This is a genomic window from Kitasatospora sp. NPDC005751, from assembly GCF_040630835.1.
GTDB lineage: Bacteria > Actinomycetota > Actinomycetes > Streptomycetales > Streptomycetaceae > Kitasatospora.
In genome coordinates this window covers 1-55711 of sequence record NZ_JBEXYC010000027.1, presented here as the reverse complement: position 1 = coordinate 55711, position 55711 = coordinate 1, and the positions used below count along the sequence as shown (strand labels likewise).

Genomic DNA, 55711 nt, shown 5'->3' with positions numbered 1-55711 from the left:
AGCCGCCGGGTCAGTTCCAGGCCGTCCAGCTTCGGCATCCGGATGTCCGCCAGCACCACGTCGGGGCGGAGCAGGCGGGCCTGTTCGAACGCGGCGAGGCCGTCGGCGGCCTCCGCCACCACGGTGAGGTCGGGCTGGGCGTCCAGGATCATCCGGTAGGCCGCGCGGATGTCGTCGTGGTCGTCGGCCAGGAGGACGCGGATGCTCATGAGGCCCCTTCGGCCGGCAGCGGAAACGTGGCGGTGACCAGCCAGCCCTGCCCGGCGCGCCCGGCGTCGAGCGTACCGCCGAGCGCCTCGACCCGGGCGGCCAGGGCGCTCAGGCCGTGCCCGCCCCGGTGCCGGGGCAGGCTCTCGACCGCTCCGCCGTCGTCGGCGACGGTCAACTCCAGCCGCTGCCCGTCGAGTCGGCGGACGGACACGGTGACCGATCGGGCGGCGGGGGCGTGCCGCCGGACATTGGTCAGCGCCTCGACCACGATCCGGTGGACGGTGGCCCCGGCCTCCCGGCCGACCGGCCGCTCCGGCAGGTCGAGCCGGACCTCGGCGGCCCCCGAGGCGGTGAACCGCTCTGCCAGCGCGGGGAGTTCGGCCAGGCCGGGCTGCGGGGCCCGGCGGCCGGCGGCGTCCTCGTCCGGGGTGCGCAGCAGGGCGACCGTCCGGTCCAGCGAGGAGAGCGCCTGCTGGCCGGACTGCTCGATCCGCCGGAACACCTCGGCCAGTTCGGGGTGCGGCTCCGCCAGGAAGCCGCCGGCCTGGGCCAGCGCGACCATCCCGCTGACGTCGTGGGCCACGAAGTCGTGCAGGTCGTGGGCGAGTTCCAGCTGTTCGGCCCGGCGTGCGGCCGCCACCTCGCGGCGCCGGAGGCCGTCCAGCGACCAGAGGTAGAAGCCGACCAGCGCCGCCCCCAGGGCCCCGACCGCGCCGAAGCCGAGGAGTCCGACCTGCTGCCAGCCCTCGACCGGCGCGGCATAGCGCAGCGGCCAGCAGAGCAGCGCCGTCGCCAGGACCCCGACGGCCACCCGGCCCCGGCCGGTGCGCACCGTCATCGTCACCAGGACCAGCAGCCCGATCAGTTCGGCCACCCCGACCGGCCCCGCCGGGCCGTCCTCGCCGAAGCCGCCCAGCGCCGCCCCGACGGCGGTCAGCGCGAGCGAGACCACCCCCGCCGCCGCCGTCGGCCGTGGCCGCCCGATCCGCACTGCGGCCGCCACCGCGAGCACCGGCACGATGCTCCCCCATTCCCCGATCATGCGCCCAGCCTATGCACCGGGCGGCGCCGCCACCCGTGCCGAACGGCACAGGCCGGGGCGGCGGGGCGCCCGCGGACCTCCCGATCGGCATCTGCCGCCGGTACCGGCCCCGCCGCCAGGCTGGAGGCACACCGAACGACGAGAGGAACTCCGATGCTGGGCACCGCAGTCACCCCCACCACCAGTGCCGTCGCCACCCCGCTCCCGTACCGGTCCGCCGCACCGTGGGCGGTCCGGGTGGCCAAGGTCGCGGCGCTGACCGCCGTCCCGTCCGGGCTCTGGCGGGTCGCCCTGGGCGTCGGCATCCCGGTCGGATTCTCCGGGGCGATGGAACGGCAGATGACGGCCCACATGCCGGGCTGGGCCACCCTCTACGTGCTCGCCCTGAGCGCGCTCGCCGAGACGCTGGCCTTCCTCTCCCTGGGCCTGGTCCGCCCCTGGGGCCGGGTCACCCCCAGCTGGCTGCCGCTGATCGGCGGCCGCCGGGTGCGTCCATGGGCCGCCGTGGTCCCCGCCGGACTGGGGGCGGTGGCGGTCACCGCGCTCACCTTCGCCGCCGGTTTCGGCGGGTGGTACGGCCCGAACGCCATGGGCAACCCGGAGGCCCCGCACGGCCTGGCCGGTCTGGCCATGACCCTCTGCTACGCCCCGCTGCTGCTCTGGGGCCCGTTGCTCGCGATCGTCACCGTGGACTACCTCCGCCGTTCCAGGGCCGGCGCGCGCTGATCCGGCGCCGCGGGGCGTGCGGGCCCGGCCCCGCTTCCCGACGCCGGGTGCCGCCATCCCGGAACCACGGAGGTGTGTCGTACGTCGTAATCGGGGGTGATCGGCCGGGGGGACAGGCCGCCCGGCACGTTAGGCTGCATCTTTCGGGGAGCGGCCTGGTGCCGCCATCGGATCGTCGTCGAGACCCACCGGACCGGGCACGGCCCGTCCCACGAACGGATCTCGTCCTGCCACGGAGGTACGGCCTTGCACATCGACGCCTGGATCGAGAGCGTCCCACCGGGTGCGGTGTACGCCCTGGTCGCGCTGATCATCGGGCTGGAGTCCCTGGGTATCCCGCTGCCCGGCGAGATCGCCCTGGTGTCGGCGGCCCTGCTGTCCGCCCGCGGTGTGGTCAGCCCGGTCTGGGTCGCGGTCTGCGCGATCCTCGGGGCGATCATCGGCGACTCGATCGGCTACTCGATCGGGCGCAAGGGCGGCAAGCCGCTGTTCGAGAAGCTCGGACGGAAGTTCCCCAAGCACTTCGGGCCGGACCACCTGGCCAGTGCCGAGCGCTCGTTCCAGAAGTGGGGCATGTGGGCGGTCTTCTTCGGCCGCTTCATCGCGCTGCTGCGGATCTTCGCCGGCCCGCTCGCGGGCGCGCTGAAGATGCCGTACTGGAAGTTCCTGATCGCCAACGTGCTGGGCGGCGTGGTCTGGGCCGGCGGCACCACCCTGCTGGTGTACCAGGTCGGCAAGGTCGCCGAGCAGTGGCTGTCGCGCTTCTCCTGGGTGGGTCTGCTGCTGGCCGCGGCCGGCGGCGCCCTCTCGGCCTGGCTGATGAAGCGCCGGGCCGGCAAGGCCGCCCGGGCCCGCGAGGCCGAGGAGGCGGCGGCCGCCGCCGCCGAGCCCGCGGTGGGCGCTCCCGCGGTGGACTGATCGGCACCGGAGCGTTCCAGCAGAGCTGTCCTCCCGCCGGGGTAGCATCGGGCTACCCCGGCGGTGGCATGTAAAGCAGCAGGTGGAGGGCGTTGTGGCGGAGCAGACGTGGGACGCGGTGGATGCCTACTTCTCCGAGCGGCTGGTCGGGCACGACCCGGTGCTGGAGGCCGCGACGGCCGCCGCCGAAGCCGCGGGGCTGCCGCCCATCGCGGTGGCGCCCAACCAGGGCAAGCTGCTGCACCTGCTGGCCCTCACCCAGGGCGCGCGGCGCATCCTGGAGGTCGGCACGCTCGGCGGCTACAGCGCGATCTGGCTGGCCCGGGCGCTGCCCGCCGACGGCACCCTGATCACCCTGGAGATCGACCCGGCGCACGCCGAGGTCGCCCGGGCGAACCTCGCGCGGGCGGGCCTGGAGAAGGTCGCCGAGGTCCGGCTCGGCCGCGCCGCCGACTCGCTGGCCGCGCTGGTGGCGGACGGCGCCGAGCCGTTCGACCTGGTCTTCATCGACGCCGACAAGCAGAGCAACCCCGAGTACTTCGCCCGGGCGCTGGAGCTCACCGCCCCGGGCTCGCTGATCGTGGTCGACAACGTGGTGCGCCGCGGCGCCGTCGCCGACCCGGACAGCGACGACCCGGCGGTGGTCGCGATCCGCCGGCTGCACGACCTGATCGCCGCCGAGCCGCGGGTGTCCGCGACCTCCGTACAGACGGTCGGCAGCAAGGGCTACGACGGTTTCACCCTGGCCCGCGTCCAGCGCTGAGCAGCGCGCGACGGCGCCGGGCAGGGACGAGCGAGGGAGAAGAGAGAGCATGCGGATCGGACTGCTGGGCACCGGCCCCTGGGCGGAGCGGGTGCACGCGCCCGTACTGGCGGAGCACCCCGACTTCGAGCTCGCGGGCGTCTGGGGCCGCCGGCCCGAGGCGGCCGCCGCGCTCGGCGAGGCGCACGGCGTGCCCGGCCACCAGGACCTCGACCGGCTGCTCGCCGAGGTGGACGCCGTCTCCATCGCGCTGCCGCCGACCGTCCAGGCGGACCTCGCGGTGCGCGCCGCCGAGGCCGGCTGCCACCTGCTGCTGGACAAGCCGGTCGCGCTGACCGTCCCGGACGCCCGGCGTGTCGTCCAGGCCACCGAGGCGCACGGCGTCGCCACGGTGGTCTTCTTCACCGTCCGCTTCGGCGGCGAGCAGCTGCCGTGGATCGAGAAGCAGGCCGCCACCGGCGGCTGGTTCACCGGTCGCTCCGACTGGCTCGGCTCGGTCTTCGCGTCCGACAGCACCAGCCCGTACGCGGCCTCGCCCTGGCGGCAGGAGAAGGGCGCGCTCTGGGACGTCGGCCCCCACGCGCTCTCGGTGCTGCTCCCGGTGCTGGGCGACGCGGTCCGGGTGACCGCGGTCGCCGGCCCCCGGGACACCGTCCACCTCGTGCTGCTGCACGCCGGCGGCGCGTCCAGCACCCTCGCGCTCAGCCTGACCGCCCCGCTCGCGGCCGGCGGCACGGGCATGGAGCTGCGCGGCGAGTCGGGCGTCGTCCATCTCCCCGAGCGCGGCGAGGGCCCGCTGGCCGCGCTCCACCGCGCCCTGGACGCCCTGCGCGACTCCGCCCGCACCGGCGAGCCCCACCCCTGCGGCGCGGCCTTCGGCCTGCGGGTGGTCGAGATCCTCTCCGCCGCCGAGCGCTCGCTGGCCACCGCCGCCCCGGTCGACGTCTGACGGGCCGCGCCCGTGCGGCGGCCGTCCGACGCGACCGCCGCCCCACGGCCGGGGCCGCGATACCCGGTCCCGGAGCGCGGCCGACGTGCTCGGCCGGTTCGGCGGCGTGCCGAACCCCCCTCTGGCGGCGGGCGGTGTTCGTGCGGAACCGTGGGGGCAGGACGTTCGCGAGCCGGAGAGGGCTGCCCCATGACGGAGACGGTGCTGCACCACCACCGGGAACTGACGGCGGCCCTGCGCCGGGCGCTGGTCGCGCTGTACGCGCAGGTGCGGGCGCCGTTGCTGCACCTGCCGAACTACGCCGTCGCGGCCTTCGTCGAGCGCCTGGAGCTGCACAGCGGGCAGCCGGGGTTCGAGGCCGTCCTCGGGTACGACGGCACCGAGCCGGTCGGGTACGCGTACGGCAACACCGTGGAGTCCGGAGACCGCTGGTGGGCCCGGCTGGCCAGGGCGACGCCTCCGGAGCTGACGGCGGCGCCGACCTTCGCGCTCAGGGAGCTGGGGGTGCGCGCACGCTGGCGCGGCACCGGTGCTGCCCGCCGGATCCACGAGGGGCTCGCGGGCGGCCGTGGGGAGGAGCGCGTCATGCTGATGGTCAACCCCGCGGCCGGGGGTGGGAGGGTGCTCGCCCTGTACGAGGCGTGGGGCTACCAGGTCGTGAACGAGGTCCCGCCCACCGCCGAGGCGCCGCCGTTGGTGGCGATGGCCCGGGCGTGCCGGTGGCCCGACGGCGGCGCACCCGGGTACTGACGTCCGGCCGGGTGGCCGCCGGCCTACCAGCCCTGGGGCGGTGCCTCCGGACGGCGGTCGGCGGGGCGGGCCGGGGGGATGGGCGGGGCGGTGAAGTCGCGCGGGCCGGTCCACAGGGCGGGCACGGCGTCGCTGCGGCGGGCCAGTTCGTAGGCCAGGGCCTCGTAGTTGACGCGCCAGCCGTGGAAGTGCGGCCAGGCGTCGGCGGCGGAGCGTTCGCGGGGGAACCCGGCGGCGGTGATCATCGCCACCGCCGCGTCGAACTCGGTGAAGCTGAGGCGGATCGGGCTGTCCGGCGCCGGGTCCGGGTCGAAGGCGACGCGCAGCGAGCTGCCGACGTCGCGCAGCGCGGTGAAGCCGGCCCGCAGGACGAGGCGGGCCTCCGGCGGCGCCGAGCGCGGGTTGATCGCCAGGTGGATCGCGGCGGCGTCCATGACGGCGATCAGGCCCACCACCCAGCTGCGGTTCGGCTGCGGGGAGCGGAACGACAGCAGTACGGGGTAGTTGGAGTGGCTCTCGCCGATGTCGGCGGCGAGCCGCTCCCAGTCGCGGTAGAGCTGGGGGAGCGCCGTCTCGGTGTCCACGAGGGACTGCCGGGCCAGCAGCTCCGGGCCCCAGGCGGGTTCGCCGGCCCGGGACTTGAGGAGCGTCACCTCCACCTCGCGGCGGTTGTAGGCGCCGTACAGGGTCGGCAGGTAGGCGATCTGCAGGGCGATCACCAGCGGGCCGCTGGCGGCGGCCATGAAGTCGATGACCGAGAGGTGGAGCCGGTCCCCGCTGGCGAAGCCGAGGGTGAAGAGGCTGGAGCCGGCCTCCCGGAAGGAGACCGCCCAGTCCAGCCGCGAGGTGCCGTGCAGCAGCAGGGTGTACGCGAGCAGCATGCTGCCGAGCCACACTCCGAGCATGCCCAGCAGGATCAGCGGCGCCAGCCAGGTCTGCGCCCGGTCCTGGGCGCGGTAGCCGCCGAAGGGCGTGGCGGACAGCCGCAGCAGCGCCCGCAGGCCCCGCCAGAGCCGGTGCACCAGGGAGGAGTACAGGCCGCGCGGCACGACCAGGGTGCGCAGGATGCTCGCGACGGTGAGCACCAGGATCAGCGCGCCGGCCAGGGTGTGGATCAACCTCATGGCGACATTGTGGCGGTACGGCGGCATTGACAGCGCACAGCCCTCCGCTGAATGCTAAGCAAGCGCTTAGTCAGAAACGCTGACCAGGAGAGTGAGCCCATGCCCGACACCCCCGCCGACCCGCCCGGCCTGGACCTCGACCGGCTCCGCGGCCATCTGGACCGCGAACTGCCCGGCACCGTCCGGGGCGCGCTGCGGGCCGAGCTGATCGAGGGCGGCCGCTCCAACCTCACCTACCTGCTGACCGACGGCACCTCCCGCTGGGTGCTGCGCCGCCCGCCGCTCGGGCACGTGCTGGCCACCGCCCACGACATGGGCCGCGAGCACCGGGTGATGACCGCCCTGCGCGGCACCGGCGTCCCCGTCCCCGCCACCCTGCTGCTGGACACCGGCGCGGACGTCCTCGGCGCGCCCTGGTACCTGATGGAGTACGTCCCCGGCACCGCGCACCGCGACGCCGGCCCGCTCGCCGCCCTCGGCGAGAAGCGCGTCCACGCCCTCGGCGAGCAGTTGGTCGACACCCTCGCCGCCCTCCACCGGATCGACCCGGCCGCCGTCGGCCTCGCCGACTTCGGCCGCCCCGAGGGCTTCCTGGAGCGCCAGCTGCGCCGCTGGTCCACCCAGCTCGCCGCCTCCCGCAGCCGGGACCTGCCCGGCGTCGACCGGCTGCACGAGCTGCTCGCCGCCCGGCTGCCCGACTCCCCGGCGCCCGCGCTCGTCCACGGCGACTACCGGCTGGACAACGTGCTCGTCGACGGGCACGACGCCATCACCGCCGTCCTGGACTGGGAGATGTCCACCCTCGGTGACCCGCTCACCGACGTCGGCCTGCTGGTGATGTACACCGAACTCGCCGGTGTCGGCGGCGGCATCATCCCCTCCGCCGCCACCGCCCCCGGCTTCCCCGCCGCCGCCGAACTCGTCACCCGCTACGCCGAACTCACCGGACGCGCCGCCGCCGACCTCGACTGGTACGTGGCCTTCGCCTCCTTCAAGCTCGCCGTCGTCGCCGAGGGCATCCACTTCCGCTTCCGGCAGGGCCGCACCCTCGGCGCCGGCTTCGAGCGGGCCGCCGAGATCGCACCCGTCCTCGCCGAACACGGCCTGACCACCCTCACCGCCCGGTAGGAGCACCGACCGATGGATTTCGCCTACGACGCCCGGACCGAAGAGCTGCGCGAGCGCCTGCTGACCTTCATGGACCGGCACGTGTACCCGGCCGAAGCCGTCCTGGAGGCCCAGTTGGCCGACCCCGGCCGGCCCGCCTGGGACGTACCGCCGATCGTCGCCGAGCTGCAGGCCGAGGCCCGCGAGCAGGGCCTGTGGAACCTCTTCCTGCCGGACCACCCGGACCACGCGGGCCACCCGGACCGGCCGGGGCAGGGCGGCGCCGGCCTGACCAACCTCCAGTACGCGCCGCTCGCCGAGATCACCGGGCGCAGCCCGCAGCTCGCGCCGCCCGCCCTCAACTGCGCCGCCCCGGACACCGGCAACATGGAGCTGCTCGCCCAGTTCGGCTCCGCCGAGCAGCGCGAGCGGTGGCTGCGGCCCCTGCTGGACGCCGAGATCCGCTCCGCCTTCGCGATGACCGAGCCCGACGTCGCCTCCTCGGACGCCACCAACATCGCCACCCGGATCGAGCGCGACGGCGACGAGTACGTCGTGACCGGGCGCAAGTGGTACATCACCGGCGCGATGAACCCGCGCTGCCGGATCTTCATCGTGATGGGCAAGACCGACCCCGGCGCCGAGCCGCACCGTCAGCAGAGCATGATCCTCGTCCCGCGCGACACCCCCGGGGTCACCGTCCGGCGGGGCATGAAGGTGTTCGGCTACGACGACGCCGACCACGGCGGCCACGCCGAGGTCCACTTCGACGGCGTCCGGGTCCCGGCCGGCCACCTGATCGGCGCCGAGGGCTCCGGCTTCGCGATCGCCCAGGCCAGGCTGGGGCCCGGCCGGATCCACCACTGCATGCGGGCGATCGGCATCGCCGAACGCGCCGTCGAGCTGATGTGCCGCCGGACGCTGGACCGGGTGGCCTTCGGGCGCCCGCTCGCGGAGCAGGGCGTGGTGCAGGACTGGATCGCCGAATCCCGGGTCCGGATCGAGCAGTTGAGGCTGCTGGTGCTGAAGACCGCCTGGCTGATGGACACCGTGGGCAACCGCGGCGCGCACGCCGAGATCCAGGCCATCAAGATCGCCACCCCGCGCACCGTCGAATGGATCCTCGACAAGGCCGTCCAGGCCCACGGCGCGGCCGGCGTCAGTCAGGACACCCCGCTCGCCCAGCTCTGGGCCGGCAACCGCACACTGCGCCTGGCCGACGGACCGGACGAGGTGCACAAGCGCTCGCTGGCCCGGCGCGAGCTCAAGCGCCACCGGGCGGGCGACCGCTAGGGGGTGTCGGCAGAGTCCCGCCGGGTCCGCGACGCGACTTTGCCAACACCCTGGGCACGGGCCGCCGGGCGGGTGACCGTCGGGCACCCCGCCCGGCGTGTCATACCGCGGTAGCACGGCGGCAATTGGCTCCGCGGTATGACGTTCGTGCACCACCCCGGCCCGTACGGTCACGGTACGGGCCGGGCCGGTGGGCGGCGGCCGTCGACGGTGAGGAGCTGGGGGAGCCATGCGGGGAGTGACGCGGGAGGTCGTGCGGGGTGTCACGCGCAGGCGGGGGCCGGGGCAGGGCAGGCGGACCGGGATCGCGGCGCTGCTGGCGGCCACGGCGGTGCTGGGCACGGCGGTCGCGCCGGCGGCGGCGCTGGACGCGCCGGCCGTGGCGGAGCGCCGGGCCCGCGCCTGGCTGCCGCAGCCCACCGGGCCGTACCCGGTCGGCACCACCTCGCTGCACCTCACCAACGCCGGACGGGCGGACCCGTGGCAGCCCGGGCGGGCCCGGGAACTGATGATCAGCCTCTGGTACCCGACCGCGCGCCCCGCGGTCGGCGACGAACGGGCCCGCTCCATGGAGCCGGGCGCCGCCGAGCACTTCGGCGGCGACGGCGGCGCCGCCGTCTTCAACTACCGCGCGGCGAGCGGGCGGACGGACTGGTCGGCGATCCGCACGCACGCCCGCCAGGACGCGCCCGCCCTGCCCGGCGGCGGCCGCCCGCGCCCGGTGGTGCTCTACTCGGCCGGGCTCGGCGACCCCCGCACCTGGGGCACCGGCCTGGTCGAGGACCTCGCCTCGCGCGGCTACGTGGTGGTCACCGTCGACCACACCTACGACGCCTCCGAGGTGGCCTTCCCGGACGGCGGCCTGGCCACGTCGGTCTTCCCCGGCATGCTCGGCACGCCCGACCTCGACATCGGCGCCCTGCTGCGCAAGGCGATGCGGGCCCGGGTCGACGACACCCGCTTCGTCCTGGACGAACTGGCCGCGCTGCGCACCGACCGGCGGCTCCCGGCCGGTCTCGGGAGCTCGCTGGACCTGACCCGGATCGGCATGGTGGGCCACTCGGCCGGCGGCTTCACCGCCGTCCAGACCATGCACGACGACCCGCGCGTCACCGCCGGCGTCAACATGGACGGCCAGCTGCACTTCCCCGGGCCGACCGGCGAGGGCGTCTTCCTGAGCAGCGTCGCCGAGGACGGTCTGGACCGCCCGTTCCTGCTGATGGGCACCCACAGCGCGGACTCCGGCGACTACCACCACCAGCCCGGCTGGGACGCCCTCTGGCAGCACAGCCGGGGCTGGCGCGCCGACGTCACACTGGCCGGTTCGCAGCACGGCTCGTACACCGACGCGCAGTCGCTGCTGCCCCAACTCGCCCGGCAGGGCGCGGTGGACGGCGAGGCGCTGCGGGCCGACGTCGGTGACGTCCGCCCGGAGCGGGCCGTGCTCGCCACCCGGGCGTACGTGGCCTCGTTCTTCGACCGGTGGCTGCGCGGGCACGACGACCACCTGCTGGACGGGCCCTCGCCGCGCTTCCCGGAGATGGAGTTCGCCCGCTGACACGGGCCCGGGGCGGCTCGGGGGCGGGCCGGGGCGGCACCGGCCCCGGGCGCGGTCAGCGGATCTCGGAGTCCGGGTTGGCGGCGTCCCAGTCGCGCCGGGAGCCGAGGATCGCGTCGTGGTGGTCGTAGGACCAGTCCACCATGGCCCGGATCAGATGGGTCAGGCTGTGGCCGACCGCGGTCAGCTCGTAGTCCACCTGCGGCGGGACGGTCGGGTGGACGGTCCGCGACACCAGCCCGTCCCGCTCCAGCCGGCGTACCGTCAGGGTCAGCATCCGCTGCGAGATGCCCGGCACGGCGCGCTGGAGTTCGCGGAACCGCCGGACGCCCTGGGCGAGTTCGACCACCACCAGGACGGACCACTTGTCGCCGAGCCGGTCCAGCAGCCCGCGGATCCCGCAGTCCACGCCGTCCTCGCACCAGACCACCGGCCGGGGGGTGGTTACCGCGGTGTGCCCCACTGACATCGAAGTGCCTCCTTACGCCGAACGGTCAGGGTACCGAGGATGGTCACCGGGCGGCGCGGAGAGCCGCGGGCCCGGAACCGATCTTGGAGGTCGTGGTGCTTCTCGTCACCGGTGTCAACGGAGGACTCGGCGCTCTGGTGCTGGAGCGGCTGGCCGCGCTGCCGGGCGGGCTCGACGGGGTGCTGGCCGGCAGCCGCACCCCGGAGCGGACCCCGGCGGCCGGCGTACCCGTCCGGACGGTGGACTTCGACCGGCCGCAGACCCTGGCGGCCGCCTTCGCCGGGGTGCGGACGCTGCTGCTGATCTCGGCCGGCTACGGCGAGGACGACGTGGTGATCGCCCGTCACCGGGCCGCGATCGAGGCCGCCGAGCGGGCCGGCGTCGAGCATGTGGTCTACACCAGCCTCTCCGGCGACGGAGACCACCTGGCCTACGCGCTGGCGCACCGCTGGACCGAGCGGCGACTGCGCGAGTCCGCCTCGCTGCGCTGGACGATCCTGCGCAACGGGCTCTACGCCGAACTGCTGGGCTCGCTGGCCACGCCGGACCGGGACGGTGTGATCACCGCGCCGCTCGGCGACGGCCGACTGGCGGCGGTCGCCCGCGCGGACCTGGCCGAGGTCGCGGCCACCGTCGCGCTGGCCCCGGCCGGGCACGCCGGGCGGGTCTACGAGCTGGTCGGCGAGGAGGCGGTGGGCGGCGCGGACGTCGCGGCGGCGCTGTCCCGGGCCGGCGGACGGACGGTCGAGTACCGGCCCGGCACGCTGGCCGGGGCGCGGGCGGCCGTGGCGGCCTCGGGCGCCGCGGACTTCCAGGTGCCGATGGTGGCCGGGACGTACTCGGCGGTCGCCCACGGCTTCCTGGCCGGGCCGGGCAAGCCGGGGGACCTCGCCGCCCTGCTCGGCCGCCCGCCGCGCCCGGCCCTGGACGTGATCGCGCAGGGCGCGGGAGCGGCCGCGGACTCGGCCGGGTGACCGGGGCGCGGCCCCGCCGGTGCTACTCCCCGAGCACCACCAGCCGGCCGGTGCTGCGGCCGTCGGCGACCCGCTGGACGGCCTCGGCCGCCCCGGAGAGCGGGAGGCGCCCGCTCACCAGCGGTCGCACCACACCGGCCCGGGCCAGCCGGGTCAGCTCCTCGTGGGCGGCCAGCACGGCCTGCGGGTCACGGGTGTTGTAGAGGCCCCAGTGCAGGCCGAGGATGCTGTAGTTCTTCACCAGCGCGTGGTTCAGCGCGGGCGCCGGGATCTCGCCGGCGGCGAAGCCGACCACCACGATCCGGCCCTCGAAGGCGACGCACCGGGTGGAGCCGGTGTAGGCCGCGCCGCCGACCGGGTCGAAGACCACGTCCGCACCCTGTCCGCCGGTGGCCTCCTTGACCGCCGCGGTGAAGTCCTCGGCGGTCCGGTCCACCACCAGGTCGGCGCCGAGCTCGCGGGCGACGGCCGCCTTCGCGGGGCCGCCGACCACGGCGATCACCCGCGCGCCGGCCGCCCGGCCGAGCTGGACGGCGGCGCTGCCGACCCCGCCCGCCGCCGCGTGCACCAGCAGCGTCTCGCCGGCCCGCAGGGCGGCCCGCCGGTGCAGCGCGAACCAGGCGGTCTGGTAGCCGATGTGCAGGGCGGCGGCCTCCGCGTCGTCCAGCGCCGCCGGGGCCGGGAAGGCCGCCGCGGCGTCCAGCAGGGCGTACTCGGCGAAGGCGCCGGCGGGCAGCAGCGGGGTGCCGATCAGCCGCTCCCCGGCGCGCTCGCCCGCGACCACCTCGCCGCAGAGCTCGACGCCGGGGGTGAACGGCAGCGGCGGGCGGACCTGGTACTGGCCGCGCACCATCAGCGCGTCCGGGAAGTTGACCGCGGCGGCCTTCACCCGGACCAGCAGCTGCCCGGGCCCGGGAGCCGGGCGCGGTACGTCCTCGGCCAGCCGCAGCACCTCGCGCGGCTCGCCCAGCTCGGTGACCTGCCAGGCCCTCACAGCGCCTCGTTCCTTTCGAGCTCCCGCTGGAGCCGGTTCATGCCGCCGAGCCAGCGGTCCGGCTCGGTGGCGCGGGCGGCGTAGTACTCGGCGACCTCGGGGTGCGGCAGGACGAGGAAGCGGTCCTCGCGCAGCGCGGTCAGCAGGGCCCCGGCGACGTCCTCCGGGTCCAGCGCGGTCGGTGCCAGCAGGGCCTCGCCGACCGCGCCGGTCGAGGCCAGCATGTCGGTGCGCACCCCTTGCGGGCAGAGGGCGTGCACCCGCACGCCCCGGTGGCGGTAGGTGGCGGCGAGCCACTCGGCGAACGCGAGCGCGCCGTGCTTGGTGACGGCGTACGGGGCCGAGCCGAGCATGGTGAGCAGCCCGGCGGCCGAGACGGTGGCCACGAACCGTCCGCTGCCGCGCTCCAGCCAGCGGGGGAGCAGCAGGTCGGCGGCGCGTACGTGGGCGAGCACGTTGACCTCCCAGGCGCTCGCCCAGGCGGCGGCCGGCGCGCCGGCCCCGCCGACCGGGGCGACGCCGGCGTTGGCGCACCAGACGTCGATGTCGCCGAGCGCCGCCCGGGCGGCGTCGACCAGCGCGGCGACACCCTCGGCGGAGGCCGCGTCGCCGGGCACCGCGGCGGCGCCGCAGTCCGCGGCCACCTTCCGGGCGGCCGCGGCGTCGAGGTCGTTGACGACCACCCGGGCACCGGCCGCGGCGAAGGCGCGGGCCAGCGCGGCCCCGATCCCCCGCCCGGCGCCGGTGACCACCACGCCCTGGCCCGCGTACTCGGCGGCCGGGCTCCCGTGTTCGTCCGTCACGGTGGTCACATCCCGCCGCCGAGGGTGACGCCGCCGTCGACGACCAGGGTCTGGCCGGTGATCCAGGCGGCGTCGGAGGAGAGCAGGAAGGCGACCGCGCCCGCGACGTCCTCCGGGACGCCGAGGCGGCCCAGCGGGTACGCGGCGGCGACCTGCTCCTCGCGGCCCTCGTAGAGCGCCGCGGCGAACTTCGTCTTGACCACGGCCGGTGCCACCGCGTTCACCCGGATGCCCCGGGGACCGAGTTCGGCGGCCAGCTCGGTGGTCAGCCGCATCAGGGCGGCCTTGGAGACGCCGTACATGCCGATGCCCAAGGAGGCGCGGATACCGGTGATCGAGGCGACGTTGACCACCGAGCCGCCGTGCTCGCCCATCCAGGCGGCGTGCGCGCGGCGGGTCCAGCCGAGCGGGGCGAGCACGTTGACGGCCAGGATCTTGGCGGCGGCCGCCTCGTCGGTGTCCAGGACCGGGCCGAAGACCGGGTTGATGCCGGTGTTGTTGACCAGGTGGTCCAGCCGGCCGAAGGCCTCCATCGTGCGGGCCACCGCTTCGTCCTGGTGGGCCGGGTCGTCCGCCTTCCCCGCGACGCCGATGGCGACCTCGGGGCCGCCCAGGTCGCGGACGGCCTCGGCGAGCGGCTCGGCGGTGCGGGCGGTCAGGCAGACCCGGGCCCCGCGGGCGACCAGCTCGCGCGCGATCCCGAGGCCGATGCCCCGGCTGGATCCGGTGACGACGGCCACCTGGCCCTTGAAGGAGTGCACCACGGAGGGTCCTTTCGCACGGTTCTGCGGAGTTGTCGGGTCCCGCGCCGTCCGGCCGGCCCGGCCGCCAAGGGTTGCCGGGCCGGCCGGACGGACCACCCGACCGGGCTCGTGACTAAGCGCTTGCTTAGCATGCTGTCGGTGCGGGACCCTGTCAACAGTCGGCCGGGCCTCCCGGCCGGCGCAGCCGGAATTCCGGTACGACTCATCTGCGAGGATGGCGCCATGACCAGCACGCCCATCGCCGAGCTCTGGCCGGCCCTGCCCGGCGCCGCCGACACCCGCCCCGAGGCGGCGTTCCGGCTGCTCCAGGCCGCCGTCGAGTCCTTCGCGGAGCGCGGCTTCCACGCCACCACCACCCGGGACATCGCCACCGCCGCCGGGATGAGCCCGGCCGCGCTCTACATCCACTACCCGTCCAAGGCCGCCCTGCTGGCCGAGATCAGCCGGGCCGGCCACGCGGCCACCCTCACCCTGGTCCGCGACGCGGTGGCCGGCGAGGGCGAGCCGGTGGCCCGGATGCGGCGCCTGGTGGAGGAGTTCACGGCCTGGCACGCCCGGGCGCGGACGGTCGGCCGGGTGGTCAACTACGAGCTGCACGCACTGCCGGAGGACGCCTACACGGTGGTCGCCGCGCTGCGGCTGGACATCGAGCGCGAGGTCAGCTCCCTCATCGCGGCGGGCGTCGCGGCCGGCGCCTTCGAGGTCGCCGAGGTCCGCACGGCGGCCCGCGCCGTCACCTCGCTGGGCATCGACGTGTCCCGCTGGTACACCGACCGCAGCAGTGAGAGCCCGGAGGAACTCGGGCGCCGCTACGGCGAGCTGGTGCTGCGGATGCTCGGCGCCCGGGTCGGCTGAGGGCGGGGCGCGGGTCGGGTACGCGGCGCGCGGGCGGCGCGCGGTCGGGGCGCGGGTCGGGTGCGCGGGGCTAAGGCTTCACGGCGGTGTGCACGAACCACGAGACGTACTCCCGCACCTGGTACATCTCCACCACCGACCGCAGGTTGAGCCACTTCTCGGCCGGCCCGAACAGCCGCAGCAGGGCGTACGGCAGCCGGAAGTAGGCGTAGAGCGCGTCGGAGGTCGGCCGGTAGCGGGCGGTGGCGTCCAGGGCCTCCTCGACCCGGAAGCCCGCCCGGGCGAGCAGCACGCTCAGGCTGCGGGAGTCGTACCGCTTGGCCCCGGGGAAGACCATCGCGTCCATGAACGGGTCCAGCACCGCGTGCCCCTCGGGGCTGATCTCCTCCGGCGGCGCGCCCACCGGGCCGAGCAGCACCAGGCGCCCGCCCGGCCGCAGCACCCGGTGGAACTCCGCCAGCGCCCGCTCGGGGTCGTAGGCGTGCACCAGGGTCTCCATCGAGTAGACGCCGTCGAAGGAGCCGTCCGGGAACTCCAGGTCGTGGTAGTCGCCCCAGGAGAAGCTCGTCCGCTCCTCCAGCGCCGCGCGGGCGCTGAGCCGGCGGGCCTCGCGGACGTGGAAGTCCAGCACGTCGACGCCGGTGACCCGCAGGCCGAACCGGGAGGCCATCTGCCGCGCCACCACCCCGGCGCCGCAGCCGGCGTCCAGTACCCGTGACCCGGCGGGCAGCGACAGCTTCCGGCCGAGGACGCCCTCCAGCCGGCGCTGCGCCTGCCAGCACCGCCACTTCGACTGGCCCGGTTCGGTCCACCCCCAGTGCCGGGCGTTGCGACAGACGAGCGTGTAGAAGAGCCTGCTCCCCGGGCGCCCGTACACCCGCCGGAGCCCGGTGAGATCGAGTTCGCCACTGACCATCTGAACCTGCCCGGTCTTGCGCTGCTGCGCGGCCCAGCTGCTCCGTGCCGCGGCTGTCCCGCCCAAGCTACCGACGCGCCACCGGGCCCGCCGTCCGGTGCGCCCGCCCGGGTGGCCCGCGTCCGGGGCCCGGACGGCCAGGGCGGGCCGGGCGGGCCGATCCGGGCGTTCCGGAGTCTTGTGCCGGGGCCGGGACATGCCAGATGATCACGGTGTTCGGTCATGATCCACTCAAGGGTCGTGGCCCCGACAGTTCTGATCGACGGGGGTTGGCGATGTCCACACATTCCACGCACGGCACGCGGTCCGGGGCCTCCGGGCCCGAGGGCGAGGGCGGCCCGGGGCGCCGTCCGGGCCGGCGCGCCCTGCTCGCCGGGCTGACCGGCGCGGGCGCCGTGGCCGGGAGCCTGGCGCTCGGCAGCCAGAGCGCCCTCGCCGCGCCCGCCGCGGTGGCGGCCGGTGCGGGCGGGTACGTGGTCGACGTGGTCGCCAAGGGCGCCGACCCGACCGGGGCCACGCCCAGCGACACTGCCTTCCGGGAGGCCGTGGCCGAGGTCCTCGCCGGTGCGCCGGAGACCGGCGTCACCCCGAGGAAGGTCCTGCTGATCCCGCCGGGCACCTACCTGCTCACCCAGCCCGACAGCCTGCTGCCGGCCACCCAGAACACCGACCGCGCCAAGCAGAGCGTCATCGACGGCATCTCGATCACGGGGTTCGGCAAGCGCCTTTCCCGCATCGTGTACGCGCCGACGGTCCGCGACACCGTGTTCTGGCGGAACATGGACCGCTACCGGAACATCCGGATCAGCGGCCTGACCTTCGAGAGCCAGGACGCCACCGCGACGTTCAACTACTCGTACTCCTCCAAGACCTTCGGCGTGCAGGACACCTGGTACACCGACGTCGACTGGCGCGGCACCTGGAAGGCCGGCATCGTCCTCGACGGCCCCACCGCCAACTCCAACCTCAACAGCGAGATGGGCTGGGACCACTGCCAGATCAGCGGCAGCTACGCGGACGCCTTCCTGGTGATGGGCGGGACACCGGCCGAGCAGCAGCAGGACCAGTTCCTCAACTTCTCCTTCCGTGACTGCAAGGTGGAGTTCCAGTCCGGCGTCTTCGTGCGCAACGAGCGCGGCGGCTCGATGAACTTCATCGGCGGGTCGTACATCCTGGTCGACGCCAAGTCGACCGGCACCTTCTTCAAGCTGGGCGCCAACTCGCCGCGCGCCGACTCGGTGATGCGCCTGTACGCCCAGGGCATCCGCTTCGAGATCCGCGGCCCGGGCCACAAGGTGATCGACTCCTCCTGGTACAAGGGCAGCATCACCTTCGTGTCCTGCGACGACACGGCCCGCTCGTTCGAGTCCTGGGTGGACGACACGGTCGTGCCCCACGTGTACCGCTTCGACGCCGTCAACCCCTCGCGCGGGCCGGTGATCCGCTACCAGGACTGCGCCCTGCTCGGGTCGCACCAGGTGACCTCCGGCACCGCGACCACCGCCGGCAAGCTGCTGTACGACGGCAGCCGGTTCGCCAACAAGTCGGAGGGCACCGGGGCCGCCGGCTTCCTGCGCTGGACGGGCCCCGCGCCCTGGTACGAGTTCCGCGACTGCCTGGTGAAGGGCGTCCGGCTGCCCGACGCCAAGGTGCCGTAGCCGAGCCGACGGCGTGCCCCGGACCGGTTGGTCCGGGGCACGCCCGGTCTGTCGGGTCGCGCCCGGTCCGTCGGGGCGCGCCTGCGGAAAACCGGCTGACAGCCCGACGGCACCAGCGCTACGCTCCCCGCGATGACTACTCCTTCCGCATTCGGATTGGGGGCCCCGTCCGCGCAAGGTGAGTGCTGATGCTCACCTCGACCGCGAACAGGCCTTCCCGCCCTTCCCTCTGGCTGCGCGTGCGCGAGTTCGCCGTGCCGCCGTCCATGATCGAGACCGCGACGGCCCGCCGGCAGGCCGGCGACTGGGCCGGAGCCTGCGCCGCCGCGAACATCGACGTCGACCTTGACCTGCGCACCGTCACGCGCACCCACGGCCGGGCCCTCGCCGCCGAACTCCGCGCCGACCTGCGCCGACTGGCCCCCGACCTGCTCCGCTGGCATCTGCCGAGGATCGCCCCGGACGGTCTGCTGCGCCCGGGCCTGACGGTCGCCCTGGCCCGCTACGACGCCCACCGGCCCGACGGTGGGCCCCCGGTGCGGCTCGTCGCCCGGACGCCGCCCGCCTGGGCGGACGCCGGCCAGCGGATCAGCCTCGCCCTCTGGGACGGCTCCCACCGCGCGGCCGGTGCCTCCCGCTACCCCCACCCCCGCCCCGACCGGCGGTTCCGCCTCGACCTGCACCGCCACCTGTGGGACGCCCACCGCAGCGGCGAACTGCGCCACCGGTCCGGCGCCGACGGCCGCTCCCGGCCGGACCGGGAGCCCGGTCCGCTGGGCGAGCCGCCGTCCCTGCCGGACGCACCGGGGCTCCGCTGCGCCGTCGACCGCTGGGCCGCCGAGGCCGACATCCTGCTCGCCGCCGAAGGGCGCGCCGCCGGGCCGGTGGACGTCCGCCTGGGAGCGCGGCGGCGGCTGCTCCTGGAGCCGGTCGCGGACCGGGACGGCCCGGGGCCGCCCGCCCGGCGGATCGTCGCCGCGCCCGTCGGCGGCGCCGGCCCGGTCCTGCCGGTGCTGCCCGACGCGGCGACCTGGGTGCTCCCCGACCTCGATCTGCTCCGCACCGGTGCGATCGGGGCCGACCGGCTGCACCCGCTGGTCGCCGCGGCGCTCGCGCCCGGCCACGCGCCGGCCGGACCGGCCCCGCTCCAGGACCGGCCCGGGCAGCCGCGCCCGGTGGACTGCCGTGGGGCCCGGCACCGGATCGGCCTCGTCGACGGTGTGCTGACGGCGCTGGACCACGACCCGGCGGAGATCCGCCGTGAGGAGCTGCTGGTCGCGCTGACCGGCACACCGCTGCCCTGCCTGCAGGCCATCGACGAGGCGCACCGGCGCCCCGCCGGCCTCCACGGTGTCCGCGAGCGGCTCGACCACGGCGACACCGCCGGTGCGCTGGCGGTCGTCGAGGGGCTGCTCGGCCCCGACGCCCTGCTGCGCGGCGGCGCGCTGCGGGACGAGCTGGAGTCGGCCGCGCGGCGACGGATCAGCTACGGGCTGTTCCGGGCCGGCCTGGTCGAGCACAGCCCGAGCCCGGACCGCCGCCGCCCGCGCGACCGCCGCTCCCGCACCCTCGGGGCGACCGCCCGCTGATCCCGGGCCTCGCCCGCCGCCCTTCCCCCACATTCACGTACTCCCCCCAGACCCCGAGGTGATCGAACATGCCCATGTCCACGTCCACGTCCCTGTCGGACTCCCCGGCCGTCCCGTTCTCGGCGGCCGCCACCCTCGCCGACCCGGACCGGGCCTCCCAGCTCGACGTCGCCGACGCACTGCTCACCCTGCTGCGCGAGACCGGTACCGAACCGCGCCCCGACGACCAACTGGAGGCGCTCACCCTGGCGGTGGCCGCCGACCGCCCCGTCCTGCTGTGGGGCGAGCCGGGCATCGGCAAGACCGCCGCCCTGACCCAGCTGGCCGAGACCCTGGACCTGCCGCTGACCACCGTGATCGCCAGCGTGCACGAGCCGTCCGACTTCTCCGGCCTGCCCGTCCTCGGCTCCGATCCGGCGCAGCAGGGCGTCCCGATGGCCCCGCCGGACTGGGCCGTGCGCCTGGTCCGGGCCGGCCGGGGGCTGCTCTTCCTCGACGAGCTGTCCACCGCGCCGCCGGCCGTCCAGGCGGCCCTGCTCCGGCTCGTCCTGGAGCGGCGGATCGGCTCGCTGCAACTGCCGCCCGAGGTCCGCATCGTGGCCGCCGCCAACCCGCGCGCCTCGGCGGCCGACGGCTGGGAGCTGAGCCCGCCGCTGGCCAACCGCTTCGTCCACCTCCAGTGGGTGCACGACCACGACGTGGTGGTCCGCGGCCTCGGCGGGACGTGGCCCCGGGCCACCCTGCCGCGGCTCGACCCGCGGCGGCTGGCGGAGTCGGTCGCCTTCGCCCGGCGCGCCGTCTGCGGCCTGCTCGCCGCCCGCCCCGCGCTCGTCCACCGGCTGCCCGCCAACGAGACCCGCCGGGGCGGCGCCTGGCCGTCGCCCCGGAGCTGGGAGACGGCGCTCTGCCTGGTCGCCTTCGCCACCGCGGCCGGCTCCTCCCGGGACGTCCTCTCCCTGCTGGTCCGGGGCACGGTGGGGGACGGACCCGGGCTGGAGCTGCTGGCGAGCCTGGACCGGATGGACCTCCCGGACCCGGAGGAACTGCTGGCCGATCCGGCCGGCGCCGAACTGCCCGAGCGCGGGGACCTCCGCCAGGCCGTGCTCGACGGGGTGGTGGCCGCCGTCCGCAAGCGGCCGGAGAAGGACCGCTGGGACGCGGCGTGGACGCTGCTCGTCCGGGCGACCGAGACCGGCGCCCCGGACCTGGTGGTCGTCCCGGCGACCACGCTCGCCTCGCTGCGCCGGCCGGACTGGGACGTCCCGGCCGCGATCGAGCGGCTGGCCGGGGTGGTCTCGCTGTCGAACCGGGCCGACCGGTCGGTGGCCCGGGTCGCCGCCAAGGCGGGCCGATGAGCCAGGGGAGCCAGGGAAGTCAAGGGAGTCAGGGGAGCCCGATCAGCCGGATGAGTCCGGGGAGTTCGATGAGTGCGGGCCGGGTGGCGGTGCCGGCCGGGCCTCGGGGGCTGGACCTCGACAAGCTGTTCGCCGCCCGGCTGCACGCGGCGAAGGTCCGGCCCTACCTGGCGACGGCCCTGTTCGCGCTGCACACCGTGGAGTCGCGGCGCGTGCCGACGATGGCGGTGGACCGGCACTGGCGGTGCTACGTCTCACCGGTCTTCGTGGACCGCACGCCGGTGGAGGAACTGGCCGCGGTCTGGGTGCACGAGGTCTCGCACCTGCTGCGGGACCACCACGGGCGCAGCGACCGGGTCGCCGAGGAGCGCGGGCTGACCGGCCCGGGGGAGCGGCTGCGGATGAACATCGCGGCCGACTGCGAGATCAACGACGATGCCTTCGGCGACGGGCTGGTCGAGCCCGAGGGCGCCGTCCGCCCGACCTCCCTCGGGCTCCCCGACGGGGGTCTGATGGAGGACTACCTGCGCCGGTTCAGCCTCGGGCCGCTGACCGAGAGCCTGATCTGGCTGGACTGCGGTAGCGGCGCCGACGGACTGGGGCGGGAGTGGGAGTTCGGGCCGGACGGCGCGCACGGGCTGAGCGCCCAGGAGCGGGACGCGGTGCGGTTCCGGGTGGCGCAGGGCATCACCGCCCGGCCGGGCAGCGCGCCGCAGGCGTGGCAGCGGTGGGCCGAGGAGGCCTTCCATCCGCCGCAGCGGTGGCGGGAGTTGCTGGGTGCGGCGGTCCGCACGGCGGCGGCCGGCTCGGGCGCGGGCGAGGACTACACCTACGGCCGGCCGTCGCGGCGCTCGGCCGGGCTGCCCGGCGTCGTGCTGCCGAGCCTGCGGCGCAGACCGCCCCGGGTCGCCGTGGTGATCGACACCTCCGGCTCGGTCAGCGACGCCGAACTGGGCAGCGCGCTGCTCGAAGTGGCCGCGATCGCCCGGGCCGTGGGCGGCCGCCGAGACCTCGTCACCGTGCTCCCGTGCGACGCGGCGGCCCGGGTCGCGCACCCGCTCTGCCGGGCCGAGGGGATCCCGCTGGTGGGCGGTGGCGGCACCGACCTGCGGACGGGTTTCGCCCGAGCGCTGCGGGGCCCGTCCCGGCCGGACGTCGTCGTGGTGCTGACGGACGGGCAGACGCCCTGGCCGGAGTCGCGGCCGCCGTGCCGGACGGTGGTCGGGCTGTTCCCCCGGGCGCGGACCGACTCGCACCTGGACGAGGAGGACCCGGACTACGAACCGGAGGCCCCGCCGGAGTGGGCCGCCGTGGTGCAGATCGGGTAGGCACGCGCGGTCCGGCGCCTCCGGGCGCTCCCGGGCCGGTCCGTCCGCCGCCGACCGATCCGTCCGCCGCCGGGTCGCGCCCTGCCCGCCTTCCGGATCCGCCGGGTGAGTGAAGTCCTTCACTCCATCGGGTGGGGCGGGCGGGTGTCGGGCGGAGGCGGCGGTTAGCTGGACGACGGGGGTCGTTCGGAAGGGCGCGGATGGGGCGTACGGTTCGGCACGGTGACGTCGCGACCCGCTGCGTGCTCGCGGTCCTGCTGGCCGCCGTCCTCGCCCTGCTGACCGGGGCCGGGACCGTCGACTCCCTCCACCGCCTCGCCCTGGACCGCTGTGTGACGGTCCAGGAGACGCCCGCCGCGCCCGCCGTGCCGCTCGACCCGGACACCTGCCCCGAGCCCGGCGAACGCCGGCGCGACCACGGGAGCACCTCGGGCACCGCCTCCACCCACCGGGCGGGCCACCACCCCCGGGCTCCGCTGCCGGGCCTGCTGCCCCCGGCGCCACGGACGGTGGCCGGCCTCGTGGCCGGCGCCCCGCCCGGTCGCGCCGCGGGCCGCCCCGGCACCGATCCCGCCCGCCCCGACGGGGCCGGGCGAGGGACCGTCCTGCGCTGCTGACCGGCCCCGGGGCCGTGCTCGGGGGTCCTGGGCCCCCGCGCGGTCCCGCCGTGTCCACCGTCGGGTTCACACCGCAGGAGATCCACCATGCCCTTCGACGTCTACACCGCCATGGGCGCGCTGGTGCGCGCCGAGGCCTGCCGCACCACCACGCCTGCCCTGCCCGCCACGCCCGCTCTGCCCGCCACGCCGACAGCGACCGCTCCGTCCGCCCCGTCCGCCTCGTCCGCCTCGTCCGCCTCGTCCGCCGAGCAACTGCCTCCCGTTGCGGCGGAGTTCGGCGGCGGTCCGACCGCGTGCGACACCGACCGGGCGCGGCGCCGGCCGTCGGCCCGCTCGTCGACCCGGCCGTCCGCCCTCTCCTCGGCCCTGCGCCGGCTGGTCGCCCGGCTGGGCTGAGCCGCCGGACGACCCGGGCGGCGGCCGTCCGTCGGTACGGCCGCCGCCCGTGGAGCCCGGCCGCGGGGCCGTGGGCGGGGGTGCCCGTCGCGTTGTCGGTGGCAATGGCTAGCTTGTGCGGTGTCGGCGGGTACGGCCCGTGCGACGACGCTTCCGACGTCGCCCGAAAGGGGCCCTTGCCATGCCAGTCGCCGCCGACGAGCAGGTCACCTATCTGGAGCTGTCCGAGGACGCGGGCAGCGCGCACAAGTTCTACGAGGTCCGGGTCGCCGGCGTGGTCGTGACGGTCAGGTACGGGCGGATCGGTGAGAGCGGCCAGGAGAAGACCACCTCCTACCCGACGGTGGAGAAGGCGGCCGCCGCCGCGGCGAAGAAGGTGGGGGAGAAGGTCCGCAAGGGCTACGCCCCAGCGGTGCGCGGGGTGCGGCAGCGACGGGCGGTCACCCGCCGGGCGATCGTCAGCAGCGGGTCGACGGCCCGTCAGGCGCCGGTCCTGTGGCGCTTCAGCTCGGGCGCCGCGGCGTTCGGGATCTTCGTCGGGGAGGAGCACGCCTGGGTCGGCAACGAGCGCGGCGACGTCTACACCCTCACCCACGACGGGCGGGTCACCGGCCGGTACGGGCTGCCGGACGGGGTCAAGTGCATCGTGGCCGACGACTGGTGGATCTACGCCGGGTGCGACGACGGCAAGGTGTACGACCTGGGCGGCAAGGTGCCGCGGGTGGCGTACGAGATCGCCGAGGACGTGGACATCTACTGGCTGGACATCCACGACGGGGTGCTCGGCGTGGCCGACGCGCGCGGCGGCATCACCACCGTCGACCACGAGGACGAGTTCCAGTGGCGCCGCAAGGCCACCGGCACCGACGGCTGGATGGTGCGCTGCGACGACGACGGCGTCTTCCACGGTCACTCGCGCGGCGTCGCCCGCTACGCGGCCCGCAGCGGCGACCCGGTCTGGCACACGCCGACCGAGGGCGAGGTGCTGTTCGGCTGGCAGGAGCGCGACGAGGTGTTCGCCGGCACCTCGCGCGGCTGGGTGCACCGGCTGCGCAAGACGGACGGCTCCGAGGCCGCCCGCTACCGCTGCGACGCCGCGGTGTTCTCCTGCGCGTCCTCGCCCGACGGCCGGTACGTCTTCGCCGGGGACAACCACTCCTCGGTCTACTGCTTCGCCGCGGACGGCACCCGCCTGTGGAAGCTCGGCACGGGCTGCGGTTCGGCCTACAGCATGCAGTACCGCGACGGCCGGCTCTACATCGTGACCACCGACGGCTCGCTGGCCTGCCTGGACGCGAGCGAGCAGGCGGTCCAGGCGGCCGAGGGCGGCCAGGTGCCGCAGGCCGCCGAGGTGGACGGCAGCGGGTGGCAGGCGGCGGTGGCGGGCGCCGAGCTGGAGGTGGTGGTGGCCGGCTCGGCCGGTGCGGCCGGGGGCATCGAGGTGGAGTGCGTCCAGGAGGGCACCCGGGTGCGGGTGCGGGTGGTGTCGGCCGGGTTCGACCGGAACCGCCGGGTGCAGTTCCCCAAGGACATCCGGGTGCCGGGGGCCCGCTACGTGGTGGCGGAGGTGCTGGAGTCGGGCAACGGCGGGTTCTACCGGGCGCGCGGCGACATCAAGCGCCTGCTGTGACCGGCTCGGCGGGGGCTCGCCCCCGCCGAGCCGTCGTGGACCGTCGCGTGGCCGGTGGCCGCGCGACGGTCGTCATCCGATCCCGGTGACGGTCGACGCCAACGACAGGAGCAACGCGCCCAGCGCCCCCGCGGCGCCGTAGCGCCGCAGCCCGCGCCGGTCCTCGTGGCGGCGGACGTACCGGGTGGTGGCGGCGGCGAAGGCCAGGCCTCCGCCGACGAACCACGGCCCCCACAGGTAGAGGTACCAGCGGGTCAGCCCGACCAGGTCGGGTGCGGGGGCGAGCGCCCCGGCCTCCACCAGCACGCCGTGGGCCACGAACAGAGCGCCGTGCCAGAGGAGCAGCACCGCCGCTCCGCCGCCGCAGAGCACCAGGGGGCGGCTGGTCCGCCCGCCGCGCCGGCGGGTCAGGCCGACGCCCAGCAGCGCCCCGAAGAGCTTCAGGAATCCGGTCACCCACAGGACGGCCACGAACCAGGTGACCCGGTCGTCGGCCAGCTTCAGCAGGGACGGCGACACCGTCGACCGGGCACCGAGGGTGCTGCCCGCAGCCCAGACGAAGCTGGGTACCGCGAACAGCAGCCCCCATGCCGCGGCGACCGCCCCGGGCCACCCGTCCGGGGCAGGCCGCCGGCCCGGGGCCGGCCTCCCGCCCCGGGTCGGTAGGGGCGTCCGACGCAGGTCCGGCCGGGTCGGGCCGGGCCCGCAGTGCTTGATCGTCATGGCTCCACCGTGGCCCGGCCGGGGCGAGGAGGCGTCCTCCCCTGAGACGATCGGCATCCCCCGCGCGAGCTACTTCCGGGTGAGCCGTCTCCCGGCTGAGCCGTCTTCCGGCGGTGCTGTGCGGGGTCCGTGCGGGGCGTGCCCGGGCCTGTCCGGGCCCCCGGCCGACCGCTACCGTTCCACCGTGGCGAGCAGCAGGTTCGGGTCGGTCCGGGTGAAGTACGCCGCGCTCGGGACGTAGACGGTGTCCCCGCGGACGGCCACCGAGGTGGGGTTGGAGAGGCCGTCCGCACCGGTGAGGACGGTGTGATGAGTCCCGTCCGCCGCGATGTAGGCGGCCTCACTGCCGCTGTTGAGGGCCGCGATCACGTCGTCGCCGTGCCCCGCGAAGTCGAAGTCGTCCAGCCCGGGGAGACCGGTCGCGCGGACCTCGGCCGGGCCCGCGGTCCCGTTCCGGCCGAGCGGGATGCGCAGAAGGGTGCCGGTGTCGGTGTTGCCGACCCAGACGGCGTGGTGGTGGAGCTTGAGGCCGTTGGCGCCGAAGGCCGCGGTGGGCCTGAGCCGCGCGTCGTCGGACCAGACCGTCGGGTCGCCGCCTGCCACGGAGACGGTGCGGATCACGCCGAGCGCCGAGTCGGCCGAGTAGAGGAGGCCCGCGCGCTCGTCGAGGGCGAGGCCGTTGGGGAGGCTGTCCGCCGGGAAGGCGGAGATCCGCTCGGGTGCGCCGCCGGGACAGAGCCGCCAGATCCCGGTCAGATCGGCGGTGCCGGTCGCGTACCCGAAGTAGAGGGTGCCGTCGTGGGCGCGGGCGATACCGCTGACGACGGCGGCGCCGAGCACCGGGGTGTTCGGGTCCGCGGGGGCGGGCAGGGTGGCGAGGAGGGTGAGGTTCCCGTCGGGGTCGACGCGGCCGATCGCGCGGGCGAAGGAGAAGGTGAGGTCGGCGGAGCCGTCCGGTTCGAGGGCGATGTTCTCCGGCTGGAGGCCCTGGGCCAGGTCGAAGTGGGCGATGATCCGGGGCGCGGTGAGCGGCGGCGCCACGGCGACGGCCGGGGTGGCGGCCAGCAGGGCCAGGGCGGCGGAGGCGGCCGTGGCCGTGCCGAGCAGTCCGGCGAGGCGGCGGGGCATGGGGTTCTCCTCGAAGGTTCGGGAGTGCGGCGGGGACGGACCTCGCGGTCCTGCCGCCAGCAGAGCACGCCCGGTGGTCCGCCCCCCGTGCTGCGCCGCCGTGCCACCCGGAGATCCCCCGCTCGGGCCGCCCCTGTTCGGGGGAGCGACGCCGCCCGCCCCGGGCCCCGGGCCCGCCGACCTTGGTCAGCCGGAGGTCTCGGTGCGGTAGAGGCGGTCGATCTCGGCGTGCGAGAGGGAGAGCAGCACGGTGTGGCGGTCCTCGTCGACGGCGGTGACCGCGCTCATCGGGACCATCACCTCCCGGCCGAACACCCAGAAGCCGGTGTCGACGACCAGGTGCCGCTCGTCGACGTAGTCCGAGTGCCGGTCCACCCGGCCGATCTTCCCGTCGGGCCCCTCGACCCGGTAGCCCGTCAGGTCCACGGTGTGCCCGTCCGCCCCGAGGATCTCCGCCATTCCTGCCTCCCCTTGTACAGCCGGGCGGCCGCCCCCTGGTGTCGGGGGCGGCCGCCCGGGCTCGTCCGTGCCGGCCGGGCTTCGCGGCCGGGTCAACCCGCGGGTCCGGGTGGGCGGGTCAGATCGCCGGTCCGCCGTAGAAGGGACCGTAGTACCCGGCGTACTTCTCCTGGTAGTCGGTGTCGTCGTGGTCGTGTCGGTCCCGGTCGAACTCCGGCCCGTTCTTGATCTCGTCCTTCGTCCGGTCGACGTACGCCTTGCGCTCCTCGAAATCGACCTGGACCACGGTGCCGGCGGGCAGCAGGACGTGCTTGCCGAAGATCCACGGCCCGGTGTCGACCACCAGGTACCGGGCGTCGGCCTGCTCGGACAGCTTGTCGATCTTGCCGATGTGGCCGTCCACGGCCTCCACCCGGAAGTCGACGAGGTCGGACCCGGTGACGTAGCCGGAGGTGGAGCGGAACTCCCAGATGTTGACGTCGTTGCTCACGACTCTCTCCCTTCCGCACGGTGTGCTGCGCCGGGAATGCCCCGGCGGCGCTCGCCACCCCGACTGCCCCGCCTCGCCGGGTTCATGCGGGGTGGAGGAGAAATCAGAGGAAACCGCCCGGGAGGGGCAGCGGGCTCCCGCCGCGGTGAAGTGGCGGGAGCCCGCGGTGGGGCGCGGTGGGTCAGCCGTTGGCGAGGGCCTGGAGGCGGTCGTAGGCGCCGTTGAAGAGGTTCTGGTCGCCGGGGAACGTGCCGGAGTCGGCGTACTGCCAGAAGGTCTGGTAGCCCCAGCCGTTCGGGAGGGTGCCGACGGTGGAGCCGTAGCGGGCGAGCCAGAGCGGGTTGGTGGTGCCGAAGCCGCCGTTGTTTCCGGTGCACTGGGACCACCAGTTGGTGGTGGTGTAGATCGTCGGGTAGCGGCCGGTGCCGGCGTGGACGGTGTCGCTGAAGGAGCGGATCCAGCTGACCATCGCGCTCTGGCCGAGGCCGTAGCAGGTGGCGCCGTAGGGGTTGTACTCGATGTCGAGGGCGGGCGGCAGGGTCCTGCCGTCGCGGGACCAGCCGCCGCCGTGGTTGACGAACCAGGTGGCCTGGGCGGAGCCGGAGGAACGGTCCGGCAGGGCGAAGTGGTAGGCGCCGCGGATCAGGCCGGCGTTGTAGGAGCCGTTGTACTGCTGGGTGAAGTACGGATTGGTGTAGGTGGTGCCCTCGGTGGCCTTGACGTAGCCGAAGCGGGCGCCGTTCGCCTTCACCGAAGCCCAGTTGACGTTGCCCTGGTAGCTGGAGACGTCCAGCCCGGGGGTCTGGGTGGCGGCGAGGGCGGCGACGCCCGCGGTGCTCGTTCTTCCTTCGTGGGCGGCCACGGTGGAGCCGGCGAAGTCGAGCTCGGGGTGGAGGGCGGGCAGCTGGCGGTCCGCCTGCCCGCCGGTGCTCGGGGCGGGCGCGGGCTCGGCCGCATAGGCCGGCGCGGTCACGCCGGTGACCAGTGCGACGGCCGCGGCGAGTGCGCCCAGGAGGGGTAGACGGCGGGATTTCGAGGGTGCGGCGGTACCGGTGGGGCCTGCGGAGCGGGACGTGCTGAGCATGAACACTCCTCTGATCCGGTCATGGTCCGGTGAGGGCCCATGAGGCCTCTGGTGCCCGGGAGTTGACCCGGACGGAGAGCAGAGTAGCCATGTACCCGCCAGGGTGGCCAGAGGTCCGGCCCCCTCGTGGGGGGCGGCCCCCGGGTGGCCGTGGCACCGTCGGGCCCGGCCCGGGGGCCGGGGCGCGGCGGTGGCCTCGGCCGCCAGGGGGTGCGGTGCCGTTGTGGCACGATGCCTGAGTCGGCACCCGAACGGCCGCCGCCCTACCGATGAGAAGAGGACCACCGTGCCCGCGACCACCCCGGACACCGCCCGGCCCGAGGCGGACAGCCTCGACTTCCGTACCGCGACCGTGGCCGACGTGCCCGCGCTGCTCGCCCTCGTCGAGTCCGCCTACCGCGGCGACGCCAGCCGGGCGGGCTGGACCACCGAGGCCGATCTGCTGGACGGCCAGCGCACCGATGCCGAGGGCGTCACCGCAGCCGTCACCCACCCCGACGGCGTGGTGCTGCTCGTCGAGCGGGCCGGCGAGCTGGTCGCCTGCTGCCAGCTCGAACACCGGGGCCCGACCGCCTACTTCGGCATGTTCTCGGTGAGCCCCGGCCGGCAGGGCGGCGGCGTCGGGCGGGCCGTGCTGGAGGAGGCCGCGCGGTTCGTCGCGCGGGAGTGGGGCGCCGTCGAGCTGGAGATGACGGTGATCGAGCAGCGTGCCGACCTGATCGCCTGGTACGAGCGCCGGGGCTTCCACCGCACCGGCGTCTACTCGCCGTTCCCCTACGGCGACGAGCGTTTCGGCGTCCCGCGCCGCCCCGACCTGCGGTTCGAGAAGCTGGTGAAGGACCTTACCGAGCAGTAATGGTGACGTTCCATCAGTGCGGTGACGCAATGTCAAAGTCCTGACCTGCGGCGATGTGGAGATGTCACACCTCGTTCATTATTGGTCTAGGCCAATGTGAGAGGCTGGCGGAACGAACGGCCACGTTCCGTCCGAGCCCAGGGGGGCCATCTCCGCATGCCCGTACTCCATGGCACCGCCATGCCCGCATCCGACACCGGTCCGCGCCTCGCCGTCGCGGACGACTCGCTGCGACTGCCCAGCCCACCCGACGATCAGGAGCTCTACTGGTACTTCGGCCCGCAGCGCCGCTGGGTGCTGCTCTGCGCCACCCTCTCCTACACCGGCGCGACCGTCACGCTCGGCCTCTTCGCACTCAGCCGGCCGCTGCTCTGGCCCTTCCTGGTACTGACCGTCCTCAACGCCGTGACCTGGGTGCTCTCCCTGGCCGACGGCCAGCGGGCGCGCCGGTTCACCCGTGACTCGCACGACCTGCTGCTGCGCGCCTGGCAGCCCGCCCGCCACCCCGGCGTCGACCTGCTGCTGCCCACCGCCGGCGAGCCGCTGGCCGTGCTGGACAACGCCTACCGCCACACCGCCGCCGTCCGCTGGCCGGGCGCGCTGACCGTCCTCGTCCTGGACGACGCCGCCCGTCCCGAGGTGCGCGAACTCGCCGAGTCCTACGGCTTCCAGTACCGGGCCCGGCCCGACCGGGGCCGGTTCAAGAAGGCCGGCAACCTCAACCACGGCCTGGCCGAGGGCAACGGCGACATCATCGCCGTCCTCGACGCCGACTTCTGCCCGCGCCCCGACTTCCTGCACCACCTGGTGCCCTACCTCGACACCCCCGAGGTCGGCATCGTGCAGAGCCCCCAGTGCTTCGACACCGACCCGGACATGTCGTGGCTGGAGCGGGCCGCCGGCGCGACCCAGGAGATCTTCTACCGCTGGATCCAGCCCTCCCGCGACGCCCAGGACGGCACCGTCTGCTGCGGCACCAACGCGCTCTACCGGCGCGCCGCGCTGGAGCGGGTCGGCGGCTTCGCCGAGATCGACCACAGCGAGGACCTCTACACCGGCCTCTCGCTGGCGCGCGCCGGGTGGACCACCCGCTACGTCCCCGCGCTGGTCGCCAAGGGCATGTCGCCCACCGGCCTGCCCGCCTTCATCAGCCAGCAGTACCGCTGGTGCCTCGGCTCGCTCGCCCTGGTCGGCGATCCCGGCTTCCGCAGCGGGCCGCTCAGCCGCTCGGCCCGGCTCTGCTTCTGGAACGGCATCCTCGGCTACCTGACCAGCGCGGTGAACGTCTTCGCCATCCCGCTGCCGGCTCTGATCATGCTGTTCTTCGCGCCCGACGAGATCGAGCCGTGGCAGGTCCTGCCGTTCCTGCCGCCGATCTGGGTCGCCCTCGTCCTGCTGCCCGCGATGTCCCGCACCCGCTGGCGCTTCGAGGTCACCCGGGTCCAACTCCTCGGCGGGCTCTGCCACGTGGTCGCCATCGCGCACGCGCTGCGCCGCCGCAGCGCCGACTGGGTGCCTACCGGTGCCGTCTCCGGCGGTAGCTCGCTGGCCCGCACGGTCGCCCGGATCGGGGTCGGCTGGCTCGGCCTGGTCGTGGTCGCCGGGGCCGTGGGTCTCGGCCGGGCCGTCGCGCTGCACGGCTGGCAGCCGTACTGGGCGCTGGTGGGGCTGCTCGGGCTCACCGCCCACACGATGATCCCGCTCGTCCGGTCGCTCTGGCCGCTGCTGCGCGGCGGCAAGGGCGGCGACGTCGCCGCGCCCGTTCGGGGCGCCACCGGCGCGGACGGGGGCACCGTCCGGGGAACCACCGCCGAGCGGGCGGCCGCCGATCTGCGCTTCGGGCGCGCCGAGGCCGTCGCCGTCACCGCCGTCCTGCTGCTCTGCGGCCTGCTGGCCTCCGGCTGGGCGGACCCGCTGCTCTTCTGATGGCCCATCAATGAGCTGAGTTCGTCTGCTAGTTGATCTCCCTTTGCCGCCCTTGCGCGTCGCCCCACCGGCGCGGAACGACCTCACCCGCCAGGCCGCCCCACTCGGCCGCGCGGCCCCCGAACCGCCGCTGCCAGCCCTGCAAGGAGCCCCGCCGTGTCAACGGCCGTACCACCGAACGCCGAACCGCCGCGCGCCGTTCCCGTTCCTGTTGCTGTTCCCGTTCCTGTTGTTGTCCCGGATCGTGTTCGTGAGCCGGGTGCGGTTACGGTGTTCGCCACCGCCACCGCCGCCGCGCCGAGTGCCGGCGGTGCGGCCGCCGACCCCGACCCTGCGGCCGACCTCGTGCTGCTGACGGCAGCCGGCACCGCCGTGGCGGCGCAGGCGCGGCCAGCCGAGGAGCCCCGGAAGCGGGCGGCCTTCCGCCCCGACATCGAAGGACTGCGCGGCGTCGCCGTGCTCGCCGTCCTCGCCTTCCACGCCGCCGTGCCGGCCTTCACCGGCGGCTACGTCGGCGTCGACATCTTCTTCGTCATCTCCGGATTCCTGATCACCGGCCTGCTGCTGGCCCGACCGATCGGCCTCCGGGACTTCGCCGCCCGCCGCGCCCGCCGGATCCTGCCCGCCGCCGCGGTCGTCCTGGTCGCCACCGCACTGGCCGGCGGCGCGCTGCTCGACCCGCTGCGCGGCACCGACCTGGCCCGGGACCTGATCGCCTCGGCCGGCCAGTTCGCCAACTGGCGGTTCGTCGGCCAGCAGACCGACTACCTCGGCGCCGAGCGCGACCCGAGCCCGCTCCAGCACTTCTGGTCGCTCGGCGTGGAGAACCAGTTCTACCTGCTCTGGGGCGTGCTGCTGCTCGGCCTCGCCCGTTACCTGAGGGGCCGCCGGCGCACCGCCGCGATCGCCGTCGCGACCACCGCGATCGGTGGCGTCTCGCTGCTCCTCTGCATCCGCTGGACGGCCGGTTCGGCGCCGCTCGGCTACTTCTCGACCGCCAGCCGGCTCTGGGAGTTCGCCGCCGGTGCCTGCGCCGCCATGCTCGGCTCGGCCCTCGCCGGGTGGCTGCCCCGGGCCGGCCGCTCCGGACGGCCGGTCGGCCGGGCCCTGCGTCTGCTCGGCTGGGCCGGTGCGGCGGCGGTCGTGGTCGCCGTCCTCCGGTACGACCGCAACACCCCCTTCCCCGGCAGCGCCGCCCTGCTGCCCGTCCTCGGCACCGCCGCCGTGCTGCTCGCCGGACCCGCGCACCGCGCGCTCGGCGCCACCGACGTCGGCCGGCTGCTCGCGGCCCGTCCGCTGAGAGCAGCCGGCCGGCTCTCCTACGTCTGGTACCTCTGGCACTGGCCGGTGCTGACCATCGCCCAGGCCCGCTACGGCGCGCTGCCCTGGACCACCCTGGTCGCGCTCACGGCGGCGAGCGCCGTCCCGGCCTGGCTGACCATGCGGCTGGTCGAACAGCCGCTGCGCTACGGCAGCAGCCCGGCCCCTCGCCGGGGCCTGGCGGTCGGCGCCAGCGCGCTGGTGATCCCGCTGATCGCCGGGCTGACCCTGGGCGGCGGGACCGTCCGGGCCCTCGGCGACACCACCGGGCCGATAGCCGTCCCGGCCGGCGCGGTCGACGGCCCCGCCCTGCTCGCCCCCGGCAGCCGGGTCCTGAGCCTGACGCCCTCGCTGGCCCGGGCCCGCGAGGACTTCCCCCCGGGGCACGGCTGCGAGATCCCGCTCGGCGCCGAGAACAGCCCGCGCTGCCTGTTCGGCGCCGAGGACAGCCCCGACCGGATCGTGCTGCTCGGCGACTCGCACGCGGGCCAGTGGATCTCGGGCGCGCTCGCCCTGGCCGAGCAGCGGAACTGGGCCCTGGAGGTGCTGGTCAAGCCGGGCTGCCCGCTGGCCACCCTGACCGTGCGCAACAACGTCCTCGGCCGGACCTTCGACGAGTGCGACCGCTGGCGCGAGAACACCTTCACCCGGCTGGCCACCGGTCCCACGCCACGGCTGATCGTGATGGCCGGCCTCAACCGGTACGGCAGCGGGCCGGAGCGGGCCGAGGGCTGGAGCCGCACGCTGGACCGCCTCTCGGCCATCGGCGCGCCGCTCGCCTACCTCGGCGACACGCCGATGCCCGGCAAGGACATCCCGACCTGCCTGGCAGCCTCGGACGGCCGCTCGGACGCCTGCTTCTTCCCCCGGGAGACGGCCTTCGAGCAGGACCCGCTGCTCGCCGGCGGGCTCGCCGAGCGCTACCGCGTCCGGGTGCTGGACCTCGGGCCGCTGCTCTGCCCCGGGACCGGTCCGGACTGCCCGGCGGTCCTGGAGGGGGTGGTGCTCTACCGGGACGCGGGGCACATCACCGACACGCTGGCGAAGGTGCTGGCGCCCCGGTTGGACAAGGGGCTGCTACCGGCGGGGTGAGGCACCCGGCCCGGCCCCGGGGGTGGTGGCGGGCCGGGCTGTCGGGGACAGATCGTCGGGGCGGCCGGTCAGCCGTAGATGTTGTGGCAGAGCCTGGCCTGCTCCGAGCCGGCGGGCCAGCGGCCGAAGCGCTCGGCCTGGTCGCAGATCGAGCCGCCGCCGGTCGTGGCCGGTCCGCCGCCCGTCGCGCCCGGGGTCCCCGCGGCGGCCGACGGCCCCGCGGGCGCCGACACGCCGGTCCCCGGGGCCTCCGGGCTCCGGGCCGGGGCCGGGCGGGGCGTCCGGCTCTGCCTCGCCCGGGCGGCGGCGGAGCGTGCCGCGCCCGGCGCGCCGTCCACGCCCGACCGCTCCGCCCCCGGCGAGGCCTCGGACGCCGTGCCGGGGCCGGTTGTCGGGCCCGCGGCGCCGCCCGGGGCCGCGTCCGCCGGGGCCGGGGCGGTGGTGGTCGGCGGCGCCGGTACCGGCAGCAGGTCGGGGACCGCGGGAATCGACGGCGAGGGTGAGGGCGACGGGGACGTACCGGGGAAAGCCACCACGCCGGACGACTCCTCGCCCGATTCGGGCCCGCACATCACCAGGACGGACGCCAGCACGGCGACGATCCCGGCGGCCGCTGCCGCCCATGCCCGGCGGGGCTGCGGCCTGGCCGGGGGCGGCACGGGTGCGGCGGGCGGGGGTGCGGCGGGCGACGCGACCGGGGGCGCGGCGGGTACCGGTGGTGGCTCCCACGCCTGCGTCGGCCACTGCCACTGTCCATCGCCGGGTTGCCCGCTCATGCCGTCGTCCTCCTGCTGCCGAATTCGCCGCCGCCGAATCGCCGCTGCGCCACTGCCGGGTCCACCGCCCGGGTCGACCTCGATCCCGGTGCAGTCCGTGCGCCTCGTCCGGCGACCCGTTCGCCGTACTCAACGAGCGCGCCGACGGCGGGACATGACTCGGAAGAGGGTTCTGTCGCGCCGTCCGTTCCGCACTTCGCTCCGCACTCCGTTCCCGGCTGTACGCTGCCGGCCGTACCCCGGGTGCGGGCGGCGGAGGTCCGCCACATGCTGGGGGCATGGAAACGAACAGCACGTCAAAGCCCCTGGTCGAGGTCGCCGAGTTCCGTACCGACAGCCGCTACCGCCTGGTCCACTTCGAGGGCCACGGCTGGGAGCCGCTGGCCCCGGAGGAGTTCGAGCCACGGATCCACCAGCTCTTCCCCGACCTCGATCCACGCGACGAGTCCCGTGTGCACTGGGTGGACCGGCCCTGGCAGTGGCCGGCCTGGCACGCCGGCGAGGCCTGAGGAACGGGCGTCGCCGGGCCCCGGGGCGGCGGGCGGCCGGCGGCGGGGTCGGCGGTGCGGAGGCGGCAGCAGGGCGGAGTGAGCGGTGGGGGAGGGGCGCGCGCTGTCGTCGGATCAGCCGTCCATTCGGAGGACGCCGCGGTGGAGGAGGTGCTCCGGTTGGGGGGTGCACCGGCTGGGGGTGCTCCAGGTGTGGGGTGCTCCAGGTGTGGGGTGCTCCGGGTGACCGGCGCTGGGGCGTGAGGGCATGCGGGCCGCACCTGTTTCGGGCCTGCCGGGCGTTCGCGCCGGTGGTGGCCGCCGAAGCGAAGAAGCGCGGTTTGGAACGCTGCGGCAATCGGGGGAAGATCGTCCCGGCGGTGGCGGGCGGTCCGGCCTGACCGGAGCCGTCCGACACACCAGGGGGGCACGTGAACCGACCGGCCGGCACCGCAGGTTACGCCGAGGCGGCGGCGGAACTCGCCGTGCAGTACGAGGAGGTGACCTTCGAACAGGTCCACCGCGAACTGCTCCACCTCTTCCCCGGGGCGCCGAGCACCGTCCTGGACTTCGGTGCCGGCACCGGCCGGGACGCGGCCGCCCTCGCGGCCCTCGGCCACCGGGTCGTCGCCGCCGAGCCCACCGAGGAGCTGCGCCGGATCGGGCAGCGGATCCACGCCGACAGCGACATCCGCTGGGTGGACGACGCGCTGCCCGAAGCGGCTGCCGTCACCGCCTCGGAGGAGCGCTTCGACCTGGTCCTGCTGACCGCCGTCTGGATGCATCTGGCCGACCAGGAGCGTGTGTTGGCGATGGCAGCGCTCGCCCGCCTGCTCACGCCCGCCGGTCGGGTGATGCTCTCCCTCCGCCACGGCCCCGTCCCACCCGGCCGCCGGATGTTCGACGTCCCGGCCGACGAGACCGTCGCGCTCGCCGACCGGCACGGCCTGACCCTGCTGACCCACGCCATCCGTCCCGACCTCCACGCCCGCCCGGGCGTGACCTGGACCCTGCTCGCCTTCGAACGGACAGGCGCCGGGGAGGGCTGAGGGCGCCGGGCGTCCGCTGCTCGGACGGCGGCAGCACGGTTCACCCCCCGATGCGGCCCGAGCCGGGGGTGAACCGTGCTGCCGCCCCGGTCAGCGGCGCCGGTCGCCGAACCCGGCGAACCGGGCGAAGCGGCCGAACCCGGCGAACCGGCCGGTTCGGGAAGGGGCGCGATCCGGGTTCGGTCGGCCGGGTGCGCGTCGGCCGGGTGCGTGTGGGCCTGGTGTGAGGGGGTCCGTGCCGGTGGCAGTGGTGCCGAAGCCGTCGGCGACCAGGCGGGTCGCCCAGCGGCGCAGGACGTCGGCGACGGGTGGGTGGTGAAGACCGGCGGCGCGGGCCAGGCGGTCGGCGGACGTGGTGTCGTAGCCGTCCTCCGAGAGGAAGCTGAGCGTCTCGGGGTCGGCGCCGGTCAGCGCGCGGGGCAGTCGGCGGACCAGGCCGACCGGGACGAGGGCGCGGGGCGCGGGCACTCCGAGGTGGTCGGCCAGCAGACCGATCAGCTCGGGCAGCGGGGGCGTCGCAGGGTCGAGCACAGTGTGGGAGTGCACCGGACCGTCGTCGAACTCCGGTACGGCGGCGAGGAACCGGGCCAGGTGGTCGACCGCGACCACCGGCAGGAAGGTCCGCGCCGAACCCGGGAGCAACGGCAGGCGCCGATGGGCGAGTCGGCGGACCAGCTCGGCCAGGCCGAGGTACTGTCCGGCCTCGCCGGTGACCGAATGACCGACCACGCTGCTCGGGTTGACCGTGGTGAGCGGTACGCCGAGGCGGGCGGCCGTGACGCGGACGGCGGCGTCGCCCACCAGTTTGGAGGCCTCGTAGGCGCCGAGGCGGGTGTAGAGCGCGTCGGTCTCGGCGGCCGGGAGTGGGTAGCGCGGCGTGGCGTCCCGGCCGACCCGGTAGCCCGAGAGGTGGACGAGCCGCCGGAGCCCCGGACGGGTGGCGGCCCAGTGCAGCACGTGCAGCGCGCCGTCGACGTTGGCGGCGTCCGCCTCGGTGCGTTCCAGGCCGAACCGGTAGAGGGCGGCGAGGTTGTGGATGTCGCGGATGTCCGTCAGCCGGGCTTCGTCCGTCGTGCCGAGGCCGAGGCCGGGGCGGGTGAGGTCGGCGGCGACGGTGGTCAGTGCGGTGTCGTCGGCGCCGTGCTCGCGGAGCCAGTGGCGCAGTTGACCGTCCCGTGCGGATCCGCGCCCGCCCCGGATGCCGGCGGCCACCGGCTCGCCGCGGTCGAGGAGTTCGAGAACCAGCCAGCGGCCCAGGAAGCCGGTCGCGCCGAGGACCAGGGTGCGCGGCAGGGGCTGGGGTAGCCGGTGCTGCGGCGAGGTGGTGGAGTTCATCTGAAGGTCCTTTTCTGTAGACCGGTCTGCATATTTTTGGGAGATGCCTGGGTGAGAGTGAGGAGGTGGGGAGGGCAGATGAGTATGTAGACCGGTCGGCATATTTCTAGACGCGGCCTAACGGTGACGGGAGTTCGAGGGGCTTAGATTCGGTAGACCGGTCGGTTGATTTCCTCGGTGGCCTGGTGGAAGCCAGTGCGCCAGCTGAGATTCGGTAGACCGGTCGGTATATTTTCAGGCGGCGATCAAGCGGAGCCGATCGGAGCTCGGCCGACTGCGGGGTCGGGTGGACCGGTGGGCCGCGCACGTGAGGTCAGGACGGGCGCGGCCGGTCGGTCACTTCTTCTTCGCGCCGAGCAGGTGGCGGACGGCGTGCCGGGCGTCCTCCAGGGGGCGGCGGTCGCGACGCACCCGGGCGAGCAGTACGGCTCCCTCCAGTACGGCGAGCGCCTGGCCGGAAGCGGTCTCCGCCTCGGCGGGGCCGAACCCCTGGGCGGTGAGGCGTTCGGTGAGCACGAGCTGCCAGCTCGCGTACACCTCGGCGCAGACGCGGCGCAGGGGCTCGTTGCTTCCCGCCACCTCCAGGCCCACGGTCGCGACGGGGCAGCCCTTGCTGTAGTCGGACTCCTCCAGGCGGGCGATGAAGACCTCGACGAGCCGGTCGACCAGTGCCGTCGCTTCCGGGCTGCGGCCGACGGGCGTCCGGAGGAGTTCCTCGACCTCCTGCCCGGCCTGGACGAGGGCGGCGGCGACCAGTTGGTCCTTGCCCTCGGGGAAGTGGAAGTAGAGCGAGCCGCGCGGTGCGCCGCTCTCCGCCACGATCTGGTTGAGGCCGGTACCGAAGTAGCCCTGTGCCTCGATCAGGTTGCGCGTGCCGGCGATCAGCCGGGCGCGGGTCTCTTCTCCCTTGACTCCCATGTGGAAACAGTAGACCGGTCTGTATATTCCTGTCGACCTTCGACCCGGGTGACCGGTTCATCGGGAGGTCGGCCATTGACGCCCTGTTGAGCACCGGGCACCAGGGACCGGGCACCGAGCACCAGGGACCGGGGCCCGGGCGCCCTCGGGGTCGCGTACCCCGCCGCCATGTGAACCGGTGCCGTGCGGAGGCGAACCAACCATCGCGCGCAAGGAATCCACCATGGGTGGCGATCGCACGCCCCATGGTCGTGGTCGATTGACGGATCCGTGGCTTCCGGTCCGGCTGCGTTCCTAGCCTGTCGGGCATGACACACAGTCACCAGCACCAGGCCGAAACGGATGTCGACCGGGCAGTCGCTCCCCATTCCGACGCCCCCACCCCGACGCCCCCACCCGACGCTCCCCACCCCGACGCCCCCCATCGCGACACCCCTCACCCCGACGCCGCGCCCGTGGCCGGTCCGTCCCGGGCGACCGCGCTCGGCTGATCGTCGCCGACGCCACGGCCCTCGAACGGGGCTGAGCCGCAGTACACCCCGAGGCCCCGCCGCCCGGGCAGGTCGGCAGGGACGCCGGCGCGACCGGCCGTGCGGCGGCGGGCAGTGGCGGTGGGCAGTGGCGGCGGGGAGCGGCGGCTGGGAGCGGCGAGGCCGACAGTGGAGCGGACCCCCGCTGGGTGTGCCGCGCAGCCACGGTCGCCGGAAAGCGGTTGACGTTCGCCGGCGTCAGGCCGTTCGATTACCTGCCATGAACATGAGCGCAGGGCAGATGCATCCCGGCACCTACCCCACGGACGTCGACCTCGTACGGCGGCTGATCGCCGGGCAGTTCCCGCAGTGGGCGGGGCTGGCGGTCGAGCGGTTCCCGTCCGGCGGGACGGTCAACGCGATGTACCGGCTGGGCGACGACATGGTCGTCCGGCTGCCGCTGACGCGGGGCGGGGCCGGCGACGTGCTGCTCGAGCGGGCCTGGCTGCCCCGGCTCGCGCCCCAGCTGCCCTGGCCCGTCCCCGAGGCGCTCGGTGACGGGGTGCCCGCCGAGGGCTTCCCCTGGCCGTGGTCGGTCTACCGGTGGCTGGCGGGGGAGAACCCGGAGGTGGAGGCCCTGAGCGAACCGGTGCTGCTGGCCGAGGACCTGGCCGGGTTCGTGGCGGCGATGCGGAGCATCACCCTGCCCGGTGCGCCAGCGGCCCACCGCGGCGGACCGGTCGCCTCGCTCGACGTGGAGACCAGGGCGGCGATCGAGGAGCTGCGCGGGATCCCGCAGGAGGGTGTCGACTGCGATGCCGCCACGGCCGTGTGGGAGGAGGCGTTGCGGACCCCGGGTTGGGACGGGCCGCCGGTGTGGCTGCATGCCGATCTCATGCCGGGCAACCTGCTGGTGGAAGCCGGCAGGCTGACCTCGGTCATCGATTTCGGCTGCCTGGGGACAGGTGATCCCGCCTGCGACCTGTTCCCGGCGTGGAATCTCCTGCCCGCCCGGGCGCGGGAGGTCTTCCGCGAGGCGCTGGGCGTGGACGACGCGACCTGGATCCGCGGCCGCGGGCGGACCCTCTCGCAGGCGCTGATCGCGCTGCCGTACTACCGGAGGACCAACCCGGCGATGGCACGCAACGCCCGGCACGTGATCCGGACGGTGCTGGGGGAGGTCTGACGCGGGCGCCGGTCGGGTGGACGGCCCGGCCCCTGTCCCCCCCGGCCCAACGGGTCTGCGAGAGTGCCGGTATGAAACTTCGCTGTGCCGTACTCGACGACTACCAGGGTGTCGCGACGAGCATCGTCGACTGGTCACCGGTCACCGACCGGGTGGAACTGATCTCCTTCCCGCGGCACTTCGGCTCGGAGGACGAACTGGTCGACGCCGTCGCCGACTTCGACATCATCGTGACCTTGCGCGAACGGGTGGCGTTCCCGGCGGCCGTGTTCGCCCGGCTGCCCCGGCTGCGGCTGCTGGTGGCCTCCGGGATGCGGAACACGGTGATCGACTACGCGGCCGCCCGCGCGCACGGGGTGACGGTCTGCGGGACGGCGAGTTCGTCCACGCCGCCGGTGGAGCTGACCTGGGCGCTGCTGCTCGGGCTCGCCCGGGGGATCGTCACCGAGAACGACGCGCTGCGCACGGGCGGCCCGTGGCAGAGCACCCTCGGCGCGGATCTGGCCGGGCGGCGGCTGGGATTGCTCGGGCTGGGCAAGATCGGGGCGCTGGTGGCCCGGGTCGGTCTCGCGTTCGGCATGGACGTGGTCGCCTGGAGCCCGAACCTCACCGAGGAGTGGGCCGCCGAGGTCGGCGTCCGGCGCGCCGCCAGCAAGGAGGAGCTGCTGCGGGAGAGCGACTTCGTCTCCGTCCACCTGGTGCTGGGCGACCGCAGCCGGGGCCTGCTGGGCAAGGCCGAGTTCGCGTCGATGAAGCCGCGGGCGTACCTGGTGAACACCTCGCGGGCGGCGATCGTCGACCAGGACGCGCTGCTCGCCGCCCTGGCCGAGGGCCGGATCGCGGGTGCGGCGGTGGACGTCTTCGACGTCGAACCGCTGCCAGCCGACCACCCGTTGCGCACCGCGCCGCGGCTGCTGGCGACCCCGCACCTCGGCTATGTGTCGGGCGACACCTACCGGACGTTCTACGGCCAGGCGGTGGAGGACATCGCGGCGTTCCTGGCCGGCTCCCCGGTCCGCGTCCTGGGCTGAGACGCCGGCGCGTCCGGAACGCCGTGCCGGGCACGCCGGGGCGGCCCGTCGCCCCGGGAAACCCCGGGGCGACGGGCCGCCGTTGGTGCGCGGAGCGGGTCGTCAGCTGACCGAGACGGCGCTCCAGGCGGCCGCGACGGCCTTGTACTCGGTGCTGGTCGCGCCGTACAGGTCCTTCGCCGCACTCAGGGTCGCGGTGCGGGCGGCCTTGTAGTTGGTGGTGGAGGTCATGTAGACGGTCAGCGCGCGGTACCAGATCTTGGCGACCTTCTGGTTGCCGATGCCGGTCACCGTGGACTGGTTGCAGGTGGGGCTGTTGTAGGTGAACCCGTTGATGGTCTTGCTGCCGCTGCCCTCGCTGGCGAGGTAGAAGAAGTGGTTGCCGACGCCCGAGGAGTTGTGCACGTCGAGCTGCCCGACCTTGCTGGTCCAGCAGTCGGCGGACCCGCCGTCCAGCGAGGGCTTGTCCATCCGGCGCAGCCACGGCGGGGTGGACTGGTCGCTGAACAGGTAGTCGGGGGTGTCCACCTTGCTGTTGGCGTACCACTCGACCATGGTGCCGAAGATGTCACTGGTGGACTCGTTGAGGCCGCCGGACTCGCCGCTGTAGCGCAGGTTGGCGGTCGCGCTGGTGACGCCGTGGGTCATCTCGTGGCCCATGGTGTCGAGGTCGACCTGCTCCGGGTCCTTGGAGCCGTCGCCGTCACCGGTCATCATGCAGAAGCAGCTGTCGGACCACTGGGCGTTGTCCCAGTCGGTGCCGACGTGCACGAAGACGGTGGCGCCCTTGCCGTCGTTCTTGATGCCGCTGCGGCCGAAGGTGTTCTTGTAGTAGTCGTACGTCCAGGCGGTGTTGGCGTGGGCGTCGACGGCGGCGGTGGCGCGGTCGGTGGAGAACTTCTTCCCGTCGCCCCAGGTGTTGTCCGTGTCGGTGAACAGCGTGCCGGAGCTCGCCTTGAGCGAGCCCGCGGAGACGTTGTGCGCGTCCCTGGTGGTGTGCTTGCGCACCGGGTCGATCAGCGCGAAGCCGCCGGACTGCGCGGTGGTGTCGATGGTGATGTCGCCGGTGTACTCGGAGTGGCCGGTGCCGCTGGCCTGGTGCTCGGAGTCGTAGCTCTCGATCTGCTCGCCGGTGGAGGCGTCGGTGACGACGACCTTCCCGGCGGGCTGGCCGTGGTCGCCGACACCGGCGACGGTGGTCTTCCAGGCGAGGCGGGGCGTGCCGTCGGCGGCCCAGACGACCAGTTCGGGGGAGCTGGTCGCGGAGCCGATGGACGGCGCGGACTGGAGGGCGCGGCTCGCGGAGGTCTGCGCCGGGACCTTCGGGACGATGGACGCCACCGCGGCCTCGTGCGCGGCGGCGCGGGAGGAGTCCTTGAGCCGGCCGCGCGCGTCCTGGTGCACGACCAGGTCACCGCCGACCACGGGCAGGCCCTGGAAGGTGCGGTCGAAGCGGACGTGCTGGGTGCCGTCGGCGTCGATGATGACGTCCTTGACCTGGAGGTCCTGGCCGTCGCCGAAGCCGAACACCCCTGCGTTGTGGGTGACGTTGGCCCTGGCCTGGGCGATCGCGGCGGCGTGGTCGGTGGGGGCGGCCGACGCCGTGGCGGTCTGGAAGGTGGCGGCCACGAGTGCGGCGGTGACCGCTATGGCTCCGGCCGCGAGGTTGCGGCGGTGAGAGGAGATGGGGCTCACTCTGACTCCAGTCGGGGGTAGCTGCAGGGATACGAGCTGGGTCAGAGTTTGACGGTGAACTGACAACGTTGGCTAGATATTTCAAGAGACCTTGACCATTCCGTGTTCTGTCCTGATCGAACTTGATAGGTAGTGAACAAATGCCGCGGGAGCCCACCGTGACGACCCGGTACCTCTGGCGCCGCGCCTTCACCAACGGTGAACTGGCCGCTCTGCATGCGGAGGGGTTCGGCCCCCCGCCGGCACCGGCCTCCCGCGCCGCTGACCGGTGCCGCTGACCGGTGCCTCCGGCCAGTGCCCCTGACCCGCCCCCCAACTGCCGCTCCGCGCGGGACCGGGCGCGAGCGCCGTCGCCCGGTGTCGCCGATCCCCTGCGGGCGGTCCCGCCGGCCCGTACGCTCGCGGGATGGACGGATGGCTGGGCGCCTGGACGGGCGGGCGGCGGGCGGTGCACCTCGGGAACGTCGCCGACTTCAACGAACAGTTCCTCGCGCCGGGGACGGACCCCGACCAGCGGTCCCGGCGCCTGCGGCAGGCACACCACTACGCCGGGATGGCGAGCTGCTACAGCCCCGAGCCCGCGCTGCTGGTCCTGCCGGGGGAGGTCGAGCGGGCCTGGATCGACTGGCTCGCCCGGGAGTTGGAGTGGGGGCCGGTCGAGCTGTACAGCGGGATCGCGCCGGATCGGACGCTCGCCCAGGCCCTCGCCGACCGGCCGGCCCTGGCGGAGCGGATCGCCACCGCCGGTCTCCCGGTGCTGCCGTGGGGACGGACGGCGGCCCAGGGCGAGGGCGCGGAGCTGGCGGCCGTGCGGCGCTACGAGTCCAAGGCCGCCGCGCACGTCCTGTTCACCGAACTGGCCCCGGAACACCACGGGATCGTCGTCCCCCAGCAGGAGCAGCCGGGCTCCCGGCGCCGCGCCGCCCGCCGGCTGACCGCCCGCGCGAGCCGCGGCCTCACCACCGTGCTGAAGAGCCCGCACGGCGTCGGCGGCTACGGGACGGTCGTGGTGACCCCGCAGGACGTGTTCGCGGCCGGCGGCGGCCGGGCCCTGCTGCGCCGGCTGACCGGGGCCGAACTGCCGGCGCCCGGTGGGGACGTGCTGCTGGAGGAGTACATCGACGGCGGCCGTGCCGACCGGCTGCGCGACCTCACCTTCGACGCGGTGGTCGGCGACGACGGCCGCGTCCACCCGGTCGGCGTCGGCGAGATGGCGGTGCACGGCACCCGCTACCAGGGGGTGACGGTCGGCCCGGGGGTGGTGCCGGCCGGCGCGGCGGCGATCGCCGAACGGTTCGGCCTCGCGGTCGGCGAGCGGCTCGCCGCCGAGGGCCACCGGGGCTGGTACGACGTCGACTTCGTCACCGACCGGGACCGCCGGCTCGCCCCCACCGAGATCAACCTGCGGCTCACCGGCCCGGCGATCGCCTTCGTGCTGCGGGCCCGGCTGGACCTGGTCCGCGGCCCCGGCCACCTGGTCCGCACCCTGGACGCGCTGCCGCTCGGCGCCCGGATCTCCCAGGAGGCGCTCCACGACCACCTGGACCGGCTGCGCCCGCGCTGCGCCCGCCTCGGCGTGACCGTCCTGCCGCTGGTCGCGACGGCGGGCTACGAGCGGGAGCCCGCCGTCGGACTGGCCCTCGCCGCGCGCGAGGCCGAGGCGCTGGAGGCCGCGCAGGCGCTGATCGGAGCCGGGAACCACGCGCTGGGCCGGATGTTCGAGGCCCTGCGCTGAGCGGTGCCGGACCGGCCGGGCCCGCGTGCCTCGACCCGCCGCCGCCTCACCTCCGCGCGGACGGCGGGTGCCAGGCGAGGAAGCGGACCACGACCACGGCCGCGATCATCAGCGCGACGTTGAAGACGTAGACCAGGAGCGACTGCCGCGACCAGTCCACCGGTGAGCTGGTCCGGTACAGGTTGTCCTGCGGCCACCAGGAGGCCAGCAGCCAGAACACCGACAGGTGGGTGGCGAGCGTGAGTCCCCGCGGCCTGCCGTGCGCGGTGAGCATCGGCCATCCGGCCAGCAGGAACGCCGCGCCCAGCCCGAACGAGAGCCACTCGGCGATGTACAGGGCGTCGAAGTAGGAGGCGAAGGGGTCCGGCACCCGGGACAGGTCGGTGGAGCCCGGCCAGAGGGAGTCGGTGAGCAGCCAGGCCGCGAAGGCGAAGGGCAGGGCGATGAGGAGCCAGCCGCAGCCGGACAGGCCGGGCCCGCCGGCGCCGGCCGCCCGGGCGGAGCCGGTCCCCCCGCCCGCGCCCTTGAAGCCGGCGCCCTTGTGGCCGGCCGAGCCGCCCGCGCCGGCCTTACCGGCCCGGGGGCCGGTGGAGTCGCGCGGCGCCGGCAGCGGCAGGGAGCCGCGGTCGAGCTTGCCGGCCCTGGTGCGGGGGAGCGCCGACAGCGGCACCACCGCGGTGGGCAGGTCGCCGGCGGGCAGGCGCTTCGTCAGGTAGGCGGAGAGCGACCACGCGTCCGCCCCTTCGGCCCCCGGGTCGGTCACCGCGTACCCGACCAGCGCCCGCCGCCCGGGCTCCGGCTCCACCTCGGCGACGGCGGCCTCCCGGACCGCCGGGTGCGAGCGCAGTACGCCCTCGGCGGCCGCGGCCGTGGTGACCCGCTCGACCACGGCGGCGGCCCGGGCGGAGTCGACCGGCCCCACCACGGCCTCGGCGCGGGCCGTGAACTCCAGTACGCCGTCCGCGCGGATCCGCCCGAGGTCGCCGGTCAGCAGGACCCGGCCGTCCGGGTCGAAGGCCGCGGGCCGGAACCGGCGGTCCGTCTCCTCGGGCCGGTTGAGGTAGCCCCGGCCCAGGCCCGCGCCGGCGACCGCGATCTCGCCGACCGTCCCGCTCGGGGCGGGCTCGCCGTCCGGGCCGAGCACATGGACCCGGGCGCCGGGGAACGGCCGGCCGACCAGCGAGACCCGCTCGCTGCCCTCGCCGCCGGTCGCCCCGGCCGCGTCGAAGTAGCTGCTGTCCACGGAGGCCTCGGCGAGGCCGTACACGTTCAGCACCCGGACGCCCGCGCCGAGCAGCCCCTGCAGGCCCAACTGCTCGTCCAGGTACCACTTCTCGGCGCCCACGGTGAGCAGCCGCACACCGGTCAGCGCCCCGCCCGAGGCCGCGAGGTGCGCCCGCAGGCGGCGCGCCGTGCGGACGTTGAGCTCCAGCACGGTGATGCCCTCGGCGGCGACCAGGGCCGGCAGGTCGGCGATGTCGGCGCTGCGGTCCAGGGTGAGGTTGCGCGGTGCGACCACCAGGGTGGCGCCGGTGCAGAGCGCGCGCACCCAGTCCGCGGTGAAGACGTCGAACTCCAGGCTCGCCGTCTGCAGGATCCGGTCGGAGGCGCGGAGCCCGTAGACCGAGCGCCAGCCGCGGTAGGCGGCCAGCAGGTTGCGGTGCTCGATCAGCACGCCCCGGGGCAGCCCGGTCGAGCCGGAGGTGAAGAAGACGCACGCGAGGTCGTCCGGGCCGGTGGCCACCACGGGCGGACCGGTGGGCAGCGCGGTGACCGCCTCGGTTGCGGCGACGGCCCCGACCGCCCCGACGGCTCCGCCCTTCTCGCCCGCTCCGACCGGCGCCGCCTCGCCCGCCTCGCCCGTCCCGGCCGGCGCGTCCACGCAGACGACGGCCCGCCCGCCGGCGTCCGTCAGCCGGACCCGGTGACTCTCCTCGGTCACCACCACGGCCGGATCGGCCTCCGCGAGCACATGGCGCAGCAGCGGGTCGGGCGCCCCCGGCTCCAGCGGTACGTACGCGCCACCGGCCTTCAGCACGGCGAGCAGGGCGACGAACACCTCGGTGCCCCGGCCCAGCGCCACCGCGGCCCGGCCGCCGGGCTCCAGCCCGGCCGCCGCCAGGTGACGGGCCAGCCGGTCCGCCCGCGCGTCCAGCTCACCGTAGGTCAGTTCCCGCGCGCCGCAGCGGACGGCGACCGCGTCGGGCGTCTGCCGCGCCTGCTCCTCGAACCGCCCGTGCAGCGTTCCGGCACGCCCCGCCGGTTCCGCGTCCCACCCCATCCGTCCAGCCCCCTTCGCATCGTGCTCCGCCCCGATCCTCCCGCCAACCGCCCGCCACGAACAGGGGCGTGCGGACCGGCCGGTCGGTCCGCGCCCCGGCCCGCCCCCGCGCGCCCCGGAGCGGGGCGACCGCCGGAGCCGGTCCACACCTCGGACACCCCGGGCCGCCGCCACTCCGACGGTTGTACTCTGCACGCGGACGGCCGGTGCCAGCCCGCCCGGTGCGGCGCCGCGCCCGTACCCTGTCCGGCGCCGATCCCACGGAGGCCCGCCCGCCATGAGCACGTCCGAACCGCTGCCCGCCGGCCCGCTGCTGCGCACCCGGGACGTCGACGTCGTCCGGGACGGCCGCTACCTGCTGCGCGGGATCGACCTCACCATCGAGCCCGGCGAACACTGGGCGCTGCTCGGGGCCAACGGCGCCGGCAAGTCCACGCTGCTGGCGCTGCTCGGCGCGGTCTCCCACCCCACCCGGGGCACGGTTGACGTGCTGGGCCGCCGGCTCGGCCGGGTCGACATCCGCGAGCTGCGCGCCCACCTCGGTCACGTCAACCCGCGCCACCCGCTGCGTTCGCCGCTCTCCGTCCGCGAGGTGGTGCTGACCGGCCTCACCAACACCATCGAACCGGACCTGCACCGCAAGCCGTCCCCCGAGGAGCTCGACCGCTGTGAGCGACTGATCGAGACCCTCGGCATGACGGCCATGGCGGAAGCCCCGTGGCCCACCCTCTCCCAGGGGGAGCGCGGCCGGGCCCTGATCGCCCGCGCCCTGATGCCCAGCCCCCGGCTGCTGCTGCTCGACGAGCCCGCCACCGGTCTCGACCTCACGGCCCGCGAGCTGCTGCTCGACAGCCTGGACCTGCTGCGCCATCAGCACCCCGAGCTGGCCAGCGTGCTGGTCACGCACCACCTGGAGGAGCTGCCGGAGAGCACCACGCACGCGCTGCTGCTGCGTGACGGCGAGTGCGTCGGGGCCGGGCCGGTGGACGAGGTGATGACCACCGAGCTGGTGAGCGCCTGCTTCGGCCACCCGATCCGGATCAGCCGGCACGAGGGCCGCTGGAGCGCCCGCGCGGCCGCCCGCCGGACCCCCGGCCGCTGAGCACCTCGGCGCTGCGGGCACTGAGCACCTCGGCGCTGCGGGCGGTGAGCACCTCGGGCCCCCGGCCGCTGAGCACCTCGGCGCCGCGGGCGCCCGGCCGCTGAGCCCGCGCGCCGGGCGGCTCCCGGGCGGGTCGGGGCGCGGGACAGGCCACCGGCGGTGGCCGGAAGTGGTCGGTGGGCTGACGGCACCGTGGCCGCCTGGCCCACCCCCCACCTGCGCGGATCGAAGGCGGCCCCGGTGTAGACGGCAAAATCAGATATCCCTAAGGTATGCCTTAGCTAAGTGGGTGGGGGCACCGGTGGCCCCGGTTCCCGTGCCCACGCTCAGCCATGCCCGGAACCGCCTGTCCTCCCCGCTGGAGCCCTCATGTCCGCCCGTCGTTCCACCGCAGCCGCGCTGCTCACCCTCGCTGTGGCGACCGCCGCGCTGGCCGGTTGCTCGCAGAAGAAGGACGACAAGGCCTCTGCCGACGCCGTCAAGGTGAACGCCACCGACAGCGCCTGCGAGGTCTCCAAGACCAGCTTCCCGGCCGGCCACGTCGTGATCGACATCGCGAACAAGGGCTCGAAGACCACCGAGGTCTACGTCTACGGCGACGCTGACAAGATCATCACCGAGCGCGAGAACATCGGCCCCGGCACCAAGGCGTCGATCACCGCCGAGATCAAGGCCGGCTCGTACGAGATCGCCTGCAAGCCGGGTATGGTCGGCGACGGCATCCGCCAGAAGATCACCGTCACCGGTGACGCCGCCGCCTCCGGCGCCTCGACCGACCCGCGGCTGACCGCCGCCGTGGACGCGTACCGCACGTACGCCCAGGAGCAGGCCGACGCCACCATCCCGGTGGTCACGCAGTTCGCCGACGCGATCAAGGCCGGGGACCTGGAGAAGGCCAAGTCGCTCTTCGCGCCGTCGCGCACCGGCTGGGAGCGCACCGAGCCGGTCGCCGAGAGCTTCGGCGACATCGACCCGAAGACCGACACCCGCGAGGACGGCCTGGAGCCCGGCCAGGAGTGGACCGGCTGGCACAAGCTGGAGAAGTCGCTCTGGGCCGACGCCAGGATCGGCGACGACGAGAAGAAGCTCGCCGACCAGCTGGTGACGGACCTGAAGGACTGGCAGACGAAGATCCCGGCGGCCGAGATCACCGCGACCAGCATGGCCAACGGCGCCAAGGAGCTGCTGGACGAGGTCGCCACCGGCAAGATCACCGGCGAGGAGGACCGCTACAGCCACACCGACCTGGCGGACTTCGCCGCCAACGTCGAGGGTGCGCAGAAGGCCTACGAGCTGCTCAAGCCGGTCGCCTCGGAGAAGGACGCCGAGCTGGCCAAGACCCTGGACGCGGAGTTCACCGCGATCCAGGCGCTGCTGGCCAAGTACAAGCAGGCCGACGGCGGTTACACCTCCTACGACAAGGTCACCGAGGCCGAGCGCAAGACCTTCTCCGACGCGGTGAACTCGCTGGGCGAGCCGCTGTCGAAGCTGGCCGCCGCGGTCGTCGTCAAGTAACGGTCGACACGCAGTACCGGTCGACAAGCAGGACCCCAGGAGGTGTCGGCTCCCGTAGCCGGGTTAGCCTCCACCACATCGCCGTGGCGGCCCCCGTGGCCGCCACGGCATCCGTGAGTCAGCGCAGAGAAGGGCCGCCCGTCGATGGACGCCGAGAACCAGCAGCAGAGCGGGACGCCGGCCGGCACCGACGCCGACGCCACCGCGAGTGGGCGGGGCGGCGCCGACCGCGGCCCGATCAGCCGCCGGGCCGTGATCGGCTGGGCGGGCGCGGGCGTCGCGATCGGCGCCGCCGGGGTCGGCTCGGTGGCCGCCGCCACCCGGCAGGACGACGACACCCCCGCGCCGGCGGCCACCCCCGCGAACATCCCCTTCTACGGCGAGCACCAGTCGGGCATCGCCACGCCCGTCCAGGACCGGCTGCACTTCGCCGCGTTCGACGTCTCGGCGACCGCCACCCGCGAGTCGCTGGTCAAGATGCTCAAGGAGTGGTCCAAGGCGGCCGCCGCGATGACGGGCGGGCGCGAGGTCGGCACCGGCGCCGCCAGCGGCCTGCCCGAGGCACCGCCGGACGACACCGGCGAGGCCCTGGGCCTGCCCGCCTCCCGGCTCACCCTCACCATCGGCTTCGGCCCCGGCCTGTTCGAGAAGGACGGCGTGGACCGGTTCGGCCTCAAGGCCCGGCGCCCCGAGGCCCTGATCGACCTGCCGAACTTCAAGGGCGACAAGCTCGACCCGCAGCGCAGCGGCGGCGACCTCTGCGTCCAGGCCTGCGCCGACGACCCGCAGGTCGCCGTGCACGCGATCCGCAACCTGGCCCGGATCGGCATGGGCACGGTCAACATCCGCTGGTCGCAGCTCGGTTTCGGCAAGACGTCCTCGACCACCCCGGACGCGCAGACCCCGCGCAACATGATGGGGTTCAAGGACGGCACCCACAACATCGCCGGCAGCGACACGGCGAAGCTCGCCGAGCACGTCTGGGTCGCCCCCGGCGAGGGCCCGGACTGGATGACCGGCGGCTCCTACCTGGTCGCCCGCCGGATCCGGATGCACATCGAGACCTGGGACCGTACCTCGCTCAAGGAGCAGGAGGACGTCTTCGGCCGCACCAAGGGCGAGGGCGCGCCGTACGGCAAGCCCAAGGAGCACGACGCGCCGGACCTCAAGGCGATGCCCGAGGACTCCCACGTGCGCCTGGCCCACCCGGACAGCAACAGCGGCCTGATGATCCTGCGCCGCGGCTTCTCCTTCACCGACGGCACCGACGGCCTCGGCCGCCTGGACGCCGGCCTGTTCTTCCTCGCCTACCAGCGGGACAGCCGTAAGGCGTTCGTCCCCCTCCAGCAGCGCCTCGCCTCCAGCGACAAGCTCAACGAGTACATCCAGCACGTCGGCTCCGCCCACTTCGCCTGCCCGGCGGGCGTCCGCAAGCCCGGCGAGTGGTGGGGCCAGGCCCTCTTCGGCTGACCTGGCGCTCCCGCCCACCCGTACCACCTCTTCACCCCCAGGAGCCAGCGTGTTCGGCAACTACCTGATCGGCCTGCGCGAGGGCCTCGAAGCGAGCCTCGTCGTCTGCATCCTGATCGCCTATCTGGTCAAGACCGGCCGCAAGGACAAGCTCCTGCCGGTCTGGTCGGGCGTGGTGGCGGCCGTCGTCCTCAGCATGGCCTTCGGCGCCGTCCTGCAGTTCGGCTCCTCGCAGCTGAGCTTCGAGGCGCAGGAGGCGCTCGGCGGCTCGCTGTCGATCATCTCGGTCGGTCTGGTCACCTGGATGGTGTTCTGGATGCGGCGCACCGCCCGCCACCTGAAGACCGAGCTGCACGGCAAGCTGGACGCGGCGATGGCGATGGGCACCTTCGCGCTGGTGGTCACCTCCTTCCTGGCCGTGGGCCGGGAGGGGCTGGAGACCGCGCTGTTCATCTGGTCGGCGGTGCAGGCCACCGACGACGGCTACAACCCCGTGATCGGCGCGGCCCTGGGCCTGGCCACCGCGGTGGTGCTCGGCTGGCTGTTCTACCGGGGCGCGCTGAGGATCAACCTGGCGAAGTTCTTCACCTGGACCGGCGCCATGCTGGTCGTCGTCGCGGCCGGCGTGCTCGCCTACGGCGTGCACGACCTCCAGGAGGCCGGCTGGCTCGGCGGCCTGCACAGCCAGGCCTTCGACATCAGCAGCACCATCCCCAAGGACAGCTGGTACGGCACCCTGCTGAAGGGCGTCTTCAACTTCCAGCCCGACCCGACAGTCCTCCAGCTGGTCGTCTGGGCGGCCTACCTGATCCCGACCCTGGCGATCTTCTTCGGTCTCTTCGGCGGCCGCCCGGCCAAGCCGCTCGCGAACGCCGGCCCGGCGAAGACCGTCGCCTGACGGCCCACCGGCCGCCACCCGCACAGCAACCGCACAGCACCCGAACCGCCCCGCCCGGCCGCCGCCGGACGGGGCGGTTCGGCATGTCCGGGGTCTCGTCCGGCCACGGTGCCGCGGACTGCCGCGCTACCGCGGCGGCCCGCACGCCAGGAGGAGGACCGCGAGGGCGGTGGGACCGATCCCCGTCATCACCCCCGGGGGCGCCGCCCGGCGTGCCGGCCGCCCGGTGCTCCCAGCGCGTACGGCACCGCACAGCGCCGTGCGGCCGCGCCCCGCGCCGCACGTCGCCCGCGTGGTACCCCGCGCCGAGCTGACCACCGGTCAAAAAGTTCATCCCAGGGTCTACCCGCGTAAACCCCCGACGCGCCATGCTGGTTGCCAGCCCGGGCCGCTTCCGCCCGGGGGCTTCCGCCTGCCCTCAGACCGACTCTGGAGTCCCCGTATGCCTGCGATACGCACGCTGCACCGCGCCCTGCCGGCCGCCCTCGGCGCCCTGCTGCTCGCCCTCACCGCGCTGCTGGCCGGCGCCGGCACCGCCCAGGCCGCCCTGCCCACCCCGGTCTCGGCCGCGACGGCCCGCACCTACCTGGCCTCCATCGCGACGGGCGCCGAGACCCACGACGACACCTACGACCGGACGCTGTTCCCGCACTGGATCACCATCGCCGGCACCTGCAACACCCGGGAGACCGTCCTCAAGCGCGACGGCAGCGGCGTGGTCACCGACTCCGCCTGTGCCTCCGTCAGCGGCACCTGGTCCTCGGTCTACGACAACGCGACCACCACCAACGCCTCCTCCTTCGACATCGACCACCTGGTGCCGCTGGCCGAGGCCTGGCGCTCCGGTGCCTGGGCGTGGACGACGGACCAGCGCAAGGCCTTCGCCAACGACCTGACCCGCCCGCAGCTGCTGGCCGTCTCCGCGAGCTCCAACCGCTCCAAGGGCGACCAGGACCCGGCCCACTGGTTGCCGCAGACCTCCTACCGCTGCACCTACGCCCGCGCCTGGGTGCAGGTGAAGTACTTCTACGGCCTCTCCGTGGACACTGCCGAGAAGAGCACCCTCTCCTCGATCCTCAACGGCTGCTGACCGGACCCACTGCTGACGAATCGTTCATGCACAGAGCTCCGCCCGCCGGTGTCCTTCCCGGCGGGCGGAGCTCTTCGGTGTCGGTGGCCTTCCCGGGGCGCTACTCGCTCTTGATCGCCCCCAGGATGTCCATCCGGGCGGCCCGGCGGGCCGGCCAGAGGGCGGCGAGCAGGCCGATCACGGCGGCGGCGACCAGGAAGCCCAGGATCTGGACCGGCGGCACCACCGTGGTGATGCCCTTGAAGGTGTCCGCCATCGTGCGGGTGCCCGCCCAGGCGGTCACGATGCCGAGCAGCACGCCGACCACGCCGCCGAAGAGCGCGATCATCAGCGACTCCAGCCGGACCATCCGGCCGATGCCGCGCCGGTCCAGGCCGATCGCCCGCAGCATGCCGATCTCCCGGCGGCGCTCGAACACCGACATCGCCATGGTGTTGACGACGCCCAGGACGGCGATCACCACGGACATCCCCAGCAGGCCGTACATGATGTTCAGCACCGCGGTGACCAGCTGGCGGTTCTCCGCCTTGATGTCCTTCTCGCCCTTGACGGCGATCAGCGGGTTGCCGCCGGTGGCGTCGCGCAGGGCCTGCTTCAGCTTGGCGTCGGCGCCGTTCACGCCCTTGACCAGGACCTTCTGCGGCCCGGTGCCGGGTGCGGCGTGCGGGCCGACCACGGAGTCCGGGGCGACCAGACCGGCCAGCGCGGTGCCGGCCTCCAGCACGCCGCCGACGGTCAGCGAGCCCTTGGTGCCGTCCGGGTAGGTGAAGGCCAGCGGGTCACCGGGCTTCAGGCGCAGGCGGTCGGCGGTGCCGGAGCCGACCAGTAGCTCGCCCCGCTTCAGCGCGTCCGCGCTACCGGCCTTCACCGTGATGGTGGCCAGCTGGTCGATGGTCGCGGCGTCCACCGAGGTGACCACCTCGCGGTCGTCGCGGTCGCCGGTGCCGGCCGCGTCGCCGGCGCCGGTCCCGACCAGGACGGTGCGCACCACGCTCATCGCGCTCACGCCCGGAGTCCGGGCGACCTGCGTCGCGACCTCGGGGGACAGCATCGAGGAGTTCTGCATGGCGACGGTGTAGTCGGCCTTGGTGTCGTTCTCGGTCTCCTCGTCCACGGCCTTGTTCACCGAGGCACCGATCACGGTCAGCGCGGTGATCAGGGTGACGCCGATGGTGAGGGCCGAGGCGGTGGCGGCGGTGCGGCGCGGGTTGCGCACGGCGTTCTCGCGGGCCAGCTTGCCCGGCGTCCCGTACAGCCTGCGCAGCAGCGGGGCGAACAGCGCGATCAGCGGCCGGGCCAGCAGCGGGGTCAGCACGAACACGCCGATCAGCAGCGCGCCCGCGCCGGCGCCGACCAGCTTGCCCTCCTTGCCGGCGGCGCCGGCCAGCAGGCCGCCGACGCCGGCCGCGGCGAACAGCAGGCCGATCGTGTTGCGCACCCGCAGGCTCTTCTGGGTGGCCGGCTGCTCGACCGAGCTCATCGCGGCGACCGGGGCGATCCGGGAGGCGCGGAGGGCGGGCAGCCAGGCGGCGAGCACCGTCACCAGCACTCCGATGGCGACCGAGACGAGCACCGTGGACGGGGCGACCACCAGCGGGCCGTCCGGCAGGTTGGCCTCCATCGGTCCGTTCAGCAGCGAGCGCAGGCCGGTGGCGATGCCGATGCCGGCGAGCAGTCCGGCCACCGAGGCGGTCAGGCCGACCAGCAGCGCCTCGACCAGCACGGAAAGGGTGACCTGCCTGCGGTTGGCGCCGACGGCGCGCAGCAGGGCGAGCTCCTTGGTGCGCTGGGCGACCAGCATGGTGAAGGTGTTGGCGATGATGAAGATGCCGACGAACAGCGCGATCGCGGCGAAGCCGAGCAGCACGCCGCTCATGCCCTTGGTGCCCTCCTGGATCATCCGGTCCTGCTCGTCGGCCAGCTCGCGGCCGGTCCTCACCTCGATCGAGTCGTCCTGCGGGACGGCCTGCCGGACGGCGGTGAGCAGCGCGCGGTCGTCGGCGCCGGGCCGGCCCTTGACGTCGATCTCGGCGAAGCGGCCCGGGCTGAGGTAGAGCTGCTGGGCGGTGGCGGTGTCGAAGGCGGCGAGCGAGCCGCCGGAGACGACGCGCGGGTCGTTGGTGTGCAGGGTGCCGGTGAGCTTCAGCTCCATGACCGGGCCGTTGACGGCCACCCGGACGGTGTCGCCGACCTTGTAGCCGCCCTTGTCGGCGGTCTTCACGTCCAGTGCCACCTCGCCGGAGCCGCGCGGGCCGCGGCCGTCGACGAGCGGGTAGCGCGGGTCGGTGCCGTCGGCGCCCGGCACGTAGTTGGTGCCGGTGGTCGAGAAGCCGTCGCCGATCAGCGCGCCCTTGCGGTCGGCGATGCCGGCGAAGCCGGTGACCACGCCGCGGGCCTCCGCGGCGCCGGGCAGCAGGGCGACCGCCTTGCGGGTGGACTCGGTCAGGGTGGGGTCGGTGGTGCTCCCGCCGCTGAGGTCGTACCCCCGGTCGACGGCGCTGCGGTCACTGATGGTGACGGCTATGTCGGTGTAGCTCTTGGCGCTCTGGGAGCGCAGCGCGTTGCCGAGGGTGTCGGTGAAGACGAGCGTGCCGGCGACGAAGGCGGTGCCGAGCATGACGGCGAGGACCGTCATCAGGAGTCGGCCCTTGTGGGCCAGCACGTTGCGCAGTGCGGTGCGGTACATGGGGTGTCCTGGAGTCTGGGGTGGGGCGGGCTGCTGTCGGCGGGGGGTCAGCTGGTGCGGCCCTTGGCGTCGAAGCGGCGCATGCGGTCCAGGACGGTGTCGGCGGTGGGGCCGGCG

Annotated in this window: 49 protein-coding genes (1 of these 49 cut by a window edge); 30 read left to right on the top strand and 19 right to left on the bottom strand. The window is 74.8% G+C overall.

Annotated features, from left to right (window positions below; translation table 11 throughout):
• Positions 1-209: the 5' end (the start) of a response regulator transcription factor gene (locus tag ABZ497_RS23180; RefSeq protein ID WP_352292981.1), read on the bottom strand. The gene continues 439 nt to the left of window position 1, outside the view; only the first 209 of its 648 coding nucleotides appear in the window; it begins with the start codon at positions 207-209; its stop codon lies beyond the left edge, outside the window.
• Positions 206-1252: an ATP-binding protein gene (locus ABZ497_RS23175; protein ID WP_359807960.1), complete on the bottom strand. Its 1047-nt coding sequence runs from the start codon at positions 1250-1252 to the stop codon at positions 206-208. Before ABZ497_RS23175 ends, ABZ497_RS23180 begins: the two co-directional genes overlap by 4 nt.
• A 153-nt stretch (positions 1253-1405) precedes the next feature.
• Between ABZ497_RS23175 and ABZ497_RS23170 the strand changes: the two genes are divergently transcribed.
• The 5 genes from ABZ497_RS23170 (at position 1406) to ABZ497_RS23150 (ending at position 5358) form a co-directional block, all read left to right on the top strand.
• A complete protein-coding gene (locus tag ABZ497_RS23170; RefSeq protein ID WP_359807958.1) occupies positions 1406-1978 on the top strand; it encodes a hypothetical protein in 573 nt (190 codons plus the stop codon).
• 246 nt (positions 1979-2224) lie between these two features.
• Positions 2225-2896: a DedA family protein gene (locus ABZ497_RS23165; protein WP_329486058.1), complete on the top strand. Its 672-nt coding sequence runs from the start codon at positions 2225-2227 to the stop codon at positions 2894-2896.
• 94 nt (positions 2897-2990) lie between these two features.
• The gene (locus tag ABZ497_RS23160; protein WP_329486057.1) at positions 2991-3659 is read left to right on the top strand and encodes an O-methyltransferase; all 669 of its coding nucleotides are present in this window, start codon (positions 2991-2993) and stop codon (positions 3657-3659) included.
• Between the two features lie 49 nt (positions 3660-3708).
• Positions 3709-4608, top strand: a complete 900-nt coding sequence (locus ABZ497_RS23155) for a Gfo/Idh/MocA family oxidoreductase (protein ID WP_359807956.1) — start codon at positions 3709-3711, stop codon at positions 4606-4608.
• A 189-nt stretch (positions 4609-4797) separates the two neighbouring features.
• Entirely contained in the window at positions 4798-5358 is a 561-nt protein-coding gene (locus ABZ497_RS23150; protein WP_359807954.1) for a GNAT family N-acetyltransferase, read from the top strand.
• 23 nt (positions 5359-5381) lie between these two features.
• Here ABZ497_RS23150 and ABZ497_RS23145 read toward each other — a convergent pair whose 3' ends face one another.
• Complete coding sequence (locus ABZ497_RS23145; RefSeq protein ID WP_359807953.1) at positions 5382-6482, bottom strand: hypothetical protein; 1101 nt, start codon at positions 6480-6482, stop codon at positions 5382-5384.
• A 99-nt stretch (positions 6483-6581) separates the two neighbouring features.
• Here ABZ497_RS23145 and ABZ497_RS23140 point away from each other — a divergent pair, with 99 nt between their 5' ends.
• The 3 genes from ABZ497_RS23140 to ABZ497_RS23130 all read left to right on the top strand — a co-directional run bounded on the left by ABZ497_RS23140 (position 6582) and on the right by ABZ497_RS23130 (position 10440).
• Positions 6582-7610, top strand: a complete 1029-nt coding sequence (locus ABZ497_RS23140; RefSeq protein WP_359807952.1) for a phosphotransferase family protein — start codon at positions 6582-6584, stop codon at positions 7608-7610.
• 12 nt (positions 7611-7622) lie between these two features.
• Entirely contained in the window at positions 7623-8882 is a 1260-nt protein-coding gene (locus ABZ497_RS23135) for an acyl-CoA dehydrogenase family protein (RefSeq protein ID WP_359807950.1), read from the top strand.
• A gap of 229 nt (positions 8883-9111) precedes the next feature.
• The gene (locus ABZ497_RS23130) at positions 9112-10440 is read left to right on the top strand and encodes an esterase (protein WP_359807949.1); all 1329 of its coding nucleotides are present in this window, start codon (positions 9112-9114) and stop codon (positions 10438-10440) included.
• Positions 10441-10495: 55 nt separating this feature from the next.
• Here the strand turns inward: ABZ497_RS23130 and ABZ497_RS23125 are convergent, their stop codons facing one another.
• Positions 10496-10909 (bottom strand): helix-turn-helix domain-containing protein, encoded by a 414-nt coding sequence (locus ABZ497_RS23125; RefSeq protein ID WP_359807947.1) that lies wholly within the window; start codon positions 10907-10909, stop codon positions 10496-10498.
• Positions 10910-11004: 95 nt separating this feature from the next.
• Between ABZ497_RS23125 and ABZ497_RS23120 the strand changes: the two genes are divergently transcribed.
• Positions 11005-11883: an NAD(P)H-binding protein gene (locus ABZ497_RS23120; protein WP_359808005.1), complete on the top strand. Its 879-nt coding sequence runs from the start codon at positions 11005-11007 to the stop codon at positions 11881-11883.
• Between the two features lie 22 nt (positions 11884-11905).
• Here the strand turns inward: ABZ497_RS23120 and ABZ497_RS23115 are convergent, their stop codons facing one another.
• The 3 genes from ABZ497_RS23115 to ABZ497_RS23105 are packed head-to-tail and all read right to left on the bottom strand — an operon-like array spanning position 11906 to position 14444.
• Positions 11906-12877, bottom strand: a complete 972-nt coding sequence (locus ABZ497_RS23115) for an NADPH:quinone oxidoreductase family protein (protein WP_359807945.1) — start codon at positions 12875-12877, stop codon at positions 11906-11908.
• Positions 12874-13680, bottom strand: coding sequence for an SDR family oxidoreductase (locus ABZ497_RS23110; protein WP_352293003.1), 807 nt, complete (start codon positions 13678-13680; stop codon positions 12874-12876). Before ABZ497_RS23110 ends, ABZ497_RS23115 begins: the two co-directional genes overlap by 4 nt.
• Before the next feature lie 5 nt (positions 13681-13685).
• Positions 13686-14444 carry an SDR family oxidoreductase gene (locus tag ABZ497_RS23105; RefSeq protein ID WP_329486046.1) on the bottom strand — a complete coding sequence of 253 codons (759 nt, stop codon included), beginning with the start codon at positions 14442-14444 and terminating at the stop codon, positions 13686-13688.
• Between the two features lie 222 nt (positions 14445-14666).
• On the opposite strand from ABZ497_RS23105, the gene ABZ497_RS23100 reads away from it, so the two are divergent.
• A complete protein-coding gene (locus tag ABZ497_RS23100; RefSeq protein WP_359807944.1) occupies positions 14667-15299 on the top strand; it encodes a TetR/AcrR family transcriptional regulator in 633 nt (210 codons plus the stop codon).
• Positions 15300-15369: 70 nt separating this feature from the next.
• Here the strand turns inward: ABZ497_RS23100 and ABZ497_RS23095 are convergent, their stop codons facing one another.
• The gene (locus ABZ497_RS23095; protein ID WP_359807942.1) at positions 15370-16281 is read right to left on the bottom strand and encodes a methyltransferase domain-containing protein; all 912 of its coding nucleotides are present in this window, start codon (positions 16279-16281) and stop codon (positions 15370-15372) included.
• 209 nt (positions 16282-16490) lie between these two features.
• On the opposite strand from ABZ497_RS23095, the gene ABZ497_RS23090 reads away from it, so the two are divergent.
• The 7 genes from ABZ497_RS23090 (at position 16491) to ABZ497_RS23060 (ending at position 24791) form a co-directional block, all read left to right on the top strand.
• Positions 16491-17873, top strand: coding sequence for a hypothetical protein (locus ABZ497_RS23090; RefSeq protein WP_359807941.1), 1383 nt, complete (start codon positions 16491-16493; stop codon positions 17871-17873).
• A 188-nt stretch (positions 17874-18061) separates the two neighbouring features.
• Entirely contained in the window at positions 18062-19462 is a 1401-nt protein-coding gene (locus tag ABZ497_RS23085) for a hypothetical protein (protein ID WP_359807939.1), read from the top strand.
• Between the two features lie 68 nt (positions 19463-19530).
• A complete protein-coding gene (locus ABZ497_RS23080) occupies positions 19531-20817 on the top strand; it encodes a MoxR family ATPase (RefSeq protein ID WP_359807938.1) in 1287 nt (428 codons plus the stop codon).
• Between the two features lie 68 nt (positions 20818-20885).
• Complete coding sequence (locus ABZ497_RS23075; RefSeq protein WP_359807936.1) at positions 20886-22145, top strand: VWA-like domain-containing protein; 1260 nt, start codon at positions 20886-20888, stop codon at positions 22143-22145.
• A gap of 200 nt (positions 22146-22345) precedes the next feature.
• Positions 22346-22762 carry a hypothetical protein gene (locus tag ABZ497_RS23070; RefSeq protein ID WP_359807934.1) on the top strand — a complete coding sequence of 139 codons (417 nt, stop codon included), beginning with the start codon at positions 22346-22348 and terminating at the stop codon, positions 22760-22762.
• An 87-nt stretch (positions 22763-22849) separates the two neighbouring features.
• Complete coding sequence (locus ABZ497_RS23065; protein WP_359807933.1) at positions 22850-23161, top strand: hypothetical protein; 312 nt, start codon at positions 22850-22852, stop codon at positions 23159-23161.
• Positions 23162-23342: 181 nt separating this feature from the next.
• A complete protein-coding gene (locus ABZ497_RS23060; RefSeq protein WP_359807931.1) occupies positions 23343-24791 on the top strand; it encodes a WGR domain-containing protein in 1449 nt (482 codons plus the stop codon).
• A 72-nt stretch (positions 24792-24863) separates the two neighbouring features.
• Here the strand turns inward: ABZ497_RS23060 and ABZ497_RS23055 are convergent, their stop codons facing one another.
• The 5 genes from ABZ497_RS23055 to ABZ497_RS23035 all read right to left on the bottom strand — a co-directional run bounded on the left by ABZ497_RS23055 (position 24864) and on the right by ABZ497_RS23035 (position 28675).
• A complete protein-coding gene (locus ABZ497_RS23055) occupies positions 24864-25514 on the bottom strand; it encodes a DUF3995 domain-containing protein (RefSeq protein WP_359807930.1) in 651 nt (216 codons plus the stop codon).
• A 171-nt stretch (positions 25515-25685) separates the two neighbouring features.
• Positions 25686-26642 carry a hypothetical protein gene (locus ABZ497_RS23050; protein ID WP_359807928.1) on the bottom strand — a complete coding sequence of 319 codons (957 nt, stop codon included), beginning with the start codon at positions 26640-26642 and terminating at the stop codon, positions 25686-25688.
• A gap of 186 nt (positions 26643-26828) precedes the next feature.
• Complete coding sequence (locus tag ABZ497_RS23045; protein WP_329486033.1) at positions 26829-27101, bottom strand: hypothetical protein; 273 nt, start codon at positions 27099-27101, stop codon at positions 26829-26831.
• Positions 27102-27219: 118 nt separating this feature from the next.
• The gene (locus ABZ497_RS23040; RefSeq protein WP_329486032.1) at positions 27220-27591 is read right to left on the bottom strand and encodes a PRC-barrel domain-containing protein; all 372 of its coding nucleotides are present in this window, start codon (positions 27589-27591) and stop codon (positions 27220-27222) included.
• Between the two features lie 181 nt (positions 27592-27772).
• On the bottom strand, positions 27773-28675 hold the full coding sequence (locus tag ABZ497_RS23035; RefSeq protein ID WP_359807926.1) for a lysozyme: 903 nt from the start codon (positions 28673-28675) through the stop codon (positions 27773-27775).
• 286 nt (positions 28676-28961) lie between these two features.
• Here ABZ497_RS23035 and ABZ497_RS23030 point away from each other — a divergent pair, with 286 nt between their 5' ends.
• The 3 genes from ABZ497_RS23030 to ABZ497_RS23020 all read left to right on the top strand — a co-directional run bounded on the left by ABZ497_RS23030 (position 28962) and on the right by ABZ497_RS23020 (position 33869).
• Positions 28962-29531, top strand: a complete 570-nt coding sequence (locus ABZ497_RS23030; RefSeq protein WP_352293031.1) for a GNAT family N-acetyltransferase — start codon at positions 28962-28964, stop codon at positions 29529-29531.
• A gap of 180 nt (positions 29532-29711) precedes the next feature.
• Positions 29712-31457, top strand: coding sequence for a glycosyltransferase family 2 protein (locus tag ABZ497_RS23025; protein WP_359807924.1), 1746 nt, complete (start codon positions 29712-29714; stop codon positions 31455-31457).
• Between the two features lie 270 nt (positions 31458-31727).
• Entirely contained in the window at positions 31728-33869 is a 2142-nt protein-coding gene (locus tag ABZ497_RS23020) for an acyltransferase family protein (protein ID WP_359807923.1), read from the top strand.
• A gap of 68 nt (positions 33870-33937) precedes the next feature.
• Here the strand turns inward: ABZ497_RS23020 and ABZ497_RS23015 are convergent, their stop codons facing one another.
• Positions 33938-34645, bottom strand: coding sequence for a hypothetical protein (locus ABZ497_RS23015; RefSeq protein WP_359807921.1), 708 nt, complete (start codon positions 34643-34645; stop codon positions 33938-33940).
• A gap of 278 nt (positions 34646-34923) precedes the next feature.
• Between ABZ497_RS23015 and ABZ497_RS23010 the strand changes: the two genes are divergently transcribed.
• Together ABZ497_RS23010 and ABZ497_RS23005 are read left to right on the top strand one after the other, a co-directional pair.
• Entirely contained in the window at positions 34924-35154 is a 231-nt protein-coding gene (locus ABZ497_RS23010) for a hypothetical protein (RefSeq protein WP_329486024.1), read from the top strand.
• Between the two features lie 410 nt (positions 35155-35564).
• Positions 35565-36182: a class I SAM-dependent methyltransferase gene (locus ABZ497_RS23005; RefSeq protein ID WP_359807919.1), complete on the top strand. Its 618-nt coding sequence runs from the start codon at positions 35565-35567 to the stop codon at positions 36180-36182.
• A gap of 90 nt (positions 36183-36272) precedes the next feature.
• Here ABZ497_RS23005 and ABZ497_RS23000 read toward each other — a convergent pair whose 3' ends face one another.
• Both ABZ497_RS23000 and ABZ497_RS22995 read right to left on the bottom strand, forming a co-directional pair.
• Positions 36273-37517, bottom strand: a complete 1245-nt coding sequence (locus ABZ497_RS23000) for an SDR family oxidoreductase (RefSeq protein WP_359807918.1) — start codon at positions 37515-37517, stop codon at positions 36273-36275.
• Positions 37518-37853: 336 nt separating this feature from the next.
• Entirely contained in the window at positions 37854-38435 is a 582-nt protein-coding gene (locus tag ABZ497_RS22995) for a TetR/AcrR family transcriptional regulator (RefSeq protein WP_359807916.1), read from the bottom strand.
• A gap of 756 nt (positions 38436-39191) precedes the next feature.
• On the opposite strand from ABZ497_RS22995, the gene ABZ497_RS22990 reads away from it, so the two are divergent.
• Both ABZ497_RS22990 and ABZ497_RS22985 read left to right on the top strand, forming a co-directional pair.
• Positions 39192-40091 carry an aminoglycoside phosphotransferase family protein gene (locus tag ABZ497_RS22990; protein ID WP_359808003.1) on the top strand — a complete coding sequence of 300 codons (900 nt, stop codon included), beginning with the start codon at positions 39192-39194 and terminating at the stop codon, positions 40089-40091.
• Between the two features lie 71 nt (positions 40092-40162).
• Positions 40163-41122 (top strand): D-2-hydroxyacid dehydrogenase family protein, encoded by a 960-nt coding sequence (locus tag ABZ497_RS22985; protein ID WP_359807914.1) that lies wholly within the window; start codon positions 40163-40165, stop codon positions 41120-41122.
• Between the two features lie 102 nt (positions 41123-41224).
• Here ABZ497_RS22985 and ABZ497_RS22980 read toward each other — a convergent pair whose 3' ends face one another.
• Complete coding sequence (locus ABZ497_RS22980) at positions 41225-42817, bottom strand: M4 family metallopeptidase (protein ID WP_359807913.1); 1593 nt, start codon at positions 42815-42817, stop codon at positions 41225-41227.
• Between the two features lie 406 nt (positions 42818-43223).
• Between ABZ497_RS22980 and ABZ497_RS22975 the strand changes: the two genes are divergently transcribed.
• Complete coding sequence (locus ABZ497_RS22975) at positions 43224-44552, top strand: hypothetical protein (protein ID WP_359807911.1); 1329 nt, start codon at positions 43224-43226, stop codon at positions 44550-44552.
• A gap of 46 nt (positions 44553-44598) precedes the next feature.
• Here ABZ497_RS22975 and ABZ497_RS22970 read toward each other — a convergent pair whose 3' ends face one another.
• The gene (locus tag ABZ497_RS22970) at positions 44599-46833 is read right to left on the bottom strand and encodes an amino acid adenylation domain-containing protein (RefSeq protein WP_359807909.1); all 2235 of its coding nucleotides are present in this window, start codon (positions 46831-46833) and stop codon (positions 44599-44601) included.
• A 277-nt stretch (positions 46834-47110) separates the two neighbouring features.
• On the opposite strand from ABZ497_RS22970, the gene ABZ497_RS22965 reads away from it, so the two are divergent.
• From ABZ497_RS22965 to ABZ497_RS22945, 5 genes are all read left to right on the top strand, one after another.
• A complete protein-coding gene (locus ABZ497_RS22965; RefSeq protein WP_359807908.1) occupies positions 47111-47935 on the top strand; it encodes an ATP-binding cassette domain-containing protein in 825 nt (274 codons plus the stop codon).
• Between the two features lie 369 nt (positions 47936-48304).
• Positions 48305-49450: an iron uptake system protein EfeO gene (gene efeO / locus ABZ497_RS22960; protein ID WP_359807906.1), complete on the top strand. Its 1146-nt coding sequence runs from the start codon at positions 48305-48307 to the stop codon at positions 49448-49450.
• Positions 49451-49594: 144 nt separating this feature from the next.
• On the top strand, positions 49595-50920 hold the full coding sequence (efeB, locus tag ABZ497_RS22955; protein ID WP_359807904.1) for an iron uptake transporter deferrochelatase/peroxidase subunit: 1326 nt from the start codon (positions 49595-49597) through the stop codon (positions 50918-50920).
• Between the two features lie 49 nt (positions 50921-50969).
• Positions 50970-51818 carry an iron uptake transporter permease EfeU gene (gene efeU, locus ABZ497_RS22950; RefSeq protein ID WP_359807903.1) on the top strand — a complete coding sequence of 283 codons (849 nt, stop codon included), beginning with the start codon at positions 50970-50972 and terminating at the stop codon, positions 51816-51818.
• Between the two features lie 442 nt (positions 51819-52260).
• On the top strand, positions 52261-52908 hold the full coding sequence (locus tag ABZ497_RS22945; RefSeq protein ID WP_352297907.1) for an HNH endonuclease family protein: 648 nt from the start codon (positions 52261-52263) through the stop codon (positions 52906-52908).
• A gap of 100 nt (positions 52909-53008) precedes the next feature.
• On the opposite strand, the gene ABZ497_RS22940 is transcribed toward ABZ497_RS22945, so the two are convergent.
• Positions 53009-55594, bottom strand: a complete 2586-nt coding sequence (locus tag ABZ497_RS22940) for an ABC transporter permease (RefSeq protein ID WP_359807901.1) — start codon at positions 55592-55594, stop codon at positions 53009-53011.
• Positions 55595-55711 lie beyond the last annotated feature (117 nt).

What these genes read in the sequence shown, in the direction of transcription:
- ABZ497_RS23175 (WP_359807960.1), bottom strand. Translation starts at nt 1,252, where the DNA reads ATGATCGGGGAATGGGGGAGCATCGTGCCGGTGCTCGCGGTGGCGGCC.
- ABZ497_RS23170 (WP_359807958.1), top strand. Translation starts at nt 1,406, where the DNA reads ATGCTGGGCACCGCAGTCACCCCCACCACCAGTGCCGTCGCCACCCCG.
- ABZ497_RS23155 (WP_359807956.1), top strand. Translation starts at nt 3,709, where the DNA reads ATGCGGATCGGACTGCTGGGCACCGGCCCCTGGGCGGAGCGGGTGCAC.
- ABZ497_RS23150 (WP_359807954.1), top strand. Translation starts at nt 4,798, where the DNA reads ATGACGGAGACGGTGCTGCACCACCACCGGGAACTGACGGCGGCCCTG.
- ABZ497_RS23145 (WP_359807953.1), bottom strand. Translation starts at nt 6,482, where the DNA reads ATGAGGTTGATCCACACCCTGGCCGGCGCGCTGATCCTGGTGCTCACC.
- ABZ497_RS23140 (WP_359807952.1), top strand. Translation starts at nt 6,582, where the DNA reads ATGCCCGACACCCCCGCCGACCCGCCCGGCCTGGACCTCGACCGGCTC.
- ABZ497_RS23135 (WP_359807950.1), top strand. Translation starts at nt 7,623, where the DNA reads ATGGATTTCGCCTACGACGCCCGGACCGAAGAGCTGCGCGAGCGCCTG.
- ABZ497_RS23130 (WP_359807949.1), top strand. Translation starts at nt 9,112, where the DNA reads ATGCGGGGAGTGACGCGGGAGGTCGTGCGGGGTGTCACGCGCAGGCGG.
- ABZ497_RS23125 (WP_359807947.1), bottom strand. Translation starts at nt 10,909, where the DNA reads ATGTCAGTGGGGCACACCGCGGTAACCACCCCCCGGCCGGTGGTCTGG.
- ABZ497_RS23100 (WP_359807944.1), top strand. Translation starts at nt 14,667, where the DNA reads ATGACCAGCACGCCCATCGCCGAGCTCTGGCCGGCCCTGCCCGGCGCC.
- ABZ497_RS23090 (WP_359807941.1), top strand. Translation starts at nt 16,491, where the DNA reads ATGTCCACACATTCCACGCACGGCACGCGGTCCGGGGCCTCCGGGCCC.
- ABZ497_RS23085 (WP_359807939.1), top strand. Translation starts at nt 18,062, where the DNA reads ATGCTCACCTCGACCGCGAACAGGCCTTCCCGCCCTTCCCTCTGGCTG.
- ABZ497_RS23080 (WP_359807938.1), top strand. Translation starts at nt 19,531, where the DNA reads ATGCCCATGTCCACGTCCACGTCCCTGTCGGACTCCCCGGCCGTCCCG.
- ABZ497_RS23075 (WP_359807936.1), top strand. Translation starts at nt 20,886, where the DNA reads ATGAGTGCGGGCCGGGTGGCGGTGCCGGCCGGGCCTCGGGGGCTGGAC.
- ABZ497_RS23070 (WP_359807934.1), top strand. Translation starts at nt 22,346, where the DNA reads ATGGGGCGTACGGTTCGGCACGGTGACGTCGCGACCCGCTGCGTGCTC.
- ABZ497_RS23065 (WP_359807933.1), top strand. Translation starts at nt 22,850, where the DNA reads ATGCCCTTCGACGTCTACACCGCCATGGGCGCGCTGGTGCGCGCCGAG.
- ABZ497_RS23060 (WP_359807931.1), top strand. Translation starts at nt 23,343, where the DNA reads ATGCCAGTCGCCGCCGACGAGCAGGTCACCTATCTGGAGCTGTCCGAG.
- ABZ497_RS23055 (WP_359807930.1), bottom strand. Translation starts at nt 25,514, where the DNA reads ATGACGATCAAGCACTGCGGGCCCGGCCCGACCCGGCCGGACCTGCGT.
- ABZ497_RS23050 (WP_359807928.1), bottom strand. Translation starts at nt 26,642, where the DNA reads ATGCCCCGCCGCCTCGCCGGACTGCTCGGCACGGCCACGGCCGCCTCC.
- ABZ497_RS23045 (WP_329486033.1), bottom strand. Translation starts at nt 27,101, where the DNA reads ATGGCGGAGATCCTCGGGGCGGACGGGCACACCGTGGACCTGACGGGC.
- ABZ497_RS23035 (WP_359807926.1), bottom strand. Translation starts at nt 28,675, where the DNA reads ATGCTCAGCACGTCCCGCTCCGCAGGCCCCACCGGTACCGCCGCACCC.
- ABZ497_RS23025 (WP_359807924.1), top strand. Translation starts at nt 29,712, where the DNA reads ATGCCCGCATCCGACACCGGTCCGCGCCTCGCCGTCGCGGACGACTCG.
- ABZ497_RS23015 (WP_359807921.1), bottom strand. Translation starts at nt 34,645, where the DNA reads ATGAGCGGGCAACCCGGCGATGGACAGTGGCAGTGGCCGACGCAGGCG.
- ABZ497_RS23010 (WP_329486024.1), top strand. Translation starts at nt 34,924, where the DNA reads ATGGAAACGAACAGCACGTCAAAGCCCCTGGTCGAGGTCGCCGAGTTC.
- ABZ497_RS23000 (WP_359807918.1), bottom strand. Translation starts at nt 37,517, where the DNA reads ATGAACTCCACCACCTCGCCGCAGCACCGGCTACCCCAGCCCCTGCCG.
- ABZ497_RS22995 (WP_359807916.1), bottom strand. Translation starts at nt 38,435, where the DNA reads ATGGGAGTCAAGGGAGAAGAGACCCGCGCCCGGCTGATCGCCGGCACG.
- ABZ497_RS22990 (WP_359808003.1), top strand. Translation starts at nt 39,192, where the DNA reads ATGAGCGCAGGGCAGATGCATCCCGGCACCTACCCCACGGACGTCGAC.
- ABZ497_RS22985 (WP_359807914.1), top strand. Translation starts at nt 40,163, where the DNA reads ATGAAACTTCGCTGTGCCGTACTCGACGACTACCAGGGTGTCGCGACG.
- ABZ497_RS22975 (WP_359807911.1), top strand. Translation starts at nt 43,224, where the DNA reads ATGGACGGATGGCTGGGCGCCTGGACGGGCGGGCGGCGGGCGGTGCAC.
- ABZ497_RS22970 (WP_359807909.1), bottom strand. Translation starts at nt 46,833, where the DNA reads ATGGGGTGGGACGCGGAACCGGCGGGGCGTGCCGGAACGCTGCACGGG.
- ABZ497_RS22965 (WP_359807908.1), top strand. Translation starts at nt 47,111, where the DNA reads ATGAGCACGTCCGAACCGCTGCCCGCCGGCCCGCTGCTGCGCACCCGG.
- efeO (WP_359807906.1), top strand. Translation starts at nt 48,305, where the DNA reads ATGTCCGCCCGTCGTTCCACCGCAGCCGCGCTGCTCACCCTCGCTGTG.
- efeB (WP_359807904.1), top strand. Translation starts at nt 49,595, where the DNA reads ATGGACGCCGAGAACCAGCAGCAGAGCGGGACGCCGGCCGGCACCGAC.
- ABZ497_RS22945 (WP_352297907.1), top strand. Translation starts at nt 52,261, where the DNA reads ATGCCTGCGATACGCACGCTGCACCGCGCCCTGCCGGCCGCCCTCGGC.
- ABZ497_RS22940 (WP_359807901.1), bottom strand. Translation starts at nt 55,594, where the DNA reads ATGTACCGCACCGCACTGCGCAACGTGCTGGCCCACAAGGGCCGACTC.